The organism is Streptomyces sp. NPDC107575 (genome assembly GCF_055657265.1).
The window spans coordinates 164205-220048 of the sequence record NZ_JBVKBG010000004.1 but is presented as its reverse complement, the minus strand read 5'-3'; the positions used below and the strand labels follow the sequence as shown (position 1 = coordinate 220048).

Genomic DNA, 55844 nt, shown 5'->3' with positions numbered 1-55844 from the left:
CGGCCCAGTCGCCCTGCCCTGACTCGGTCACCTTGAGCGCCACGCGCCACGCCTCTCGTTCGGGAATATCGACGATCCGGAATCTGTCCCTACGTTTCTTCTGCGCGGCTGCCCTGCCGCACCGGGATGAAACACTCCCGCAGACCTATCACATATGGCCTGGTTAAGCCCTGGCCGGTCACATGTGAACCAAATCGCTCAGCCCGTTTCAGGTGGCGGATGGTCTTTACCACCTGCTGCTCCCCGGGGGCGCACAATGCGGCAAAGGGGCGTGCGCTGTCGGCGCCGACAGTTACATTCGAGGAGAAGGCAAGTAGTTCGGGCAGTCGGTGAGGGGGCCCCATGCCCAAGGACACCCCGTCCCGCTGGGACCGCAGGATGCAGCAGCGCCTGGCCCACGGGGAGGCGGCGGCGCTCGGCGAGCTCTACGACCGGTTCGCCTCGCTGGTGCACGGCCTGGCGCACCGCGTGCTCGACGACGAGACGGCGGCCGACCAGATCACCCGTGACGTGTTCACACAGATCTGGGAGAATCCGGAGTCCTACGACCCCAAGCAGGGCCCGCTGCGCTCCTTCATCGCCACCCTGACCCACCGGCACGCGGTGCAGCGCCTGCGCCAGACCGAGTCCGCCGCCCTCGTGCGCACCGGACTGGGCACCACCGAGGACCTGGAGCGCAAGGTGCGTCACGCCTCCGCAGCGGCCCGCGCCGACTACATCGTGACGTCCATGCCCGCGCCCCTGCGCGACGCGCTCAATCTCGCGTACTTCCAGCGCCGTGACTACCGCCAGACCGCGGCCGACCTGGGCGTCACCGAGGACGAGGCCCGCCGCAGGCTCCGCCTCGGCCTGCAGCTCCTGTCGACGGCCCACAACACGGGCACACCTCCCGGCCGCGGTTACGGGAGGCCCGCGTGAGCGCGGCGAACGGACCGGACCGGTTCGACCCCTACGAGGAGGAGCCCGAGGGGACCGGCGGCCCGGCGGACCGGCCGTGGATACCCACGCCCCGCGCCTCCGTCGAGGACACCGGCCGCCCGCTGCCGGACGTACCGGCTGCGGAGCCGCCCGTACTGGAGCACCGCGTCCTCAAGTCGCTGCTCGGCGCCTGGGCGTTGGCCGCCTGCTCCCCCGAGGAGGCGGCCGCCGTCGACGTCCATCTGGGCGGCTGCGGCACCTGCGCCGAGGAGGCGCTGCGGCTGCGCGACGCGGTCGGGCTGCTGCACGCCGAGGAGAGCCTCGACCTCGACCCGATGCTGCGCTCCCGCGTCCTGGAGGGCTGCCTCACCCGGCGCCCCGCCCGCATCCCCGTCCCCGGCTGGGCCACCCCGTACGACGCGGAGACCGCGCGGCTCGACGCGCTGCTCCAGGACATCGGCGACGGCGAATGGCACGCGCCGGTGCGGCTGCGCTGGTTCGAGGGCGCGGAGCAGATCGGCAAGAAGACCACGGTGGCCGGGGTGATCTCCCACCTGACCAGCGTCGACGGCCTGGTCGCGCGGGCCCTCGGCCTGGAGGACCCGGCACCGCAGGCCCTCGACCCCACCGCGCGCACCAAGGCGTACTGGAAGGCGTCCTACTTCCCGCCCACGCGCGCGGTGCGGGCGCCCTGGCGCGAGCAGTCGCACTCCGTGATCCGCACGGTGTCGTTCGCGGGCTCGGACGCGGGCGGCTCCGGAGGCTCCGGTCAACTCCCGGTCTCGTACGGCAACTTCGAGCTCGCGCTGCGCGACGCCATGATCGACCGGGCCTTCGAGTGCTGGATCCACGCCGGTGACATCGCGGACGCGGTCGACTACCCCTACGAGGCGCCGGCCCCGCGCCACCTCAACCGGATGATCGACCTCGCCGCGCGGCTGCTCCCCGGCTCCCTGGCCTCGCGCCGCCGGTCCGGCCTCGCGGCCCCGGCCAAGGAACTCGTCGGGGCGGGGCGGCCGGGCCGCAGCCTGCGCCTGGAGGTCGAGGGGGCGGGCGGCGGCGAGTGGCTGATCGCCCTCGACTCCCCCGCGGCGGGTGGCTCCGCCGAGCGGGAGGTGGCGCATGTCGCCCTCGACGGCGTCGAATTCTGCCGCCTCGCCGCGGGCCATGTCCTCCCGGAGGAAGCCGCGGCGGGCCAGGTCGGCGACCGCGAGGCCATCCGCGACGTCCTGTCCGCGACGGCCGGCCTGAGCCGCTTGTGATTCGACCCCGGCTCCGGTGCCATCAAGCCCGGTTCGGCAAATCAAGCCCCTGCGGCGATTGAGCAGCGGGGTCCGGGGCAGAGCCCCGAGACGTCAACCCCGACGGGGCGAAAGATCGGGGCTCTGCCCCGGACCCCGCGCCTCAATCGCCGGCGGGGCTTGATTTGCCCACCCGCCTCAATCGCCGCGGGGGCTTGATCAAGCGAAGACGACCGTACGGCGACCGTTCAAGAGAATCCGCCGCTCCGCGTGCCACTTGACGGCCCGCGCCAGCGCCTGGCACTCCACGTCACGACCGATCGCCACCAACTGGTCGGGCGTGACGTCATGCCCGACCCGCTCGACCTCCTGCTCGATGATCGGCCCCTCGTCGAGGTCGGCCGTCACATAGTGCGCGGTCGCCCCGATCAGCTTCACACCCCGCGCATGCGCCTGGTGGTACGGCTTCGCACCCTTGAAGCTCGGCAGGAACGAGTGGTGGATGTTGATGATCCGCCCGCTGAGCTGCTTGCACAGGTCGTCCGACAGCACCTGCATGTACCGCGCGAGCACGACCAGCTCGACGCCCTCGGCCCGCACCAGATCCAGCACCTGCTGCTCGGCCTGCGCCTTCGTCTCCTTCGTCACCGGAATGTGGTGGAAGGGAATGTCGTACGAGGCGACCAGCTCGGCGAAGTCCGTGTGGTTGGAGACGACCGCCGCGATGTCGACCGGCAGCGCGCCGATCCGCGCCCGGAACAGCAGGTCGTTGAGGCAGTGGCCGAACTTGCTGACCATGAGCACGACCTTCATGCGGTCGGACGCCCGGTGGATCTGCCAGTCCATCTGGAACGAGTCGCCGATCGCGGCGAAGCTGGCGCGCAGCTTCTCCACGCTCACAGGGGCGTCCGCGCTGAAGTGGACGCGCATGAAGAACAGACCTGTGTCGTGGTCGCCGAACTGCTGGCTGTCCTCGATGTTGCAGCCGGTCATGAAGAGGTAGCTCGACACGGCGTGCACGATGCCCTGCTTGTCGGGGCAGGAGAGGGTGAGGACGTACTGCTCGGGACCGGTGGCGGCGGACTGCGCGTTCATGCGCCAAGCCTAAACGCCCGGCACGACGCGCTAGGCCGCCCGCGTCATGATCCGCAGCACCTCGAGGGTCTGCGGGGCCGTCTCCGGGTCCTCGCCGTCGCTCGTGGCGAGCCTCACATGGGCGTCGCGGGCCGCGTGCACCGCCTCCGGCCAGCCCTCGTGGTTCAGATACGCGGCGACCGGGGCGTCGGGGCCCACCTGGTGCATGATCCGCAGCACCCGGAGCACGGCCGCGTCGACGAGCGCCGCCTCCTGCGAGTCCCGGAAGATCGTCCCGACGTATTTCTCGGCCGACCAGTTGTCCAGCCAGGTGTCCTCGACCAGGCGGTAGACGGCGTCGGTCACATCTCCGTATCCGTCGACGCCCGCCTGCCAGACGTCCCGCTGGAACGACGGGTCGGAGAGCATGTGCAGCGCGGAACGCACGTTGCTGCGCCAGCGCCACCACGGCATGTCGTTGAGTGGCATGCCGCCCATCTTCGTGGAGCGACGGCCGCGACGGGAAGACTTGTCCGAGGTTTGCACGGTCATCGATCGTACGTCCCGGCCCCCCGGGCCCCGCACGACCCCCGCAATTCACCTCATCGTCACCATGCGTTGCCTGCGGGTCACACGACCGTTGGCGGTGCGGCGGAATCGTGGCGGCACATGACCGGCACGCGCCCCAGCACCCGTAACCGCATCCCCCGAAGCCACGCGCGCACCGCGGCCGTGCTCCTGAGCTCCGTACTGGTCGCCGGGTGCGGGCTCGTACCGGGCGGCGACGCCAAGAGCGTGGGGAAACAGCCGGTGACCGTCATGACCTGGGCGCCCGAGAAGACCCAGGCGACGAACATGCCGGGCATGCCCGCGATGGCCCGGGCCTACGCCCGCTGGATCAACGCCCACGGCGGCCTCGGCGGCCGCCCCCTGAAGGTCCTCACCTGCAACGACCACAACGACAGCGTGGACGCCGCCCGGTGCGCCCGCTCCGCCGTCGAGCACAAGGCCGTCGCCGTCGTCGGCTCGTACAGCCAGCACTCGAACGCCTTCCTGCCCCCGCTGGAGTCCGCGGGCATCCCCTACATAGGCGGCTACGGCGCCACCGAGGCCGAGTTCACCAGCCCGCTGTCGTACCCGGTCAACGGCGGCCAGGCCGCGCTCCTCGCGGGCAACGGGCGCCAGCTGTCCGAGGACTGCGCCCGCACCGTCCTGGTCCGCCCCGACTCCATCGCGGGCGACCAGCTCGCGCCGCTCCTCGACGCCGGCCTCACGCTGCACCAGCGCCCCCGCGCCGTCGACATGCTCGCTGCCGACGACGCCACCGACTACGCCGACCAGGCCCGCCGCGCCCTCGACACCGCGAGCAAGGCCCCGCAGGGCGAAGGCTGCGTCGCGGCGGTCCTCGGAGAGCGCACGAACACGTTCTTCGACTCGTTCCGGCGACTGCGCGACGAGTACCCCTCGGTGCACACCGCCACCGTCCTCGGCAGCGTCGACCAGACCGCCGTCGACCGCACGGGCGGCGCCAAGAGCCCGTACGAAGGGGCGTACGTCACCAGCTGGTACCCGGCGTCGGGCGACGCGCGCTGGGCCCCCATGAAGCGGGCGATCAACGAGCAGGCCTTCGGCGACAACCGGATCGAACCGGCGGACGCGGGCGTGCAGACCACCTGGATCGCGTACGAGGTGCTGCGGCAGGTCGTCGAGTCCCTGGGCGACGGCGAGGTCACCGCCCGCACCGTGCGCACCGCCCTCGACGACGATCTGAAGGTCACGACGGGCGGCCTCACCCCGCCGCTGCGCTGGGGCTACGACCGCATGTCGACCGTCGGCGACTTCCCGCGCCTGGTCAACGCGCGGGTGACCTTCCAGAAGGTCGTCTCCGGGCGGCTCAAGGCGACCCGGAAGTCCTCGGTGGACGTGACGGACACGCTGGCCAGGCTTCCCTGACCGCCACGTCCCGGGAGGGACCGCTCAGAGCTGGACGGCCGAGCGCTGGGTCAGCCCGTACTTGCTCGCGATCTGGTTCCACAGCTTCGAGGCCTGCTGCTTCTCCTTGGACGCCGTGCCGCTCGCCGCGTCGCCTGCCCTGCGCTCCGACGTCGGCTTGGCGTGGCCCTTCTTGCACAGCGCGCGCTTCTTGGCGGCGACCTGGTCGCCCCACTTCGCGTAGTGGCTGTCCGCCGAAGCCGACGCCTTCCAGGCGCTGGTCAGCGCGGCCGTGAGACGCGCGTGCTCAGGCAGCTGGTCCACCTGCAGCGAGCCGAGGCGCGTCACCAGGTCGTTGCGCTGGTTCGCCGCGCCGCGGAGGTCCTTCGATGCCTGCGGAAGCGCCTTGCAGCCGCCGATGTTCGCGACCGAACGCACCACGGCGGAGCGGCTGTTGTTGGAGTCGCCGAGCAGCTTGTCGAGCTCGACGGCCTGCGCCTTGGCCGGGTCCACGGACGGCGAGGGCGACTCGGACGCGGGCGCCGAGTCCGACACGTTCTTCGTCGCGTCCGTCTTCTTGTCGTCGTCCCCGCCGCTGAGCATGGCGCCCGCGCCGACACCCACGACGAGAATGGCCACGCCGACCGCGGCGATCAGCGGCACCTTGGACCCGGTGCGGGTCTTGCCGCCGCGCGGGGGCTCGGGCGCGTACCCGTACTGCTGCGGGGGCGGCGTCATGCCCGGCATGCCCGGTCCTGCGGGCCCGGGCGGCGGCGTCTGCGGGTCGAAGCGCGGCATCTGCTGCGTCGCCCCGGCGCCGCCCTCCGGCTCCGTGCGGAACAGGGCGTCGAACTCGGCCGGCGGCTGGCGGTCACCGGGAGCCCCGGGACGCACGCCGTACCCCTGGTCCTGCGGGGGCATCGCCTGGCCCGGCATCGGCTGGCCGGGCACCGGCGGGATGTACTGCGTGGCCTCGCTGTCGGAACCCGCGTGGCCGGGCGGCGCCGCGTCGGGCATCGGCTGCGCGAGCCCCAGGAACTGCGTGGCGTCCGGAGCGGGTGCCTCCGGCGGCAGCCCGGGGCCCGCCGCGTACTGGGCGGCCTGCTGGGCGGCCGGGGGTATGTACTGCGTGGCGTCCCCGTCGTACGCGCCGGGGGCGGGCCCCGCGGGAGCGGCGGGCGGCAGCGGCCCCGCCTCCGCGTACTGCTGCGGCAGCGCCTGCGCGTGCGGCTGCTGGGGCAGGGCGCCCCCGTACGACTGGGGCGGCAGCGCCCCGGCGTCCTGCGGCGGCGCGGGCGGCATCGGCGCGGAGCCCTGCGGCTGTCCCCACTCGTAGGTGGGCATGGACCCGTCGTAGGTCGGCATCGGCCCGGCGTTGTGCGCCTGCTGGGACTCGGGCCCCCACGGCTGCCCCCACGGGCTCGCGCCCGCGGGACCCGCCTGGTCGCCGTACGTGCCCGGCAACAGGGGCTCACCGCCGTCGGCGGGCAGCACGACACCTTCGTGTGCCTGCCGCGCCTGCGGAAGGTGCGGGCGTTCGCCCTGCCCGCTCTGCCCGCTCTGCTCCGTCACCGTAAGACTCCTACGTAGGGGGTCGGAATCGTCGGCTCACGCTACCGGGTCTTCGCACGCCCTTGCTACGCACCTCAAACCCCGGAAGCCTCCCCAGTGACGCGACTAACAAAACCGGCTGCCGGCTTGCCCGTTATGACACAGCTCACGCCGCCTGGAGCTCCATGCGGGCCCCGAACTCCCGCACCACGGGCTCCTCCCGGAACGGGTCGAGGCGCTCCCTGAGGTCGTCCAGATATTCCGCTCCCCGGTTCGAACGCACCGTTCCGAGCAGCTCGACGGCCCGAAGTCCGGTGTGACAGGCCTGTTCCACTTCGCGCTGCTGCACCTGCGCCGTCGCCAGGAGCACGAGGCCGATCGCGCGCCGGCGCGCACGCGACTCCGGGTGCCCGTCCAACGACTCCTGCGCGCACCGCGCCGCGTCCCGGGACTGGCCCAAGTCACGGTGGCAGTGCGCCAGTTCGTCCGCCAGATAGGCATGGTCGAAGTGGGCGATCCACACCGGGTCGTCACCGGAGCCGGTCCGTCCGTCGGCCTGCTCCATGGCGGCGACCGCGCGCGAGGAGGAGGACTGCGCCGACCGCGCATCCCCGAGAAGTGCGTGGCCGCGCGCTTCGGCGGCGTGGAACATCGCCTCAGCGCGCGGCGTCACACGCCCGCGCGCCCCCTCCTGAGCCGCGCGGGCGAGCTGTGCGATCTCGCGCGGATTGCCGAGCTGGGCCGCCAGGTGACTCATGGACGCGGCCAGTACGTACCCGCCGTAGCCACGGTCGCCGGCCGCCTGCGCGAGGCGCAGCGCCTGGATGTAGTACCGCTGGGCGAGCCCGGGCTGCCCGGTGTCGATCGCCATGTACCCGGCGAGCTCCGTCAACCGCGCGACGGCGGAGAACAGTTCGCGCCCCACCGCCTCCCGGTACGAGCCCGCGAGCAGCCCGCTCACCACACTGTTCAGGTAGTGCACGACCACCGGGCGGACATGCCCGCTCCCGTACTGGTGGTCGAGGTCGGTCAGCGCCTGCGTCATCGCCCGCACCGCCGCCACGTCCGAGGGCCCGACCCGCGGCCCGGCCGTCCGCGCCACCTGCGAGTCCGGCACGGAGATCAGCCAGTCGCGGCTCGGCTCGACGAGCGCCGACGACGCGACGGACGAGCCGGACAGGAAGTCCCTGCGCCCCACGTCGCTCCGCCACAGCTCGCAGACCTGCTCGATGGCGCCGAGCACGGTGGGCGAGAACTGGAGCCCGACACCGGAGGCCAGGTTCTTCCCGTTGGCCATCCCGATCTCGTCGATCGTCACCGTGCGCCCGAGCTTGCGGCCCAGCGCCTCCGCGATGATCCCCGGCGCCCTGCCGCGCGGCTGCTGCCCGCGCAGCCAGCGCGCCACCGACGTCTTGTCGTAGCGCAGGTCGAGCGCGTGCTCCGCCCCGCACATGTTGACCCGGCGTGCGAGCCCCGCGTTCGAACAGCCCGCTTCCTGGATGAGCGCCTGCAGCCGTTCATTGGGCTGTCGCGCGACGAGCGGCCGTGCGGCCATGACGTACCCCCTGCTGTGCCCGTCCGGGTGTCCGACTGCCGGTCAACAGCCGGTCGTTGGATCATCACTGCCCTGGGTGGAAACGGAAGATGCACCACAAACGGGTGGCAACCACCCGCCCTTGTGACGCCACCCCGCAGCGCTGTCGTGCGCGTTGTCGTGCGCGTCGCCGTTCTCGCTATCTCCCCGCACTACCCACGACCCGGGGCCTCCTCGCCCGCGCGCCCCCACCCATGCACCCATGCGCCCCACATGCGGGAACGATGCTCCCGCCCCGCCCGCACGTGCGCCCGTAACCCTCCGTGGCGGCGGGAGTTGAGAACGACGTGGAAGAGACCATCGCAGGCACCTCGGACGTCAGCCCACCCGTCACCGCCGCCGGACAGATCCCGCAGCAGCGCGGCGACTCGCTCCTGGACACCGCCGTCCGCTACGCGGAGGAGCGGCACTGGGACGTGTTCCCGGGCACCTGGCTGGAGATCGGCGACGGCGTCCAGCGCTGCTCGTGCGGCTCCCCCCAGTGCCCCGCCCCCGGCGCGCACCCCGCGCGCCCCGACTGGGCGAACCAGGCGACCGGCAGCGCGACCGTGGCCCGCCGCCTGTGGTCGAAGCAGCCGAACGCGTCGATCCTCCTCCCCACCGGACGCACCTTCGACGCGATCGACGTGCCGGAGACCGCCGGCTTCCTCGCCCTCGCCCGCATGGAGCGCATGGAGCTCACCCTCGGCCCCGTGACCTGCACCCCGGACCGCCGCATGCAGTTCTTCGTGCTGCCCGGCGCCACCGTCAAGGTCCCCGACCTCGTCCGCAAGCTCGGCTGGCCCCCGGCCTCCCTCGACCTGCTCGCGCTCGGCGAGGGCCAGTACGTCGCCGCACCCCCGACCCGCTTCGGCAGCCGCGGCGCCGCCCAGTGGGCCTGCCGCCCGACCGCCGCGAACCGCTGGCTCCCGGACGCGGAGGAGCTCATCTCCCCCCTGGCGTACGCGTGCGGACGCGAGGGCCGACGCGGATAGGCCGACGCGGACAGCACGTCCCGGTGGCCCGCCCCCGCCCGACGTATCGTGCCCGGACGGACGAAGACGACGAAGGGCGGGCACAGTTGACCTCGGCCGAGGAAACCGCAGCCGTACGCGTACACGACCTATGGAAGTCGTTCGGTCAGCAGACCGCCGTGGCCGGCATCGAACTCGCTCTCCCCGCAGGACGGTTCATCGGCCTCGTCGGGCCGAACGGAGCGGGCAAGACCACCACGCTCTCCATGGTCACCGGCCTGCTCCGCCCCGACCAGGGCACCGTGCACGTCGCAGGCCACGACGTCTGGGCCGACCCCGCCGAGGTCAAGGCACGCATCGGCGTCCTCCCCGAGGGCCTGCGCCTCTTCGAACGCCTCTCCGGCCACGAACTCCTCGCGTACACCGGCAGATTGCGCGGACTGCCCGGCGCGGAGGTCGACAAACGCGCCGCGCAGCTCCTCGACGTACTGGACCTCGCCGGGGCCGCCAACAAACTCGTCGTCGACTACTCGACCGGCATGCGCAAGAAGATCGGCCTCGCCGCTGCCCTCCTCCACAACCCCGAAGTCCTCTTCCTGGACGAACCGTTCGAGGGCGTCGACCCCGTCTCCGCACAGACCATCCGCGGCGTCCTGGAGCGCTACACGCACTCCGGCGCGACGGTCGTCTTCTCCTCCCACGTCATGGAACTCGTCGAATCACTCTGCGACTGGGTCGCGGTGATGGCGGCGGGCCGCATCCGGGCGCAGGGGCCGCTGGCAGAGGTCCGCGGCGAGGCACCCTCCTTGCAGGAGGCATTCCTGAACCTGGTGGGAGCGCAGGGCCGGGACGGCGGGGGAACGCTGGACTGGCTGGGAAACATCCAAGCGAATCAAGTCTCGCCGGCACATCAAGCCCCGCTCTTGGACGAGAGCCCGCGGGGTCCGGGGCAGAGCCCCGAGTCCGCACCGCCGTCGCAGCCCACCGACACCGGACGGCACCCGTGACCACGACCCTGGTCCAACTCAAACTCGCGCTGCTCCGCAACGGCCTCCGCCAATCCGCCGGCCGCCGCGCCGCCTACATCGCCTCACTCCTCGCCGCAGCCCTCGTCGCCGCGCTCCAGCTCCTCGGCCTGATCCTCCTCCACGGCAGCCCGCACGCCGCGACGATCGGCATCCCCCTCACCACCCTCCTCGCCCTCGGCTGGGCCGTCCTCCCGCTCTTCTTCCCCAGCGGCGACGAGACCCTCGACCCCACCCGCCTCGCGATGCTCCCGCTGCGCCCCGACCCACTGGTCCGGGGCCTGCTCGTGGCGTCGCTCGTCGGCATCGGCCCGCTGTTCACGCTCTGCCTCGCGTTCGGCGCGGCATACGCGGTGGCACACGGAGCCGCCGCCGCAGCCGTCGCGGTACTGGCGGTCCCCCTCACCGTCCTCACCTGCGTCGCCCTCGCCCGCACCGTGGCCGCGGCCAACATCCGCCTGCTCACCAGCCGCAAGGGCCGCGACCTCGCCGTCCTGAGCGGTCTCGTCATCGCGGTCGGCGCGCAGCTCGTGAACTTCGGGGTGCAGCGGCTCGGCGCGGCCGGCGGGGTGGACGCGCTCGACCCGGTGGCGAAGGTCCTGGGCTGGATCCCGCCGGCCTCGGCGATCGCTGCGGTCGACGCGACGAGCAAGGGCTCGTACGGCACGGCGCTCGCCCAGACCGCCCTCTGCGCAGCCGCGCTGCTCACCCTCCTGACGCTCTGGCGACGCGCCCTGACCCGCCTGATGACCGCGCCGGACGGCTCCACCATCGAGGCAGCGACCCCGGGACGCCGCCGCACCACCACCCGGCGACGCCTCCTCCCGGAGGGCCGCACCGGGACCGTCATGGAGCGCAGCCTGCGCTACGTATGGCGCGACCCGAAGACCAAGGCGGCCTGGGTCACCTCCCTGGCGATCGGCCTGATCGTCCCCGTCTTCAACGCCCTCCAGGGCACCGGCACCGTCTACTTCGCGTGCTTCGCCTCCGGGATGCTCGGCATCCAGATGTACAACCAGTTCGGCCAGGACACCTCGGCGTTCTGGATGGTGGCGATGACGATCGCGTCCCCGAAGGACGCCTACGCCGAACTACGCGCGCGTGCGTACGCCCTGCTCCTGATCACGCTCCCGTACGCCACGCTCGTCACGGTCGTCACCACGGCGATGCTGGACGCCTGGCCCGACCTCCCCGAAGTCCTCGGCCTCTCCTACGCCCTGCTCGGCGCGATGCTCGCGACCGGCGCGTGGACCTCGGCGCGCTTCCCGTACTCGATCCCGCAGGAGGGCTACAAGAACGTGGCGCCGGGTCAGGCGGGTCTGGCGTGGATCTCCATCTTCGGCGGCATGGTCGCCGCAGCCCTGCTGTGCGCCCCGGTCCTGGCCCTGACGATCACCCTGCACGCGACGGGCTCGGCCTCCTGGAGCTGGATCCTGCTGCCCGTCGGCGCGGCGTACGGGGCGGGGGCGACGCTCCTCGGCCTGCGCCTGGCGGCCCCGCGCACGGCGGACCGGCTGCCGGAGATCCTGCTGGCGGTGAGCAAGGGCTGAGAACGCAGACGACCCGCGAGCCTGGGTTCCTCCCGTACGAGACGGTCGGAAGCCGGCCGGACGTACCGGCGGCCCGCGGGTCGGGTGACTGCTTGGGATTGGGCCGGCTGCACGCACATATCGCGCGCTGGTCCGGCGCCGAATTCGAAATGCGACGTCGGGCCGCTAGCCCGCAGTCACCTCAACTGTCCGGCGTACATACATTCTCCGAACCACCTCCCTTCATGTCGTGCCATGCAGACTAGGAACCCTCACGGCAGGTCTCAACCGATTTTCCGAGACATTGACGCACCGGCTTCCTGGCGACTGCTGTACGCATAGCCGTCCGCCCTTTGCAGCACACGCAGGTGGAGGTACGAGACGTTGATGCGGCCGCTTGGCGTGGTGAGACTGTGCTGGCCACGGGCCCGGACCGAGATGCGGCCCGTCCAGACGCCCGCCCACTTGCCCCTCGGGATCTCGGCTCGCACCAGGTCCCCGGTGACGTATCCGAAGTGCTGTTTCCTCCGCTCGCGCCGGAGCCGGGGGAATCCGAAGCGGTCCGGTGTCGTACGCGCGTAGGAGCCTCGGCCGGTTGCTTCGAGCACCAGTAAGCGGTCCGGGACACGGACGATGGTGTCGCCCCTGTCCTGATCGAGAGGTTCGACGGCGAGGGCGTCGAGGGTGTGGGTCTTGCTCAGGCCGACCGCCGCACGGTTGTCGCTGGTCGTCCGGCTCGGCCATGACCGGATGGTCACCGCGAGGCTGTCCAGTGCGCGAAGCAGCTTGGGCTGCACGGCGTTCATGGCTGCGGCGTCGCGCAGTGAGGGCTTGAGCGGAGCGATGATCTCGGCCAGCCGCTCGGGACTCCCGGCCAGGAACATCGTCACGGGGGGCCGTTCGTCGCGCCGCAGTATGCACAGGCGCGGGACCACCTTTCGCGGAGATGGCTGCGCGCGTCGGTACCAGCGAGTGTTCCCTGCTGGTACTCGGTGCCGTACAACTGCCTCCCCGCGCTCAAGGAGTGGGTGTCGAACGCCGTTTCCTCGACGTGGACTTCGGTGACGGGGGCGTAGCGGCAGATGCGGGTCGTGACGGAGACGGTGGTGTCCACGCGATGCCGCAACGAGGGCGGCAGCCAGTCCGTCGAGTGTGTGCGGTTGGCTGATCTGGGCGCGCGGTAGCGGAGGTTGGCCGAGCGACGTCGGCGGCGGTATCCGGCGCGTTGTTGCATGGTGTGGCGGATTCGGTCGCCGCGATGCCGGAGTTCGGCGCTGATCAAACCCCGTCGAACGATGGCGAGAACGCCCTGCCCCCGCACCTCCCGCTTCTCGTCGGTGAGCGCCAGTCCTGTGCCCCTGGAGCCCGGATCGATGCGCAGCTGCACCCCATCGACCACGGATTCGGCCCGCTTCCGGTCCTTCAACCGGATGACGAAGGGAGCCTGTCGCGCCACGACGGCCCGTCCCTTGCGGAGGAGTTCGCGTGCGCGGGCAGGGTGGCAGGGCATGAGTGGATGCCCGTCCTTGGCCAACACGAAGACTCTGCCCGCTCCGTAGCCGCCTTCGTAGTTCTGGGGTGTGGGAGCGTCACCGCTCCCGTTCTCTGCCTGATCGGCGTGACGCCGACGGGCCTGGGTGCCGTGCCCGTCGGTCTCCCCTCGCCCATGTTCCCGGCCGGTGCCGCGCCGCTGGGCGGCGTGGTGTCCGTGAGCCGTTTCGTCCCTGCTCCCAGGGTTGTCTGCTCCCACGGATTCCAGGGCCCGGCGCTGAGGAAGCACGCCGGGGTAGGTCTTCTCGCCTGCCGGAAACGTAGCCATCGAAGGGGCATCTCCTTCGTGACGATGACTGGGGCTGGCCGCCCATCGGCTGTTCGGCCGGGGAACAGGCGGCCTCCCTTCTGATGTGTGGCAGTGACGCTACGGGCCCGGATCCAGCGGCGACGGGCAACGTGGATGCCGCCCCCGAATACGTGAATTCAAGGAAATGTCAGTGCTGGATTCTGAAGGAGACGCTATGCGTGGAAGGCGCGACTTCTCCTACGCCCCCGCCGTCCCGTCGATCGCCTCGCGGAGCAGGTCCGCGTGGCCGTTGTGGCGGGCGTATTCCTCGATCAGGTGGGTGAGGATCCAGCGGAGGGAGACCTTGGGGTCGCCGGTGAAGGCGGCTTCCGCCGGGGAGAGGGTGCCGGTGGCGTCCAGGGGGGCGGTCGCGGTGAGTTCGCGGGAGCGGGCGATCTGCGTGCGCCACTGGGCCAGGGCGTCGGGCAGGGTGCGGTCCTCGGTGAGGGTGAAGGCGTTCGGGCCCCCCGTCTCGTACACCGGTGGGGTGTCGGGGGCGCCGGCGAAGACCCGCTGGAACCAGTTGCGTTCGACCTCTGCCAGGTGCTGGACCAGGCCGAGGAGGGTGAGTGACGACGAGGGGATCGCACGCGCGCGTGCCTGTGCGTCCGTCAGGTTCGCGCACTTGACGGCCAGTGTCTCGCGGTGGAAGTCCAACCAGCCTTCGAGGGTGGAGCGTTCGTCGGAGGCCGGGGGCGGGACGGGGCGGCCGTCGGGCAGTGTCGTCATAGGTTGCATGGTGGTTGTATGTGCTCTTCCGTTTCTCCGAACTTCCGTGAAGTCCGTGTGGGATGCGTCACGTTCGAGTTGAATGATCTGGAGCGGTACGAGGAATTCGTCGCGCCGACACAGCCTGCAGGGGGTTCCAGGTGAGTGCTTCCCGGCGTAGTGGGACCACTGACGCGCTCGGGCCCGAGGAGCCGGAGCCGGACGGGGCCGATCTGCTGGCCGCGTTGTTGGACGGCATGGACGCCGCGTTGTGCGCCTTCGACGCCGATGGGGTCGTGACCCATTGGAACCGGGAGGCCGAGCGGGTGCTCGGCTGGTCGGCCGAGGAGGCCGTGGGGCGCCAGGGGTTCGCGGGGTGGGCCGTGCGGCCCGCGGACGCGGAGGAGGTGCAGGGGCGGCTGCTCGCCTCGATGCACGCTCCGGGGCGGCAGGTGAACGAGTTCGCGCTGCTCACCAAGGAAGGCGGCCGGGTGCTCGTGCGGACGCAGTCCGCGGCCGTGCGGGGGGCCGACGGGAAGCCCGCCGGGGTGTACTGCGCCTTCAGCGAGGTGCACGCACAGATCGATCTGGAGCGGTCCATCGCGCTGAGCGAGGCCCTGTTCGAGGACGCCGCGTGGGGTGTCGTGCTTGTCGACGCGGATCTGCGTCCCGCCGTGATGAACGGGCATGCGGCGCGGGCCATGGGCACCGGCCGTACGGCCGCGCTGGGGCGGCCGCTCGGGGATCTGGTCGGGCAGGGCGTGGAGGAGCTGGAGAGCGCGCTGGCCCATGTGCTCGCCGAGGGCGCGCCGCCGTCCCCTACGGAGGTGTGGGTGACGCTGCGGCGGCCCGGCGAGGGCGGTGGGCGTACGGAGCGGCGGTGCTGGCGCAGCGGTTTCGTGCGGCTGGCGTCGCCGCTGGCGGAGGAGCCGGTGCCGTTGGGCGTCGGGTGGCTGTTCCAGGACGTGACCGAGGCGAAGCAGAACGAGCAGGAGGCGGCGCAGCTGCGCTTCCGGTCGCAGCAGTTGCATCGTGCGGCGCGGGCGGCGGCCGAGTGCGAGAACCCGGCCGAGGCGGCGACCGTGCATCTGGACTTCGCGCTGGCGGGTTTCGCGGATCACGCGGTGATCGATCTGGTGGCGAGCGAGGAGCCGCTGCGGCTCGTGCGGGCGGCGGCCACGCCTTCGGGGGCTCCGGGGCCGAGCCTGCTGGTGTCGCGGGGTGCGCTGCCGGTGCGGTACGCGGCGGGGCATCCGGCGTTGCAGTGCGTGGAGCGGACGGGTTCGGTGCGGGCCGCGGCGGAGGGTGGCGTGGTCCGTGGGGACTGGGCGTTGGACCGGCAGTGGCCGGAGGGCACGGTGTTCGCGTTGTGCGCGGTGCTGCGCAGCCGGGGCAGGACGGTCGGCGTGGTGACGTTCCTGCGGGGTGCCAGCAGGGCCGGGTTCGAGCGCGGGGACGCCGTGTACGCGGAGAGCGTGGCGGCCCGGATCGCCGGTGCGGTGGATCTGGCGTGGGCGCTGGCGGCCGAGCGGTAGGGCCGCCGGGCGGCCCGGTTTCAGCGCCGGTAGTAGATCCGGTCCCCGTACTCGTCGAACACCCGCGCGTTCCACTCCAGGCCGCCGTCGACGTTCCCCGAGCGCAGCAGCGGGGGCTGGATGCCGCGGTCGGCGAGGGTCGCGGCGCAGGTCGCGAGGGTCGCCTGCATGAGGGCGCTGGCGGTGACGGTGGAGGCGGGCGCGAAGGGGGTGTCGACGCCTTCGTGGGTGAGCTCGGCGTCGCCGATCGAGATCTTGGAGTCGAGGACGACGTCGCAGTGGTCGCGCAGGTAGCTGCCGGAGGCGTGGCGGGAGGTGGGGGCGTCGGGCCCGGTCGCGTACGACAGGGAGGTGACGCCGATGACCTTGATGCCTGCGGCGCGGGCGCTGAGGGCCATCTCCACGGGGAGCGCGTTGCGCCCGGACAGGGAGATGATGATCAGCGCGTCGCCCGCGCGCGCGGGGCTGGCCTCGAGGACCGCCGCCGCGAGCCCGTCGACCCGTTCGAGGGCGGAGCCGAGCGTCGCGGGCATGACGTCGATGCCGACGGTGCCGGGTACCGACAGCAGGTTCATCAGGGCGAGGCCGCCCGCCCGGTAGACGACGTCCTGCGCGGCGAGCCCGGAGTGGCCCGCGCCGAAGGCGAAGAGGCGGCCGCCGTCGGCGACGGTGTCGGCGAGGAGGGTGCCTGCGGCCGCGATGTTGTCGGCCTCCTCGTCACGGATCCTGGTGAGGAGCCCGATGGAGGCGTCGAGGTACTGCGCGGCCGGCCTGCTCTCGCTCATCGACGTGCCCCTTGGGTCCTGGTGAGTCGGTCGGATCTCGGTGGTGCGTGGCTCGTTCGCGGATCACGGTGCGGTCTGGACCAGTGCTCTGTCAATACGCTTCCCGGCCCCGCGTGGCCGGGTGTTTCCCTGGCGCGTCACGGTTGTCAGCGGTATGCGTCAGAATTGAGTTCTGGGTTCCAGGGCCCTTCTGACGGATCAGGTTGGATACGGGAGGCCGCGACATTCGGCTCCGCGAGCGGGGGCTGGTGTGTGCAGCTGCAAGGCGGAGGAGGGCGTCAACGCGAAGCGTTGGCAACCGACGACAACGCCGCAGATGCGCGTGCCAGGGCCCGCGACTCCAGCAGGATCCGTCAGAAGGGCCCTGGGGCCGGCGCACATGCTGCGCGGTCAGCCAGCGGAGCTGTCGCGAAGCTAGAGAGCTACACGAGGGGCACGTATGTCCGGACTGATCGACACCACGGAGATGTACCTCCGCACCATCCTCGAGCTGGAGGAGGAAGGTGTGGTCCCCATGCGCGCCCGGATCGCCGAGCGGCTCGACCAGAGCGGGCCGACGGTGAGCCAGACCGTGGCCCGCATGGAGCGGGACGGCCTGGTCGCCGTGGCCGCCGACCGGCACCTGGAGCTGACCGACGAGGGCCGGCGCCTCGCGACGCGCGTGATGCGCAAGCACCGGCTCGCGGAGTGTCTGCTCGTGGACGTGATCGGCCTGGAGTGGGAGCAGGTGCACGCGGAGGCCTGTCGCTGGGAGCACGTGATGAGCGAGGCGGTGGAGCGCCGCGTGCTGGAGCTGCTCCGCCACCCGACGGAGTCGCCGTACGGGAACCCGATTCCGGGTCTGGAGGAGCTGGGCGAGAAGGACGGGGCGAACCCGTTCCTGGACGAGGGCATGGTCTCGCTGTCCGACCTCGACCCGGGTGCCGACGGCAAGACGGTCGTGGTGCGCCGCATCGGCGAGCCGATCCAGACGGACGCGCAGCTCATGTACACGCTGCGCCGGGCGGGCGTGCAGCCCGGTTCGGTGGTCAGCGTGACGCAGTCGCCGGGCGGGGTGCTCGTCGGCAGCAGCGGTGAGGCGGCGGAGCTGGAGGCGGAGATCGCCTCGCACGTCTTCGTGGCGAAGCGCTGAGCCGAGCGCCCCCTTCTGGGCCGGGCGTCAACTTCCGTGTCGTGCGGTTAAGTTGACTTGTATCCGCACATGCTGCACTTCCGCGCAGAAAACAAGATTCACTGTGCGGAACCGCAGCGATCGGACGCTCGGCGTGCAAGGCTGTCGCGTGAGGCATATGACCAGAGGGGGCCGCATGGACCGGCCGATCGGGGCGCGACGGGCCTGGGGGGCACGGGGTGCACCGGAGGCGGCGTCGAACGCCGCGCCACAGACAGAGGGCCCCGGCGCCTTGCGGCGCCGGGGCCTGTCCTCCCCTGTTCCGACCCGGAGCCCCGAGCTCCCAGGGTCGATCCCCTCGGACCGATTTCCCCGAGCGGTCCGCCTCCCGCTGAAGAGATCCCCTCGACAGCGCCGGTCATTCCTTGAGTTCCGTCACTCAAATGAGGGGTGTTGTCCGAGAGCGACGCGCTTTCGAAAACAGGTTCGATAGCGTGCGCGGGTACGCGACTGCAGGCGCGACCACAAGGGGGTGCCAGGGCCTATGGCACGGCGCATCGACGTGACCGGAGCGGGCGGGATTCACCTGGCCGCCTGGGAATTCGCCGACCCGCCCAAGTCGGGCGAGGTCGGCCACAACCCCGGAGTACTGCTGCTGCACGGGCTCATGGGGCGGGCGTCCCACTGGGCGGGGACGACGCGGTGGCTGGCCGAGCGGCATCGCGCGGTCGCCCTGGACCAGCGCGGGCACGGACAGAGCGACAAGCCGCCGCAGGGCCCGTTCGACCGGGAGGCGTACGTCCTGGACGCGGAGGCGGCGCTCGTCCAGCTGGGGCTGGAACCGGCCGTTCTCATCGGGCACTCCATGGGAGCGCTCACGGCGTGGCAGCTCGCAGCCCGCCGGCCCGATCTCGTCCGCGGCCTGATCATCTGCGACATGCGGGCCTCGGCCCTCGGGGCGGCCTCCCAGCGGGAGTGGGAGGACTGGTTCAAGTCGTGGCCGCTGCCGTTCGCGACGCTCGCGGACGTACGGAAGTGGTTCGGGGAGGACGACCCCTGGGTCGAGCGGCCCAACCCCGCGCGCGGGGAGTTCTACGCCGAGGTGATGACGGAGACGGCGGACGGCTGGCGGCCGGTGTTCTCCCGGCGGCAGATGCTCGAGGCGCGCTCCACGTGGGTCTACGACGCGCACTGGGAGGAGCTGGCGGCGGTCCAGTGCCCGGCGCTCGTGCTGCGCGGGCTCGACGGGGAGCTGGGGCGGGCGGAGGCGCAGGAGATGGTTCGGGTGTTGCCGCGGGGGGTGTACGGGGAGGTGGCCGATGCGGGGCATCTCGTGCATTACGACCAGCCGGAGGCGTGGCGCTCCGCGGTTGAGCCGTTTCTTGACGGGGTGCTGGCGGAGTTGTGACCGGGGGGCGGGGTTGACGTCGCGGGGCTCTGCCCCGGGCCCCGCGCCTCAATCGCCGGCGGGGCTTGAATGGCTCACCCGTCAGGGGCTCAGCCGCTCGACGAGCCACGCGGTCGCCTCCCGGACGTAGCGCAGGCGGTCGTGGAGGCGGTTTTCGCGGCCCTGCCAGAATTCGATGGACTGCGGGGTGATGCGGTAGCCGCCCCAGTGCGGGGGGACCGGGACCTCGGTGCCCTCGGGGTAGCGGGCGGACAGGCCCGCGTAGTGGGCGTCGAGTTCCTCGCGGGAGGCGACCACGGAGGACTGCGCGCTGGTCCAGGCGCCGAGCTGGGAGCCGTGCGGGCGCGTGTGGAAGTACGCCTCGGTCTCGGCCCGCGACGTACGCTCCGCCGTGCCCGTCACCAGGACCTGGCGGCCCATCGGGTGCCAGGGGAAGAGCAGCGCGACGTGCGGGTTCGCGGCGAGGTCGCGTGCCTTGCGGGAGCCGTAGTTGGTGTAGAAGACGAAGCCCGCGTCGTCGTACGACTTGAGCAGCACCGTGCGGGAGCTGGGGCGGCCCTCGGCGTCGGCGGTGGAGACGACCATGGCGTTGGGTTCGGGCAGCGGGGAGTCCGGGGCCGCCGCCTGTTTGAACCAGCGCGTGAACTGTTCCATCGGGTGCGGGGCGAGGTCGCCCTCCAGCAGGCCGCCGTCCTGGGCGCGGTACTGCTCGCGCATGTCGGCGAGGTCGAGTTCGGGATCGTCGTGGGCACTCACGGCGTCATCCTGCCGGACGGAACGGTACGGACGCACTCAGGGTGAAACATGGCACTGAGTGCCGCGAGCTATCGCCAACTGTGGCACCGAGGGTTATCTTCCAGGGACCGAAACGGTTCAGCCGCCTGCCGTACGGGGCATCACGGGTGTACCCCCGTCCAGACCACGGGTGATCCAGCACCCGGACCCGCCCACGCATCCAGAGGAGCCGCCCGATGTCCGACCTGACCCCCGGCTTTGTTCCAGGCCTCGAAGGTGTCGTCGCGTTCGAGACCGAGATCGCCGAACCGGACAAGGAAGGCGGCGCCCTTCGCTATCGGGGCGTCGACATCGAGGATCTGGTCGGCCACGTGTCGTTCGGGAACGTGTGGGGGCTGCTGGTCGACGGCGCCTTCAACCCGGGCCTGCCGCCGGCCGAGCCGTTCCCGATCCCCGTCCACTCCGGTGACATCCGCGTCGACGTGCAGTCGGCGCTCGCCATGCTGGCGCCCGTATGGGGCCTGAAGCCCCTGCTGGACATCGACGAGCAGCGGGCCCGCGACGACCTCGCGCGCGCCGCCGTCATGGCGCTGTCGTACGTCGCGCAGTCCGCGCGCGGGCAGGGCCTGCCGATGGTGCCGCAGCGGGAGATCGACAAGGCGGACACCGTCGTCGAGCGGTTCATGAAGCGCTGGCGCGGGGAGCCGGACCCGAAGCATGTCGCGGCCGTCGACGCGTACTGGACGTCGGCCGCCGAGCACGGCATGAACGCGTCTACGTTCACGGCCCGCGTCATCGCGTCCACCGGGGCGGATGTGGCGGCGGCGCTGTCCGGGGCGGTCGGGGCGATGTCCGGGCCGCTGCACGGCGGGGCGCCCTCCCGGGTCCTCGGGATGATCGAGGAGATCGAGCGGACCGGGGACGCGGACGCGTACGTTCGGCGGGCGCTGGACAAGGGCGAGCGGCTGATGGGGTTCGGGCACCGGGTGTACCGGGCGGAGGATCCGCGTGCGCGGGTGCTGCGGCGGACGGCCCGGGAGCTGGGGGCGCCGCGGTTCGAGGTGGCGGAGGCGTTGGAGAAGGCGGCGCTGGCGGAGTTGCATGCGCGGCGGCCGGATCGGGTGCTGGCCACGAACGTGGAGTTCTGGGCGGCGATCGTGCTGGACTTCGCGGAGGTGCCGGCGCACATGTTCACGTCGATGTTCACGTGTGCGAGGACCGCGGGTTGGAGCGCGCACATTCTTGAGCAGAAGCGGACGGGTCGGCTGGTCCGCCCTTCGGCCCGCTACACGGGTCCGGCGTCCCGTCCTCCGCAGGAGATCGGCGGCTACGGGGACATCGCCCGGTAGCCGACCCGTGGCCGGGGCCCGGTGTCCGTTTGGCGGCACCGGGCGCCGCCTTGCCCACCCTGCCGCCCAAGGCGGCAGATTGCCCAAGGCGTGGGCGCGGCACCCCGTGGGGCCTACGCCCCTGGAGGGGGCGGTGGGTGGGAAATTGGGCGGGGGAACGGGCCGGGCAACGGGGGCCTGGCGGGGCGGTGCGGGCAGGTATTTCAAGCCCCTGCGGCGATTGAGCAGCGGGGTCCGGGGCGGAGCCCCGTGGCGTCGGCCGCGGCTCCCGGGGCCGGGCCCTGCCGAGGGCGCCGGCCGCGCCGGGGGCCGCCTTGCCCACCCTGCCGCCCAAGGCGGCAGATTGCCCAAGGCTCAGTCGACCGGATCAAGCCCCAAGGTGCGGTCGACCAGGGACCCCCATTCCGCCACCACCCGGTCGCGGCGCGCCCTGTCGTCTGTGAGGAGGTTCGCGAGGCCCAGGCCGCGGGCCATGTCGAGGAGGCCCTGGACGACCTCCCGCACCCCGGGGACCGACTCGTCCGCCCCGAGGAGCTCCACCGCGATCCGGTGGGTCTCACGCCCGACCCGCGCCTCCAGCTCGGTCACCCGTCCCCCCAGTTGCGGCTCGTTCGACGCGGCCACCCACAGGTGCAGCGCCGCCCGGAACAACGGCCCCGTGTAGAGGTCGACGAGCGCCGCCACCGCCTCCGCACGCCCCTGCGGACGCAGCCCGCGCAGAGCGGTGGAGCGCTCCTCCGCGACGTACTCGACGGCCGCCGTGAACAGGTCCTCGCGGGTCGGAAAGTGATGCTGGGCGGCGCCCCGCGAAACACCCGCGTGCTCGGCGACGACGGAGACCGTGGACCCGGCCCAGCCGTGCGCGGCGAGGCAGGCGACCGCGGACTCCAGGAGCCGCTGCCGCGTCACCCGCGAGCGGTCCTGCTTCGGCAGCGTCACAACACCCATGCGGCATCCCGTCGTTCAAGAAAGGCGGTCATGCCCTCGCGGGCCTGCGCGGAGCCGAACAGCCGCGCGGACAGCGCCGTCAGGGACTCCGCGTCCCGGTCGAAGGCCTCCAGGACCTTAACCGTGAGCAGCCGCTTCGTCTCGGCCAGGGCCTCGGGGGACGCCTTCCGCAAGCCTGCGAGCAGCGGTTCAAGGGCCGCGTCCACGTCGTCGCCCGCCACCGTCACGAGCCCGATCCGTGCCGCCTCCGCCGCGTCGAACCGCTCCCCCGTCAGGTAGTAGCGGCCCACCGCGCGCGGATCGAGCCGCGGCAGCAGCGGCATGGAGATCACGGCGGGCGCGACCCCGATGCGTACCTCGGTGAAGGCGAAGGACGAGGCCGGGGAGGCCGCCGCCATGTCGCACGCGCCCAGCAGGCCGAGGCCACCGGCCCGTACGTGCCCGTCGACGCGCGCCACGACCGGCTTGCCGAGCTCCACGAGCTGCCGCAGGAGCCCCACCAGCGCGTCCGGGTCCGGCGGATCGCGCAGGTCGGCGCCCGCGCAGAAGGTGCCGCCTGTGTGGGTGAGGACGACCGCGCGTACGCCGTCGTCCTTCTCGGCATCGCGCAGCCGCTCCCCCAGCTCGCCGACGAGGGCCGCCGACAGGGCGTTGCGGTTGGCGGGCGAGTCGAGGGCGAGGGTGGTCACGCCGCGCTCGTGGGCGTGCGCCACCAGGTTCCCGGGCGCGTTCTCGACAGCCATCAACTCTCCCTCAGTTCGCGGCGCAGGATCTTCCCCGAGGCCGCGCGCGGCACCCCTTCGATGAACACGACGCGGCGGATCTTCTTGTACGGGGCGACGCGTTCGGCGACGTACGTCGTCACGTCGTCGGCGCCGAGCGCGGGGTCGGCGCGGACGACGAACGCCTTCGGTATCTCGTTGCCGTCCTCGTCGAGGACGCCGACGACGGCCGCGTCGGCGATGCCCTCGTGCGTGAGCAGCAGCGCCTCCAGGTCGGCGGGGGCGACCTGGAAGCCCTTGTACTTGATGAGTTCCTTGACCCGGTCGACGACGAACAGCCAGCCGTCCGCGTCGACGCGCCCCACGTCCCCGGTGCGCAGCCAGCCGTCGCAGTCGATCATGTCGGCGGTGGCGTCGGGGCGGCCCAGGTAGCCCTTCATGACCTGCGGCCCGCGGATCAGGACCTCACCGGGCTCGCCGGGCGCCGCGTCCTTCGCCGGGTCGTCGAGGGACACGATCCGCATCTCTGTCGAGGGGATGAGCCTGCCCACCGCGCCGGGAGGTGGGTTCTTCGCGTCGTACGGGACGGCGTGCGTGCCGGGCGAGAGCTCCGTCATGCCGTAGGCCTGACCGACGGGCGGCAGGCCGAGGCGGCGGGCGCAGGCGAGGGCGAGTTCGCCGTCGAGGGGCGCGGCGGCGCTGACGACGTGCCGCAGCGACGACAGGTCGTAGCCCTCCACGGCCGGGTGCTTGGCGAGGGCGAGGACGATCGGCGGGGCGACGTACAGGTGGGTGATGCGGTGCTTCTCGATCGCCGCGAGGAACGTGTCGAGTTCGAAGCGGGGCAGCACGACGACGGTGGAGCCCTGCCGCAGCGGGCCGTTCATGAGCGCCGTGAGGCCGTAGATGTGGAAGAACGGCAGGACGGCGAGGATGCGGTCGCCGGGGCCCGTCGGAAGGACGGGCTGGAGCTGTTCGAGGTTGGTGGCGATGTTGCGGTGGGTGAGCATGACGCCCTTGGGCGTGCCGGTGGTGCCCGAGGAGTACGGGAGCGCGGCCACGTCCTCGGCCGGGTCGATGGCGACGCGCGGCTCGGGCGCCCCGGTGCCGAGCATGTCCATGAGCGAGCGGTGCCCGGAGTCCCCCGCCGGGTCGCAGACGAAGATCTCCCGTATGCCGCCCGCGAGTTCGGCCGCCGCGCGGGCCGCCTCGATGAAGGGCGTGATGGTGACGATCCAGCCGGCGCCCGCGTCGCGCAGTTGCCGCGCGAACTCCTGGGGCGTCGACAGCGGGTGCACGGTGGTCACGGAGGCGCCCGCGCGCGTGGCGCCGTAGAACGCCACCGGGTACGCGATCGTGTTGGGGCTGTGCAGCGCCACCACGTCGCCCTTGCGCACGCCCGCCTCGGCGAGCCCGGCCGCCACCTTGCGGTGGAGGACGTCGAGCTGGGCGTACGAGAGGGTGGTGCCGGCCACCCCGTCGACGAGTGCGGGGGCGTCGCCGCGGGCGGCCGCGCCCCCGAGCACGGCGTCGTGGATGGGCTCGTCGACGATTGCGACGTCCGCGTACTCACTCACGTACACCATGCCGAACTCCTCACTGAAACACGCCAGTTGGGGTCAGTACGACTTGGGCAGGCCCAAGCTCTGGTGGGACACGTAGTTGAGGATCATCTCCCGGCTGACCGGGGCGATGCGCGCCACCCGGGATCCTGTGATGAGGGAGGCGAGGCCGAACTCGCGGGTCAGGCCGTTGCCGCCGAGCGTGTGCACGGCCTGGTCGACGGCGCGCACACAGGCCTCGGCGGCGGCGTACTTGGCCATGTTCGCGGCCTCCCCGGCGCCCATGTCGTCGCCCGCGTCGTACAGCCGGGCCGCCTTCTGCATCATCAGGCGGGCCAGCTCCAGCTCGATGTGGACCTGTGCGAGCGGGTGGGCGACGGCCTGGTGGGAGCCGATGGGGGCCTGCCACACGGTGCGCTCCTTGGCGTACTCGACGGCGCGCCTCAGCGCGTAGCGGCCCATGCCGATGGCGAAGGCGGCGGTCATGACGCGCTCCGGGTTGAGCCCGGCGAAGAGCTGGAGCAGTCCTGCGTCCTCGTCACCCACGAGAGCGTCCGCGGGAAGCCGTACGTCGTCAAGGGTCAGTTCGAACTGCTTCTCCGGAGCCTGGAGTTCCATGTCGATCCGGCGTCGCTCGAAGCCGGGGGCGTCGCGCGGGACGATGAACAGGCAGGGCTTGAGCTTTCCGGTGCGGGCGTCGGAGGTGCGGCCGACGATCAGCGTCGCGTCCGCGATGTCGACGCCGGAGACGAACACCTTGCGCCCGTTCAGCACCCACGAGCCGTCGTCGTCCTTGCGGGCGGTGGTGGTGATGCGGTGCGAGTTGGACCCGGCGTCGGGTTCGGTGATGCCGAAGGCCATGGTGCGGCCGCCGTCGGCGAGGCCGGGGAGCCAGGCCCGCTTCTGCTCCTCGGTGCCGAAGCGGGAGATGACCGTGCCGCAGATCGCGGGCGAGACGACCATCATCAGCAGCGGTGACCCGGCCGCCCCCAACTCCTCCAGGACGATGGAAAGTTCGGCTATGCCGCCGCCTCCTCCGCCGTACTCCTCGGGCAGGTTGACGCCGAGGTAGCCGAGCTTGGCGGCCTCCGCCCACAGCTCCTCGGGGTGGCCCTCGGCGGCGGTGACGCGGGTCATGTAGTCGCGGCCGAACCGCTTGCCGAGGGCGGCGACGGCGGCGCGCAGGGCCTGGTGCTCCTCGGTTTCGAGAACGGGAGCGGCGGGAGCGGCTTGAGCGTTCACGACTGTTCCTCCTGGACTACGGCGAGCAGCGCGCCGACCTCGACCTGGTGGCCGACGGCGGCGTGCAGGGCGGTGAGCGTTCCGGAGGCGGGGGCGAGGATGCGGTGCTCCATCTTCATCGCCTCCAGCCAGATCAGGGGCTGTCCTGCGGTGACGGCGGCGCCTTCGGTCAGCCCCTCGGCGACGCGGACGACGGTGCCGGGCATGGGCGCGAGCAGGGAACCGGGGGCGCGCTGCTCGCTGGGGTCGGTGAAGCGGGGCAGGGCGGTGAGGGCGGCGCCGTTCACGTACACGCGGTCGCCGTAGGCGGCGACGGCGTACTTCCGCCGTACGCCGCCCACTTCGAGGACGACCCGGTCGGGTGCGGCGTGCACCACCCGCACCCCGTCGGCCTCGAGGCCTTCGCGGGTGTGCCGGTAGCGGACCTCGTGCTCGGTGCCGTCGGGTTCGGTGCGGTAGCGCTTGGACTGGGGCGCGGAAGGCACGTTGCGGAAGCCGCCGAAGCGGTGGCGGCGGGTGTCGGCCAGGGCGGCGGCGAGCGGCGCGTACGGGTCGGGGTCGGGGGCCGTCAGGTCGGCGAGGTGCCGCTCGTAGAATCCGGTGTCCATGCGGGCGCCGGTGAACTCGGGGTGCCGCAGGGACCGGACGAGCAGGTCCCGGTTGGTGACCGGGCCGTGCACCTCGGCGCGTTCCAGGGCCCCGGCGAGGGCGCGGACGGCGGCGGCGCGGGTGGGCGCGTGCGCGACGACCTTGGCGAGCATGGCGTCGTAGTGGACGCCGATGGTGTCGCCGTCGGTGTACCCGGTGTCGAGGCGGACGCCCGCTGGGACGGAGAGGCGGTGCAGGGTGCCGGTCTGCGGGGCGAAGGAGGCGGCCGGGTCCTCGGCGTAGAGGCGGGCCTCGACGGCGTGGCCGCGCGGGACCGGGGGCTCGGGGTCGAGCGCCTCGCCCTCGGCGATCCGGAGCTGGAGCGCGACGAGGTCGATCCCGAACACGGCCTCGGTGACCGGGTGTTCCACCTGGAGGCGGGTGTTCATCTCCAGGAAGTGCGCGGTGTCGCCGTCGACGAGGAACTCGACGGTTCCGGCACCGACGTATCCGGTGGACCGGCAGGCCCGCTCCGCCATCTCGTATATGAGATCTGATACGCCGTGCATCAGATCCGGCGCGGGTGCCTCCTCGACGACCTTCTGGTGGCGGCGCTGGAGCGAGCAGTCGCGTGTGCCGAGCGTCCATACGGTGCCGTGCGCGTCGGCGAGCACCTGCACCTCGACGTGGCGACCGCCCTCCACGTACGGCTCGACGAAGACCTCGCCGTCACCGAAGGCGGATCGCGCCTCGGCCCCGGCAGCGACGATCTCCTGTGCCAGATCGCCGAGTTCGCGTACGACCCGCATGCCGCGCCCGCCGCCGCCCGCGTCCGCCTTCACGAGCACGGGCAGGTCGGCCGCCGTGATCTCCGTAAGCGGCGCGACACCCAGCAGCTCCTTGGCCCGCGTCTTCGACGCCATCGCCTCGATCGCCTCGGGCGGCGGCCCGATCCAGACGAGCCCGGCGTCGGTGACGGCGCGCGCGAACGCCGCGTTCTCCGAGAGGAAGCCGTAGCCGGGGTGCACGGCGTCGGCGCCCGCGTCGAGGGCGGCCTTCACGACGAGGTCGGCGCGCAGATACGTCTCGGCGGGCGTGGCGCCCGGGAGGCGTACGGCGAGGTCGGCCTCGCGGACGTGCAGGGCGTCGGCGTCCGGGTCCGAGTGCAGGGCGACCGTACGGATGCCGAGGTCACGGCAGGTGCGGAAGACGCGGCAGGCGATCTCGCCGCGGTTGGCGACAAGAACACTGGTGATCATCAGAGCCTCACATCCGGAAGACGCCGAAGCCGCCGCGGGCGCCCTCGTACGGTGCGGTGTGGATCGCGGACAGGCAGATCCCGAGGACGGTCCGGGTGTCACGGGGGTCGATGACCCCGTCGTCGTAGAGCCGCCCGGACAGGAACATCGGCAGCGACTCGGCCTCGATCTGCTGCTCGACCATGGCGCGCAGGCCGGCGTCGGCCTCCTCGTCGTACGGCTGCCCCTTCGCGGCGGCGGACTGCCGGGCGACGATCGAGAGTACGCCCGCGAGCTGCTGCGGCCCCATGACGGCGGACTTGGCGCTGGGCCAGGCGAAGAGGAAACGGGGGTCGTAGGCGCGCCCGCACATGCCGTAGTGCCCGGCGCCGTAGGAGGCGCCCATCAGCACGGAGAGGTGCGGGACACGGGAGTTGGAGACGGCGTTGATCATCATCGCGCCGTGCTTGATGATGCCGCCCTGCTCGTACTCCTTGCCGACCATGTAACCGGTGGTGTTGTGCAGGAAGAGCAGCGGGATGTCGCGCTGGTTGGCGAGCTGGATGAATTGGGCGGCCTTCTGCGACTCCTCGCTGAACAGGACGCCCTGCGCGTTGGCGAGGATGCCGACCGGATAGCCGTGGAGTTCGGCCCAGCCGGTGACCAGCGAGGCCCCGTACAGCGGCTTGAACTCGTCGAAGTCCGAGCCGTCGACGAGCCGGGCGATCACCTCGCGCGGGTCGAAGGGCTCCTTCAGGTCGTCGGGGACGATGCCGAGGAGCTCCTCGGGGTCGTACTTCGGCGGCTCCACAGGCTGTGGATCGGCGTACGCCTTGCGGTGGTTGAGGCGGGCGACGACGCGGCGGGCCTGGCGGATCGCGTCCTGCTCGTCGAGCGCGAAGTAGTCGGCGAGCCCGGAGGTGCGGGCGTGCATCTCGGCGCCGCCCAGCGACTCGTCGTCGCTCTCCTCGCCGGTCGCCATCTTGACCAGCGGCGGACCGCCGAGGAAGACCTTCGCCTTCTCCTTCACCATGATCACGTGGTCGGACATGCCGGGGATGTACGCGCCTCCGGCGGTGGAGTTGCCGAAGACGACGGCGACGGTGGGGATCCCGGCGGCCGAGAGCCGCGTGATGTCGCGGAAGATCCCGCCGCCGGGGATGAAGATCTCCTTCTGGGAGGGGAGATCGGCGCCGCCTGACTCGACGAGCGAGATCGCCGGGAGCCGGTTGGCGTGGGCGATCTCGTTCGCCCGCAGCGCCTTCTTCAGCGACCACGGGTTGCTCGCGCCGCCGCGCACGGTCGGGTCGTTGGCGGTGATCAGGCACTCGACGCCCTCGACGACGCCGATGCCGGTGACCAGCGAGCCGCCCACCGCGTAGTCGCTGCCCCAGGCGGCGAGCGGCGACAGTTCGAGGAACGGGGTGTCCGGGTCGACGAGCAGCTCGATGCGTTCGCGGGCGAGGAGCTTTCCGCGCCGCCGGTGCCGTTCGACGTACTTCTCGCCGCCGCCCGCGACGGCCTTCGCGTGCTCGGTGTCGAGGGCGGTGAGTTTGTCGAGGAGGGCGGCGCGGCGGCCGGCGTAGTCGTCGGACCGGGTGTCCAGGGCGCTGGCCAGGACGGTCACAGCAGTGCCTCCGGTATGTCGAGGTGGCGCGAGCGGAGCCATTCGGCGAGGCCCTTGCCCTGCGGGTCGAACCGGTGTTGTGCGGCGACGCCGTCGCCGAGGATTCCGGTGATGTGGAAGTTGAGGGCGCGGAGGGTGGGGAGCGGGTGTCTTGTTACGGGGAGCGGGGTTGCGGTCGCGGGGCGCTGCCCCGGCCCCCGCGGGCTCTCGTCCAAGAGCGGGGCTTGATTTGGGTGGGCTTGATTGCCCACTTCAGGGAGCAACTCGCAGAAGCGCTCCACCGTCAGCGTGTGGACCAGCCAGCGCCACGCCGCATCGCTCTCCACCCACACCCCCACATTCGCGTCGCCCCCCTTGTCCCCGCTGCGGGCGCCCGCGATCAGGCCGAGGGGCGCGCGGCGCGTCGGGCCCGGTGGGAGGGGTGGCGGGAGAGGTGGGTCGGCCACCGGCGCCAGGGAGCCCGCGGGGCCCGACGGCGCGGGGATCCGCCTCCGCTCCCCGTCCGGCAGCACCGCCACGTGCGGGACCTCGGAGCGCTCCACGTACGCCGCCTCGAACACCCCGTACGGGGAGCCCTTGCCGGGCGGTGCCGTGACGTGGAAGCCGGGGTAGGAGGCGAGCGCGAGCTCCACCGCGGCGCCGCTCAGTGCGCGCCCGACGGCCTCCTCGCTCTGGTCGCGCACGACGAGGCGGAGCAGCGCGCTCGCCGTCTCCTCGGTGTCGGCGTCGGCCCGGTCGGTGCGGGACAGCTCCCAACGGATGTGCGCGGGTGCCGGCTTGGCGGTCCGCAGCGCGTCGTCCATCTGTCGCCGCACCAGGTCCGCCTTGGCCTCGATGTCCAGGCCGGTGAGGACGAAGACGACCTCGTTCCGGAAGCCGCCGAGCCGGTTGAGGCCGACCTTGAGGGTGGGCGGCGGGGCCTCGCCGCGTACGCCGTGGATGCGCACGCGGTTGGGCCCGTCCGGTTCCAGGCGGACGGTGTCGAGGCGGGCGGTGACGTCGGGGCCCGCGTACCGGGCGCCCCCGGTCTCGTACAGGAGCTGCTCGGTGACGGTGCCGGGTTCGACGAAGCCGCCGGTGCCGGGGTGCTTGGTGATGACGGCCGAGCCGTCCTCGTGGATCTCGGCGAGGGGGAAGCCAGGGCGCGTCAGCTGGTGGGCGCGGTCGGCGAACCGGGAGTAGTTGCCGCCGGTCGCCTGCGTCCCGCACTCCAGGACGTGCCCGGCGACCACCGCCCCCGCGAGCCGGTCGTAATCGTCGCCCGCCCACCCGAAGTGCCAGGCCGCGGGCCCGGTCACCAGCGCGGCGTCCGTGACACGGCCCGTGACCACGACATTCGCGCCCGCGTCGAGGCAGGCGGCGATGCCCGCGCCGCCGAGGTAGGCGTTGGCGGTGAGGGCGCCGGGGAAGCGTCCGGTGCCGAGCAGGTCGTCGCCCTCGACGTGGGCGACCCGGACGGGCACGTCGAGGCGGGCCGCCAACTCCCGTATCCTCGACGCCAGTCCGGCCGGGTTCAGGCCGCCCGCGTTGGACACGATGCGTACGCCGCGCTCCACCGCGAGCCCGAGGCAGTCCTCCAACTGGCGCAGGAACGTGCGGGCGTAGCCGCGCTCCGCGTTCTTCATGCGGTCGCGGCCGAGGATGAGCATGGTCAGCTCGGCGAGGTAGTCGCCGGTGAGGACGTCGAGTTCGCCGCCGGTCAGCATCTCCCGCATGGCGTCGAACCGGTCGCCGTAGAACCCGGACGCGTTGCCGATCCGCAGCGGCGGCCTGCTCACCGGGCCTCCTTCGGCGCGCGCCCCTTCCCCGGTGGTCCGGCGAAGGCCTGCGCGATGTCGAGCCAGCGGTCCGCGTCGGGGCCCTCGGCGCGTACGTCGAGGTCGGCGCGGTGCGCGCGCTGGGTGACGAGCAGGCAGAAGTCGAGCGCGGTGCCGGTGACGCGCTGCGCTGCGTCCTCGGGGCCGTACGTCCACAACTCTCCGCCAGGGGCCGTGAGTTCGACGCGGAACTCGTCGTCGGGCGCAGTGACCCCGTGCACGTCGAAGGCGAACTTCCGGGCGCGTACGCCGATCCGTGCGACGTGCCGGAGCCGGTCGGTGGGTTCCCGCACGACACCGAGCGCGTCCGCCACGTCCTGGCCGTGCGCCCAGGTCTCCATCAGCCGTCCCGTCGCCATGGAGGCGGCGGACATCGGCGGCCCGTACCAGGGGAACCGGGTCCTGTCGGCCGCTGCGGCGCGCAACACCTTCTGCAGCTGCTCGCGCCCCTCCCGCCAGCCGGCGAGCAGCGCGGCCGGGTCCTGGCGGGCGCCCTCGTCGGCCCCGTCGTCGACGAACGACTCGGGCGCGGCGACCGCCTTCTCCACCTCGCCCGCGAAGGCGTCGGCGTCGCTCATGGCGAGCAGGGCGGCGCGGTCGGTCCAGGCGAGATGGGCGATCTGGTGGGCGACGGTCCAGCGGGGTGCGGGAGTCGGGGCGGCCCACTGCTCCGGGCTCAACTCCCGCACGATCCGGTCGAGTTCCTCGCTCTCGTACCGCAAGTCCTCGAACACGGCGGACGGTTCGGACACGGTGCGCTCCCCTCCGGGCACGGCGGTGTGCGGCGTGCTTGGAGCATGGCAGGGGGCCCAGAAACAAGCAAGCGTGCTTGCATGGAAATCGGGGCGGAGCGCCGAGCAGGCAGGAGTGCGGGAGTCAGGACCGCTCGGAGGGTGCGGGCGCGGCGGCTTCCCAGACGAAACCGTCCGGGTCGGTGAAGGGGCCGTCGGTGCCGCCGAGGACGATGCGGTGCGAGCCGCCGCCTTCGACGGCGACACCGAGGAGCTTGGCCAGGCCGCGGCGCTTGTAGAGCGACAGCTTCACGATGCCGGCCCCGCCGGAGGCGAACTCGGCGTACTTGCCGCCGAAGCTCTTGGCCACGGTCAGGCCCTGTTCGACGTAGAACTGCTTGGTGGCCTTCACGTCCTCGACGCCGATCAGCAGGACGATGCCGTCGATCTCGCCCGTGGCCGGTCCTGTGTCCTTCTTCGCCGAGGTCACGATCTGCCAGATCGTCCCGTCCGGCGCCCGCACGACACCGCCGTAGCCCCACATGGACTTCGCGGCGGGCTTCAGCACGGTCGCGCCGGCGTCCACGGCGGCGCCGAGGAAGCCGTCGACGGTGGCGGGGTTGGGCACCGAGAGCGCCAGGGTGAAGCCGCGGAACCCGGTGGAGGGCGCCTCGGACGCCCGCAGGCCGATGTGGGCGTCCACCCCGAACGCGGCGTAGAAGCGACGGGCGGCATCGAGGTCGGCCACCTCGACGGTGACGGTTTCGAGGGACTTGGTGGCTGTGGTGGTTGTCATGGCTCTCACGCTATGGGCGGGTCGGTGGCCGGGGCTTCTCGATTCCTGACCGGTCTCGTCACCTGCTTCGCCACGCACGCCGGCATGCCCTCCACCACGACCGCGGGTCCCGCCTCACCGCCCGTACGAGGGGCATCGGCGCCCTCGGCCACCGCGTCCGCCGCGAGGCGCCGGAAGGCCCCGGGCGGCATGCCGACCAGCTCCGTGAATCGGGTGGTGAACGTGCCCAACGACGCGCAGCCGACCTGGAAACAGACGTCGGTGACGCTGAGGTCGCCGCGCCGCAGCAGCGCCGTCGCGCGCTCGATGCGCCGCGTCATCAGGTACGCGTACGGCGACTCGCCGTACGCGGCCCGGAACTGCCGGCTGAGGTGCCCGGCGGACATGTGCGCGTCGCGGGCGAGTGCCTCCACGTTCAGCGGCTGCGCGTACTCCCTGTCGATGCGGTCGCGGACGCGGCGCAACCGCGCGAGATCCGTCAGGTGCTGTGCCTCGACGCGCGCGCGTCGCCACTCGGGCCGACACATGGCGCGGCCCTCAGCGCAGTTCCTGGATGCGGATCAGATTGCCCGCCGGATCGCGGAAGGCGCAGTCGCGGATGCCGTACGGCTGCTCGGTCGGTTCCTGGACGACCTCGGTGTCACCGGCCTGCACCTTCTCGAACGTGGCGTCGAGGTCCGGGGTGGCCAGCAGGATCCAGCCGTAGGTGCCCTTGGCCATCATCTCGGTGATGGTGCGGCGCTCGTCCTCGGTGATGCCCGGGTCGGCGGCCGGCGGCGCCAGCAGGAGGGACGTGTCGGGCCGGCCCACCGGGCCGACCGTGATCCAGCGCATCCTGCCCTGTCCGACGTCGCTGCGGACCTCGAAGCCGAGGACGTCGCGGTAGAAGGCGAGCGAGGCGTCCGGGTCGTCGTGCGGCAGGAAGCTCGTGTGAATCGTGATGGTCATGCCGAGCAGGCTAGAAGCCGCCCGGTGGCCGCGCTTCTCGAATCCTGATTGTTCTGTTCACGCTCGGCGCGCGAGTTCAAGATCTCCCGAGTCACGGCTCTGTCCCAGCGGTGACGGGCACTCAGGCGTATGTAACAGCCATGTATGAGGGGGCGATCGGGCGGAACGATCAGCGGGCCGGGCGGGTCCTGTTGATCAGTATCCGGAACCGACCCACGGGTCACCGACCTACGGGTCACCGACCTACGAGACAAGGACGAACCCCATGCGCGCTCGCAAGCTCACCCTCGCCGCCGTCGCCCTCGCCGCGGGCCTCTCGCTCACCGCCTGCCAGGGCAACGAGGACTCCGCCGCGGGGACGAACGACTCCTCGTCCTCCTCCACCGGCGGCGGCAGCAACAGCGAGGCCACGGGCAAGAACGCCTCGAACACCACCGGTTCGGACACCCCCGACGACCCGGACGCCGCGCGGGCCGCGGAGGGCAGCGGCAAGGGGCAGATCAACACCGGCCCGTGCAAGACGGCCGACCTGGCCTTCGACTCGTCGCACGGCATGGGCGAGGGCACGCTCATAGTCAGCATGCGCAACACCGGCGACGCCTGCTCGCTCAAGGGCTTCCCGGGCGTCGACCTCCGCACCGACGAGGCCTCCGGGCCGCTGAGCGCCAAGCGCAGCGGACTCGCCTCCCCGAGCGTCGTCCTGGGTGGCGGCGAGACGACCCGCTTCACCCTGCACTTCCCGCCGAACACCACCGGCGGCTCCGGCGTGGACGTCACCTCCCTCGACGTCACGCCGCCGAACGAGACCCACTCCGCGACGCTGAAGGTCGGCATCAACCTCCCGGTCTCCGACGGCGCGGACCAGAAGGTCTACGTGGACCCCGTCGGCACCGGCAAGCAGTGACCGTCATTCGTGCAGGGCGAGCGCGGGGTCCTTCTTCCGGCCCACCTGCGTCCGCACCGCGCCCATGCTCGCCGCGATCACCAGCGTGATGGCCAGGACCTCCGACCAGGCCAGGCCCTGGCTCAGGACGAGGAAGCCGGAGAGCGCGGCAACCGCCGGCTCCAGGCTCATCATCACCGCGAACGTGGACGCGGGCAGGTCGCGCAGGGCGATCAGTTCGAGCGTGTACGGGAGGACCGAGGACATGATCGCGACGGCCGCACCGAGGCCGAGGGTCACCGGGTCGATCAGCTTCGTGCCCGCCGTCGCGATGCCGAGCGGCAGGCAGAGCACCGCCGCGACCGCCATGGCGAGCGCGAGCCCGTCGGCCTGCGGGAAGCGGCGGCCAGTGCGGGCGCTGAAGACGATGTACGTCGCCCAGCAGGCGCCGGCCGCGACCGCGAAGCCCACACCGGCCGGGTCCAGGCCGCCGAGCCCGTCCCCCGCCCCGCCGAGCAGGAACACGCCGCACAGCGCGAGCCCCGCCCACAGGACGTTGACCAGGCGGCGGGAGGCGAAGACGGAGAGGGCGAGCGGGCCGAGCACCTCGAAGGTGACCGCGATGCCGAGCGGGATGCGGGCCGCCGCCTGGTAGAAGAGCAGGTTCATGCCGCCCATGGCGATGCCGAAGGCGAGGACCGTGCCCCAGTCGGCGCGCGAGTGCCCGCGCAGCCTGGGGCGGCAGACGACGAGCATGACCACGGCCGCCACGACGAGGCGCAGGGTGACGACGCCGATCGCCCCGGCGCGCGGCATCAGACTCACCGCGAGCGCCGCGCCGAACTGCACCGAGACGCAGCCCGCGAGGACGAGTCCGACCGGCCCCAGCGAGCCGCGGCGGCGCTTCGGCTCCGCGCCGGCGCTCGCGGTCACGGCCGGGGCGGCGTCCTGCGCCCCGGCCACGGGTTCGGTCTGCGGGCCGCTCACGGTCCACCCCTTTCGTGAAGTCTTCCCGGGTGCCGTCGGCACCGTACGGAGTAGTGCAATGTATTAGACGCTACAGGCCATCCTGCTGAACAGGGCGGCCGAGGTATCGCTTCACGCTAGTTCCGCCCGGCATGCCCCGTGAAATGCTCAATGCGCCGCCGTTATGCTCCCCGCACATGACCAGGGAACCGGAGCTGCGCCACCTGCGCTGCTTCCTCGCGATCGCCGAGGAGCGCAGCGTCACCCGCGCCGCCGCCCGGCTGCGGCTCACCCAGCCCGTCGTCTCGCGCACGCTCGCGGCCCTGGAGGACGCGCTCGGCGTGCGGCTCGTCGACCGCTCCACCCACCACCTCGACCTCACGCCCGAGGGGCACTCCTTCCACGAGAAGGCGGCCGTCGCCGTCGCCGCGTTCGAGGACGCGCTCGCCGCCGCCCGGGCCCCGCGCCGGCCGCTGCGCCTCGGCCACGCCTGGTCGGCCGCGGGCGCCTTCACCACGCCGCTGCTGCGCCGCTGGCGCCAGGACCACCCGGACGTACCGCTGGAACTGCTGCGCATCGACGACCGCACGGCGGGGCTCGCGCGCGGCGCCGTCGACCTCGCCGTGCTGCGCGGCCCGGTCGAGACGCCCGGACTGATCACCGAGCTGCTGCACGAGGAGGCCCGGGTCGCGGCGGTGCCCTCGGACAGCGCGCTCGCCCGCCGCCGACGCCTGGCCCTCGCCGACCTCCGCGACCAGGTGATCGCCCTGAACACCGTCTCGGGGACGACCGCCCTCGACCTGTGGCCGTCCGCCGTCCGGCCCACCGCGAGCCTGACCGTCGCGAACACGGACGACTGGCTCGCCGCGATCGCCGCGGACCGGGCGGTGGGGGTGACCTCGACGGCGACCGAGGATCTCCATCCGTACCCCGGCGTCAGTTATGTGCCGCTCACGGACGCCCCCGACCTCCCCGTCGTGCTGGCCCGCCGCCAGGGGCCCGGGCATCCCTCGGTCCCGGCCCTGATCGCGCTGGCCCACGAGATCGCGGGGCCGTAGCCTCCGTGGCCTCCGTGGCCTGCGTCCGTCGTCGCGACGGGCGAGACCGGGCATCTCACCCACCGAACACCTTGCGGCCGGTGAAACCCCACCGGCTACCCTCCATTTCGTGGCTGAGATCCAGATTCCCGCTGACATCAAGCCCGCCGACGGACGTTTCGGCGCTGGCCCCTCCAAGGTGCGTACGGAGGCGTTGGACGCCCTGGCCGCCACCGGTACCTCCCTCATGGGCACCTCGCACCGCCAGGCGCCCGTGAAGAACCTCGTCGGTCGCGTACGCGACGGCGTCAAGGACCTCTTCTCCCTTCCCGAGGGCTACGAGGTCGTCCTGGGCAACGGCGGCTCCACCGCGTTCTGGGACGTGGCGACGCACGGCCTGATCGAGAACAAGTCGCAGCACCTGAACTTCGGCGAGTTCTCCTCCAAGTTCGCCAAGGCCTCCAAGCTCGCCCCGTGGCTCGCCGAGCCGACCGTGATCGCCTCCGACCCGGGTACGCACCCGGAGCCGGTCGCCGAGGCCGGTGTCGACGTCTACGGCCTGACCCACAACGAGACCTCCACCGGTGTCGCCGCGCCGATCAAGCGCGTGGCCGGTGCGGACGAGGGCGCGCTCGTCCTCGTCGACGCCACCTCCGGCGCCGGCGGCCTCCCGGTCGACATCGCCGAGACGGACGTCTACTACTTCGCCCCGCAGAAGTCCTTCGCCTCCGACGGCGGCCTGTGGATCGGCATCTTCTCCCCCGCCGCGATCGAGCGCGCCGAGCGCATCCACGCGTCGGGCCGCCACATCCCGGAGTTCTTCTCCCTGCCGACGGCGATCGACAACTCCCGCAAGAACCAGACGTACAACACCCCGGCGCTGTCCACGCTCTTCCTGCTCGCCGAGCAGCTGGACTGGATCAACGGCCAGGGCGGGCTCGCCTGGTCCACGGCCCGCACGAAGGACTCGTCCTCGCGGCTGTACTCGTGGGCCGAGGAGTCGAAGCACGCGACGCCGTTCGTCACGGATGCGGCGAAGCGGTCGCAGGTCATCGGCACGATCGACTTCGACGAGAGTGTGGATGCGGCCGCCGTCGCCAAGGCGCTGCGCGCGAACGGGATCGTCGACACGGAGCCGTACCGGAAGCTCGGTCGCAACCAGCTGCGCGTGGCGATGTTCCCGGCGATCGCCCCGTCGGACGTCGAGGCCCTGACGGCCTGCATCGACTACGTCATCGGCCAACTCTGACCCTCCGCCGAACCGGCGTTACGGCCTCGGGGCTCCGCCCCGAACCCCGCGCCTCAATCGCCGGCGGGGCTTGATGAATCAAGCCCCGCCGGCGATCGCGCATTTCAGCCCCGACACCAGTCGAGCGACTCACCCACCGGCACGAGTTGAACAACTCAAGCCGCAGCGCGGGCTGAGCAATTCAAGCCCGGAGCGAGTTGAGACACTCAACCCCGGTGCCGGTTGAGCAACTCGAGGCCGGGAGCGGATGGGCATATCAAGCCCCTGCAGGGGGTACCTCCCAGCGGTAGCTGGGGGAGATTGAGCAGCGGGCGCCGGGGCGGAGCCCCGTGGCCGCAACCACCGTGCCGGTCAACGGGCCAGGCGCTGGAACCGCCGCACCGCAAGCGGCAGGAACACCACCGTCAGCACCACCGGCCACACAAAAGCCATCAGCACCGCGTGCTGCTCGATCCACGAATCCCCCGCCCCCACGGGGGACCCGAAAAGCTCGCGCGTCGCCGCGACCGTGGACGATATCGGGTTCCACGCCGCCACCGCCCCCAACCAGTCCGGCATCAGCTGCGGCGCGACGAAGATGCTGGAGATCATCGTCAGCGGGAAGGCGACCGCGAAGAGACTGCCCGCCGCCTCCGGATTGGGCACCAGCAGCCCCAGCCACACCCCCAGCCAGATCAGCGCGAACCGCAGCCACAGCAACAGCGCAAACGCCGCGAGGCCGCCCAGCACCCCACCGTCCGGCCGCCACCCGATCGCCAACGCCGTCAGCATCAGGATCGCCAACTCCGCGCAGGCGACCAGCAGATCGGTCACCCCGCGCCCCGACACCACCGCCGAAGGCGCCATCGGCATCGAGCGGAACCGGTCGATCACGCCCTTCGTGGCATCGTGCACCACGAGCGTCGCCGTGTTGATGAAGCCGAACGCCATCGTCATCGCGAACATCCCCGGCATCAGGAAGTCCCGGTAGTCCCCACCGCCCGGCACCACCATCGCGCTGCCGAACACATACCCGTACAGCAGCACCGACAGGATCGGGAAGCCCAACTGCCAGGCGATGTTGACCGGTTGCCGCTGGTAGTGGGTGAGGCCGCGCCGCACCACGTTCCAGCAGTCGGCCACCGCCCAGTACATCGTCGTCCCACTCATCACGCGGCCCTCCCCGTCAGCTGCAGGAACACATCGTCGAGGCTCGGCCTGCGCAGCCCGATGTCCTCGACCGCGACCCCCTCGTCCTGCAGCGTGCGCGCCGCGTCCGTGAGCGCCGCGACCCGGTCGGCGACCGGCGCGTGCACCCGCAGCGCCTCCTCGTCGACCACCGGTTCCCCGCCGCTGCGGGCCAGGATCTTCGCGGCGAGCGGCAGCTCGGCCGGCTCCGCCACCACGACCTCGACCCGGTCCCCGCCGACGGACCGCTTGAGGCCCTCCGGGCTGTCGTCGGCGATGGCCCGCCCCTGGTCGATGACGGTGATCCGCGAGGCCAGCTTGTCGGCCTCCTCCAGATACTGCGTGGTCAGCAGCACGGTCGTGCCCGCCGCCACCAACTCCCTGACGCTGTCCCAGACCTCGCCCCTGCCCCGCGGATCGAGCCCGGTCGTCGGCTCGTCCAGGAACAGCACCTCCGGGGTGAGAATCATGGACGCCGCGAGGTCGAGACGGCGCCGCATGCCGCCGCTGTACTCGCCCACCCCCTTGCCGCCCGCGTCCGCGAGCCCGAACTGGTCGAGCAGCTCGGCCGCCCGCGCCCTCGCCCGGCGCCCGCCGAGATGGAAGAGCCGCCCGAACATCTCCAGGTTCTGCCGGCCAGTGAGCACCTCGTCCACCGCCGCGTACTGCCCCGTGAGCCCGATCCGGCGGCGCACCTCGTGCGGCCGGGCCGCCACGTCCGCGCCGCCGACCTCGGCCCGCCCCTCGTCGAACCTGAGCAACGTGGCGAGCACGCGCACCGCGGTCGTCTTGCCCGCCCCGTTCGGCCCCAGCAGGCCGTGCACCGTGCCGCGCCGCACCGTCAGGTCGAACCCGTCGAGCGCGCGCTTCTCCCCGTACCGCTTCACGAGCCCCTCGGCCCGCACCGCGTGATCGCGATCCCCGTCGGCCACTGCTCCTCCTCCACCCGTCGTCATCGGAACACCCACCCTCGCGCGAACTGAGTACACCGTACCCAAATGAGAGTACACCGTACCCAGTTTTTCGCCAGAGGTTTACGCTGAGCCCCATGACCAGCGGCACCCAGGGCACGAACAGCAGCGCCGAGACCTCCGGCAGCGGCGACATCCGGCGCAGCATGGAGCTGCTGTGGGGCACGGGGGACCGGCCGAGCCGGGGGCCGAAGCGCGCGCTCTCGCTCGACCGGATCGTCGAGGTCGCGGTCGAGGTCGCGGACGCCGAGGGGCTCGGCGCCCTCTCGATGCGCCGGCTCGCCACCGACCTGGGCACCGGCACCATGTCGCTGTACCGGTACGTGCCGGGCAAGGCCGAGCTGCTCGACCTGATGCTGGACCGGGTGCAGACCCCGTACGAGGACCCGGGCGCGCTCGGCGACGGGACGTGGCGGGACGCCGTCGCCACCATGGCCCGCGAGACCCTCGCCCTCTACCAGCGCCACCCCTGGCTGCTCCAGGTCAACCAGGCCCGCCCGGTGATCGGCCCCGGCGCGCTGGCCTCGATGGAGAAGATGATGGCCCGCATCAAACCGATGGGCCTCAGCGACCCCGAGCTGCTCTCCGTCCTGGTGATGGTCGACGGATACGTGTCCGGGGGCGCGCGCACCCGCATCTACGAGCAGGAGGCGGAGACGACGACGGGCATGACGGACGCCGCGTTCTGGGAGGCCCAGCAGCCCTCTCTGGAGGCCGCCATGGCCAGCGGCGCGTACCCGGTGATGGCATCGCTCTCCGAGGACACGTTCGCCCCCGGCTTCGACCACTTCGAGTTCGGGCTGCAGCGCATCCTGGACGGGCTGGACGTCCTCGTCGCCGCGCGCGCCGCGAACTGAGCGGGTGGTTCAGCCGGTTCAGCGGTCCTTGGGCCGGCGGAACAGCCTGCCGATCCCGAACAGCAGGATGACGACGACGACGGCGCCGACCGCGCCGGCCTTCCCGGTGAAGGCGCTGCCGCCGTCGTCACCGCCCGAACCGCCCTGGTCGGACGACGAGTTGGAGCCGTCGCCCGAGTCGCCCGCGCCCTCGACCTCCACGGGCTCCACCTGACTGCCCTGGCCCTCGCTCCCGTACAGCAGGGTCTTCCCGTCGAGCGTGTACGTCACGGACTCGCCCTGCGGCTGCATCGGCACGCTGAGCCGGCCCTCGCGCTCGGGCTTCCCGTCGTTCCACTTGTACGCGATGCCGCCGAAGTACCCGCGTACGGCGAGCTGTTCGCCGTCCGGCGAGAACGCGGCGTCCGTCGCCCACAGGTCGATCTCGGCGACGCGGCGGAAGGTGTTGGTGGCGGAGGGGTTCAGCGCGGCCGGGCCCTCGTACAGGCCGCCGCCGTCGTCGCCCTTCTCGACGATGTAGACGCGGCCGGTCTTCGGGTGCACCATCAACGACTCGGCGTTGCGCGGGCCGTCGGCGTACTTCACGTCGTACTGGGTGGCCCGCACCGTCTGGTCGACGAGCTTCTTCGGCTCGGGGAGCTTGTAGATCCACACGTGGTCCCACTTGCCGCCGAGGTTGTCGCCGATGTCGCCGACGTAGATGTTCCCGTCGGAGCCGACCGAGATCGCCTCGACGTCGCGCGGGGAGCCGATGCCGGACATCGTGATCGTGGCGAGCGTCTTCCCCGTCCGGCCGTCGATCGCGAACAGGTAGGCGCCGTCGTCGCTGTCGTTGTGCGTCCAGTAGACGCCGGGGTGGGCACGCGAGGCGGCCAGGCCGCTGGACTCCGTGATCCGCGGGTCCTTGATCATGAACCCGTCGGAGCCGACGGAGCGGGAGTCGGCGACCGCGGGACCGGAGGCCGTGCCGAGAAGGAGGACTGCGGCGACCCCGGCCGCCCCCAGATACGCACGCATGCCCCCAGCTTGCCAGGCGTGTTGGGGCTCACACGCACGTACCCGGCGTGATCGACGATGATGAGCGGATGCTCAGGTTCATGCCGGTCGGCGACTCGATGACTATTGGGAGCGCCGGGGAGCACACCTGGCGCCTGCGTTTCTGGCAGCATCTGCGCGCCCACGCGACCGCGCACACACTCGTCGGCCCCCGCACCGCCCTGCACGGCGAAAGCCACGCGTACGCGGACCCGGACTTCCCGCAGCACCACCTCGCCGGCTGGGGCGAGGGCTGGCAGCACATGGCGCCGACGATCGCCGACGCGGTGACCGCCGCCCGCGCCGACGTCCTGCTCGTCTCGCTCGGCCTGATAGACCTCGGCTTCTACACCGACGCCGAGCAGACGGCGGCGAACACCCGCCGCTTCGTCGCCGAGGCCCGCCGCGCGAACCCGGCCGTCCGCATGGTCCTGCTCCCGGTGATCCCCAACGTCCGGGCCGAGACGGACGCCCCGTTCGCCGCGGAGGTCGCCCACTTCAACACCCTCCTGGCGAAGACGGTCGCGGACCTCGACGAGCCCCGCTCACCCCTCCTCCTCGCCTCCGTCCCGGACTCGTACGACATCCACCAGGACACGTACGACGGCACCCACCCGAACGCCTCCGGCGAGCACAAACTGGCCTCCGCCTTCGCGGACGCGCTGCATCAGGCGTGGGGGATCGGGGGGCCTTATAAGGCAGCTGCTCCGCGCACGCTTGCCTAGAGCGCACTCCACGTCCTTGGCTATGGAGCCATGGCAGACATGAAGTACACACAGCTCGGACGTACGGGTCTCAAGGTCAGCCGGCTCGTCCTCGGCACCATGAACTTCGGCCCGCAGACCGACGAGCCCGCCAGCCACGCCATCATGGACGCGGCGCAGACCAGCGGCATCAACTACTTCGACACCGCGAACGTCTACGGGTGGGGCGAGAACAAGGGCCGTACCGAGGAGATCATCGGCACCTGGTTCGCCAAGGGCGGCGGCCGGCGCGACAAGACGGTCCTGGCCACCAAGGTGTTCGGGAACATGGGCGGCGACGGCCCTGTCTGGCCGAACCACGACCACCTCAGCGCGGTGAACATCCGCCGCGCCGTCGACGCGTCGCTCAAGCGGCTGCAGACCGACTACATCGACATCTACCAGTTCCACCACATCGACCGCCGCACTCCCTTCGAGGAGATCTGGCAGGCCATCGACGTACTGATCCAGCAGGGCAAGATCCTCTACGCGGGGTCCTCGAACTTCCCCGGCTACAAGATCGCCCAGGCCAACGAGCTGGCCAGGGCGCACGGCCGCGTCGGCCTCGTCAGCGAGCAGTGCCTCTACAACCTCGCCGAGCGCCGCGCCGAGATGGAGGTCATCCCGGCCGCGCAGGACTACGGCCTGGGCGTCATCCCGTGGTCCCCGCTGCACGGCGGGCTGCTCGGCGGCGTGCTCAAGAAGGAGAGCGAGGGCAAGCGCCGGGCGCAGGGCCGCTCCGCCTCCGCGCTGGAGAACACGAAGGTGCGCGAGCAGGTCCAGCGGTACGAGGATCTGCTCGACAAGCACGGCATCGAGCCCGGCGAGGCGGCGCTTGCCTGGCTGCTCACCCGGCCCGGCGTCACCGGCCCGATCGTCGGCCCGCGCACGCAGGAGCAGCTGGACTCGGCGCTGCGCGCGGTCGATCTTGAGCTGAGCGAGGAGGTGCTGTCCGGCCTGGACGAGATCTTCCCGGGTCCGGGTCCTTCGCCGGAGGCGTTCGCCTGGTAGTCGGCCGGTAATCGGCTCCGCCGGTGCGCGGCGGCCTTCGGTCGACTACTGGCCGACGGCCGCCGCGACAGCCACGACGAAGAACATCAGCACGAGCACACCGGCCATGATCCGGTTTCGGGTCTTCGGGTCCACGTCAACGAGACTAACGCGTGCCCGCGAGTTCCCATCCGGCGACCTTCTCGTAGCGTGACTGCTCCCCCGGCACCCCGGACCTCGGCAGCACGCTGCGGACGAGCGTCAGCTCGGCCACGGTCCAGGGTGTGCCCGCGAAGGCGTCGAGCGCCGACACGTACGGGCCGAGGTCCAGGGGCTCGCGGCTGCGTGCCAGCGTCAGGTGCGGGCGGTAGTGCCGGTGCTCCAGCGGCAGCCCGCTCTTGCGGCCCGCCGCCTCCGCGCGCTCGGCGAGCCTGCGCAGCGTCCCCACGTCGCCGCTGACGCCCGCCCACAGGGCGCGGCCCCCGAAGTGCCCGCCCCCGCCGAGCGCCAGCGTGAACGCCTCCGTACGGGTCGCCGCGCGGGCCAGCCGGCGGGACAGCTCGGGGACGGTGTCCTCCGGTACGTCGTCGTAGAACGCGAGGGTGACGTGCCAGCCGCGCCGCTGGGTCCACCGGATGCCGTCGCCGGTCGGCAATGTGTCGACGACCTCGCCCAGTTCGGCGAGCGCAGTGGCCGGCGGCAGCACGGCCGCGAAGAGTCTCACCACGCCAGCGTCGCGCGGCTCGACCAATCAAGTCCCGCGGCTACTGAGCAGCAGGTGCGGCAAATCAAGCCCCTGCGGCGATTGAGCAGCGGGGTCTGGGGCAGAGCCCCAGGACCGCAACCCGGCACCGGTCTCACGCCGCAGCCGCCAGCTCCCGCGGCACGAACTGCACATGCCGCTCGCCCCGCCGCAGGTCCACCTTCAGGCGAAGGTTGGCCGCCCGGGCCAACATCAACCCGACGCCGACCGCGGCACCCGCACAGATCACCCCCGCGAGGGCAAAGCTGACCCGCACCCCGAACTCGTCCGCGAGCCAGCCGAAGAGCGGGCCCCCCAGTGGCGTACCGCCGGTGAACACCATCATGAACAGCGACATCACCCGGCCGCGCATCTCGGGGTCCGTGCCCATCTGGACCGTGGAGTTCGCGGTCACGTTCACCGTCAGGCCGAGGATGCCGAGCAGCACGATCAGCGGGGCGAACGCCCAGACGCCCGGCGCCCACGCGGCCAGGACCTCCAGGACACCGAAGCCGATGGCCGCGCCGACCAGGACCCGAAGCCGGGTCGAACGGCGCCGCGCCGCGAGCAGCGCACCGGCCAGCGAGCCGACCGCCATGAGCGTGTTGAACAGGCCGTACTGGCCGACCCCGCCGTGGAACACGTCGTCCGCGTACGCGCTCAGCCAGATCGGGAAGTTGAAGCCGAAGGTGCCGACGAAGCCGACGAGGACGATCGGCCAGATCAGCTCGGGGTGCTGGGAGACGTAGCGCAGGCCCTCCTTCAGCTGGCCCTTGCCGCGCGGGGAGCGCTTGGTCTCGTGCAGCTCGTGCGTGCGCATGAGCATGAGGCCGGTGAGCGGGGCGAGGAAGGACAGGCCGTTGGCGAGGAATGCCCAGCCGGGGCCGACCGCGGCGGTCAGCGCGGAGGCGACGGCCGGGCCGATGAGGCGGGCGGACTGGAAGTTCGCGGAGTTCAGGGAGACGGCGTTGCGGACCTGGTCGGGCCCCACCATCTCGGACACGAAGGACTGCCGGGTCGGGTTGTCGACGACCGTGACGAGACCCGTGAAGAAGGCCGCGAGGTAGACGTGCCACACCTGGACGTTGCCCGTGAGGGTCAGCGCCGCGAGGAAGAGTCCTGACAGGCTCATCGCGCCCTGCGTGCAGAACAGCAGGTTGCGCTTGGCGAAGCGGTCGGCGATCACACCGCCGTACAGGCCGAACAGCAGCATCGGCAGGAACTGCATCGCCGTCGTGATGCCGACGGCGGCGGAGGATCCCGTGAGGGAGAGCACCAGCCAGTCCTGGGTGATGCGGGCCATCCAGGTGCCGGTGTTGGAGACGACGGCCCCGGTCGCGAACAGCCGGTAGTTGCGTACCTTCAGGCTGGCGAACATCGAGGGCTTGCGTGGTGGGCGGGCGGTGGAGTTGTGGGCGGCTGGTGCGGGGGCGGAGTCTGCTCCGGATCCCGTACTCAAAGTGGGTTCGCCTCCTCGGCGGTCGTCCTGCGCGGTTGGTCCCCAGCGGGGGGTCAGAGGTGGGCGAGCTTCTCCAGGACGGGCGCGGCCGCGCGGAGCTTGGCCCACTCGTCCTCGTCGAGCCCCTCGGTGAGGCCCGCCAGCCAGGCGTTCCGCTTGCGGCGGCTCTCCGCGAGCATGGTCTCGGCCTGCTCGGTGGAGGTGACGACCTTCTGCCGGCGGTCCTCGGGGTGGGGTTCGAGCCGGACCAGTCCCTTGGCCTCCAGGAGCGCGACGATTCTGGTCATCGACGGCGGCTGCACATGCTCCTTCCGGGCCAGCTCACCCGGTGTCGCGGAGCCGCATCCGGCGAGGGTGCCGAGCACCGACATCTCGGTGGGGCTCAGCGATTCGTCGACCCGCTGGTGCTTGAGCCGACGCGACAGGCGCATCACTGCGGAACGCAGGGAGTTCACGGCGGCTGCGTCGTCGCCATGGGAGAGGTCTGGCATGTTCGTTAGCGTAACTCATTACTGTGTCTAACTACTACCCGGCGCACGGCACGCGTCCGTGATCCCCACCACCTCTTCACCTGTGGCAGGAGTGCAGAAAAGTTTCATCACCCATACGAGTGAGCCGGACGCGGAAAGTGACGCAACGGGTCGCGGAGCCCGGCGACCCTGTCCGTATGGGATCGACAGTGCTCAGTCTGCGGATCGACGGTGAGCTGCTCGACCGGCTCAAAGTGCATGCCGCCAAAAGAGGAATGAGCGTCCAGGACTATGTGGTCCGGACGCTCATTCGGGACGACTTCGACGAACGCTTCAAGACCGCCGTCGAGGAGACGGAGCGGTTCTACGGAGACGTGACGACGTAAGGCGCTACTGCGTAGGGCGTTACTGCGTAGGGCGTGACTACGTGAGGCCGAGGGCCGGCATCAGGTAGTAGAAGACGAACACCGCGGAGACGGCGTACATCGCGGCCGGCACCTCCTTGGCGCGGCCCGCGACCACGCGCAGCACCGTGAAGCTGATGAAGCCCATGCCGATGCCGTTCGTGATCGAGTACGTGAACGGCATCATCAGCATCGTGATGAACGCGGGGATGGCGATCGTCCAGTCGTCCCAGTCGATCTCGCGGATGCCCCCGGACAGGATCAGGAAGCCGACCGCGACCAGCGCGGGCGTCGCCGCCTGGGACGGGACCATCGTGACGACCGGCGTGAGGAACAGCGCGACCGCGAACAGCAGGCCGGTGACCACGTTGGCGAGGCCCGTACGGGCACCCTCGCCGACACCGGCCGTGGACTCCACGAAGCAGGTGGTGGCCGAGGAGGACGAGGCACCACCGGCGGCGACGGCGACACCGTCGATGAACAGCACCTTGTTCATGCCGGGCATCTGGCCCTTGTCGTCGGTCAGGTGCGCCTCGTCGCTGATGCCCATGATCGTGCCCATCGCGTCGAAGAAGCACGACAGCAGCACGGTGAAGACGAACAGGATGCCGGTCAGGATGCCGACCTTGTGGAATCCGCCGAACAGGCTGACCTGCCCGATGAGCGAGAAGTCCGGGCTGGCGACCGGGTTGCCGGGCCAGGACGGCACGGTCAGGCCCCACGAGGCCGGGTCGATGTCCGCGACGGCGTTGATGATCAGCGCGACGACCGTCATGACGACGATCGCGAGCAGGATCGCGCCCGGCACCTTGCGCACGAGCAGCGCCAGGGTCAGCAGCACGCCGAGCACGAAGACCAGGACCGGCCAGCCCATCAGGTGACCGCCGGTGCCGAGCTGCAGCGGCACCGTGGTCTGCGCGGCGTCCGGCATGCGCGTCACGAAGCCGGAGTCGACGAGGCCGATCAGCAGGATGAACAGGCCGATGCCGATCGCGATGCCCTTGCGCAGGCCGTACGGCACCGCGTTCATGACCCGCTCGCGCAGGCCGGTGGCGACGAGCAGCATCACGACGAAGCCCGCGAGGACGACCATGCCCATCGCGTCCGGCCAGGACATGCGGGGCGCGAGCTGCAGGGCGACGACCGTGTTCACGCCGAGGCCCGCGGCGAGCGCGATCGGCACATTGCCGATGACACCCATGAGGAGCGTGGTGAACGCGGCGGTCAGCGCGGTCGCGGTGACCAGCTGGCCGTTGTCCAGCTGGTGCCCGTACATGTCCTTCGCGCCGCCGAGGATGATCGGGTTCAGCACGATGATGTAGGCCATCGCGAAGAACGTGGCGAGGCCGCCACGGATCTCACGCGGGACGGTCGAGCCGCGTTCGGTGATCTTGAAGTAGCGGTCGAAGCCGTTCTTCGGGGCCGGCGGCGGCGAGTCGTTGACATCGACCGGGGTGGTGGCCGAAGTGGACATGGATGACCTCAGCGGTATTCAGCAGTGAAATGCGGGCGGGGGGTTCGTGATCGAGTCTGATCGTCGCGTGCTCACCGGCGGGTTTCCCCGAAGTTCCGCTGGTGTTTCCTACGAACATAAGTGGCCAGACTCAGGCTGTTTCAGTATGAACATATGAGGCCGAATTTGCTATCTCCGCGCGTAGACCCTTGCGGCGAGGGGCTTGTACCGGGTTGTCGTCGGGTCCTCGTAAGCTGTGCACATGGCGAAGTGGATCCCGAAGCACGAGGCACCGGAACCCCTTGAGGGGCCCGTGGTCGCCACCATCACGGGTGGCACGATCCTCTGGTTCGTCCTCTTCCTCGTGCAGCTGCCGTTCTACGGGTGGTTCCAGGACCGCGGGATCACCTGGTGGGTGTGGTGCTGCCTGGCCGGCGGCGGACTCGGCCTGATCGGGATCTGGTACGTCAGGGGGCGCGACGCCGCGCTCAAGCGGGCGGCCGCCGCCGCTGTCACGGACCGTGAGGTTTCCACACCCGAGGGGTAAACCCCCGAAATCGCCCGTACCGTCGTTTTCATGACGCACATCGACGCGGGAACGGACCTCGATCCGGGCGATCCGGGCGAACCCGTCGCCACGACACCGATGCCGTCACGGGCGACCGGCCTCACCCGGGCCGAGGTCGCCGAGCGGGTCGCGCGCGGCGAGGTGAACGACGTACCCGTGCGCAGCTCGCGGTCCGTGACGGAGATCGTGCGCGCCAACGTCTTCACCCGGTTCAACGCGATCATCGGCGTGCTCTGGGTGATCATGCTCTGCGTCGCGCCGATCCAGGACAGCCTCTTCGGGTTCGTGATCCTGGCCAACACCGGCATCGGCATCATCCAGGAGTGGCGGGCGAAGCAGACCCTGGACTCGCTCGCGGTGATCGGCGAAGCCCGGCCGACGGTGCGGCGCGACGGGAACGCCGTCGCCGTCCCCACCTCCGAGATCGTGCTCGGCGACCTCATCGAGATCGGGCCCGGCGACAAGATCGTCGTGGACGGGACCTGCGCCGAGGCCGACGGCCTCGAGATCGACGAGTCGCTCCTGACCGGCGAGGCCGACCCCGTCCTCAAGCAGCCCGGCGACGAGGTCATGTCGGGTTCCTTCGTGGTCGCGGGCGGCGGCGCGTTCACCGCGACGAAGGTCGGGCGGGAGGCGTACGCGGCGCAGCTGGCCGAGGAGGCGAGCCGGTTCACGCTCGTCCACTCAGAGCTGCGCTCCGGCATCTCCACGATCCTCAAGTACGTGCAGTGGATGATGATCCCGACCGCGCTCGGCCTGATCATCAGCCAGCTCGTGGTCAAGGACAACGACCTCAAGGACTCGATCGCCCGCACGGTCGGCGGCATCGTCCCGATGGTCCCCGAGGGCCTCGTCCTGCTGACGTCGGTGGCGTTCGCGATCGGAGTGATCCGCCTCGGCCGCAAACAGTGCCTGGTGCAGGAGCTGCCCGCGATCGAGGGCCTGGCCCGCGTCGACACGGTCTGCCTCGACAAGACGGGCACGCTCACCGAGGGCGGCATGGACGTCCACGAGCTGCGGCTGCTCGGCGACGGGGCCGGTAGCGGCAGCGGTGACGAGGCGTACGTACGGAAGGTGCTCGGCGCGCTCGGCGAGTCCGATCCGCGGCCCAACGCCTCCCTCCAGGCGATCATCGACGCCTACCCGGACAGTGAGGACTGGCGCTGCATCGAGGCACTGCCGTTCTCCTCCGCGCGCAAGTACAGCGGCGCCGCCTTCAGCGAGGGCAACGGGACGGACAGCGCGTGGCTGCTCGGCGCGCCCGACGTGCTGCTGCCCGCGGACCACCCGGCGCTCGCGGAGACCGAGGAGCTCAACCTGCGCGGCCTACGGGTGCTGCTGCTCGCCCGCGCGCCCGAGGGGCTCGAGGGCGCGGGCGTCGTGGAGAGCGCCGAACCGGTCGCCCTCGTCGTCCTCGAACAGCGCCTGCGCCCCGACGCCGGGGACACCCTGCGGTACTTCGCCGAGCAGGACGTGCGGGCCAAGGTCATCTCCGGTGACAACGCGGTGTCGGTGGGGGCCGTCGCGGGGAAGCTGGGCCTCGAAGGACAGACCGTCGACGCTCGTACGCTGCCCAAGGACCCGGAGGAGCTGGCCGACGCGCTCGACGACGGCACGGTGTTCGGCCGGGTCACTCCGCAGCAGAAGCGGGACATGGTCGGCGCGCTCCAGGCGCACGGGCACACGGTCGCGATGACCGGCGACGGCGTCAACGACGTGCTGGCGCTGAAGGACGCCGACATCGGGGTGTCCATGGGCTCGGGCTCCGAGGCCACCCGCGCGGTCGCGCAGATCGTGCTGCTCAACAACTCGTTCGCGACGCTGCCCTCGGTGGTCGCGGAGGGCCGCCGGGTCATCGGCAACATCACCCGTGTCGCCACGCTCTTCCTCGTGAAGACGGTCTACTCGGTGATCCTCGCGCTGCTCGTGGTCTGCTTCCAGGTGGAATACCCCTTCCTGCCACGGCACTTGACGCTTCTGTCGACCCTGACGATCGGCGTCCCGGCCTTCTTCCTCGCCCTCGCGCCGAACAAGGAGCGGGCCAGGCCGAACTTCGTGCGGCGGGTGATGCGGTACGCGATTCCCGGCGGGGCCGTCGCCGGGATCGCGACGTTCGTGATGTACCTGGTCGCGCGGCACTACTACGCGGGTTCGGGGGCGCTCTCCGCGGAGACCAGTTCGGCGACGCTGACGCTCTTCCTGATCTCGATGTGGGTCCTGGCGATCATCGCGCGGCCGTACACGTGGTGGCGGGTGGGGCTTGTGGCGGCGATGGGGTTCGGGTTCCTGCTGGTTCTGGTCGTGCCGTGGTTGCAGGAGTTCTTCGCGTTGCGGCTGGTGGGGTCGGTCATGCCGTGGACTGCCGTCGGGGTGGCGGTATTGGCTGCGGCGGTGCTGGAGTTCTTGTGGCGGTGGGTGGGGCGCAGGTTTCCGGCGTGAACCAACCAAGCCCCGCCGGCGATTGAGGCGCGGGGTCCGGGGCGGAGCCCCGAGGCCGTAACGACGGTGCCGGGGACTAGTCGAACCACCGGTCGCGCGCCAGCTCAGCCGTGCGGGACGGGTCCTCCAGGAGCGCCGCCAGCTCGAAGCGGCGGGGCCACTGGCCCGACGCCCACGCGAGGCCCGCCGCGACGCCCTCAAGGGTCGCCGCGTGCACGACCCCGTCGGCGGTACGGCACCAGTCCACCTCGACGTCGGAGACGTACAGCTCCTCGTGCTCGACGTACGACGCCGGGGTCGCGGACCCGAGGAGGACGCGCACGGACTCGGGCACCTCGTGGACCTCGCCGCCCTCGACCGACCCGACACCCAGGACCTCGCTCAGGCGCCGCGCCTGGAACAGCTCGGCGAGCTGCGCCGCCTTCGACGGGGTGACCGGGAGGAGCGCGCGGCCCTCGGTGAGCGGGATCAGGTCGGGCGCGTCCGCGACGAGGGCGTCCCGGGCGTCGACCACCACGACCTCCCCGTCCCGCACGGCGCGCAGCTCGTCGGGCAGGGTGACCTGCTCGGGGTCGAGGTCGGCCAACCTGCCGTAGAGGGCGTGGAGTTGAGCGGCGTCGACCGGGCGGTCGGGGTCGGCGAGCCGGTCGAGGAGTTCCGCGGCGCCGCCGGGCTCGTCGAGCAGCGCGGCGACGGAGGTGCGCACCCCGAGGGCGCGCAGGACCTGTTCGTCGTCGAAGCCGGCGGCGTCCGCGGGCTCGTACAGGCCGACGAGCAGCGGATCCCCGCCCTCGGCACGCAGCCCTGCCGGGCGGCGGCCGTCGAGGACCGGGCTCCCCCGCAGCCACCAGGCCGTGTACGGGCGCACCAGCTCATGCGTGCCGTCGGGCAGCAGCACGCGGACCGGCTGGGTCAGCGCGTCCCGCAGCGGCGGCTGCGAGAGCAGCGCCAGGGCCTGCGGCCAGCGGTCCTCGTCGACCAGGTCCAGGTCCCGTACGGCGATCAGTTCCGTGGCGACCGGCGGGACGGGGGTGTCGGGCAGCCCGTCGAGGGCGTCCTCGCACCACACGTCGACGGCGTCGAGCAGCCCGGCGTCGTCCGGCTCGGGGAAGTCGCTCTCGCGCGGCTCCAGTTCGTCGGGGTCGAGGACGACATCGGTGGCGCGGACGAGCGCGAACGTCGCGAGGACCCCGCACGCGGCGAGCGGCTCCTGCCCCCAGCGTTCGGCCAGCTCACCGTCCACGTACGGGAGTTCGTCCTCCCGCAGCACGGACGCGATCGGGCTGCCGGGGAGCAGGAGTTCGGCGGCCGGGGCGAGTTCGCCCTCGTCGTCGGGGAGGGCGAGCGCGCCGAGCCACGGTTCGTCGCCCACGTCGAGATGGGCGTCGCGTACGAGGGTGAGGACGACGTCGGCCAATTCGTCGGCGTCCAACGTGGTCTCGTCGTCCCAGGCAGACGCCTCGTCGTCGAGGGACGCGGCGACGGCGGCGCGCACCTGCGGGGTCCGCAGGACGGCCCGAGGGGTGGCGGGCAGCGCGCCCAGCTTCTCCAGGAGCGGGTGGGCGGCGTCGGCGTGCGCGACCTTGAGACCGAGCCGGGCGAGCGCCTCACCGGGGACCGTGGACGCCTCGGCGGTGGGGAGCAGGACCTGGCGCGGGCCGATGGCGGTACGGCCTCCCGCGAGCGGCACGGGCAGCCCGCTGAGCCGGTCCGGGTCGACCCCGGCGAGGGACTCGTAGAGCCGCCGCCACCAGTCGGGCTCCTTCTCCAGACCGGCGAGCCGGTCGACCGCCTCGGTCAGCGGGACCCGGGCGACGCCCAGCGTCCGCAGCTCCACGCGGCGTTCGAGTCCCGCGGGCAGCAGGCTCGGCAGCACGTCGGCGAGGACCCGTACGGTGTCGGCGCCCGCGCCCTCGACGACCTCGGCGTCGCGCGGCTTCAGCGACGTCGGCCTGTCGTCGTCCTCCTCGTCGCCCGGCTCGACCGCCGGGGGCAGGAACGCGGTGCGCGGCAGCCGTTCCAGGACGGCGGCGCGCAGGGCCCCGTCCAGCTCGCTCCTGCCGAGCGGTCCCGGTACGAGGTCGAGGATGCCGGGGCCCACGGGGCGCCATCCGGCGAGCAGTTCCGTGTACGCGTCGGCGGCGCGTTCGGTGAGGAAGTCGGTGAGCGGACCGGGGGCGACGTGCCGCCGCGCCGTGTCCAGCGGATACGTGGCGATGAGCAGGGCCGGGACGCCGAGGGGCTCGTCGCTGGGGGTGGGCGCGTACAGCACGGGTTCGCTGCGCGGCCTGACCGGAGCCCCTTCCGCGTCGACAGGGACGGCCCAGGTCACGGCCCAGTTCGGCCGAAGCCGTTCCTCTACGGGCCGGTCGGCGAGCAGGGCGGCGTCGAGGGTGCCGGTGCGGGTGACGATGCGGTATCGCGTGGCGGGGGCCGTCGCATCGGCGGGCGGCACCGTGGGCCGCCTTGCCCACCCTGCCGCCCCAGGCGGCAGATTGCCCAAGTCGGAACCGGACTCTTCGGCGGGGCTCGGCAAATCAAGCCCCTGCGGCGATTGAGCAGCGGGGTCCGGGGCAGAGCCCCGTGGCGTCAACCCCGTGTCGGCGATCACCACGTAGGGCGCGGACTCCGACCGACGCAGGGCCCGCTCCCCCGCCTCCGTAGTGATCACGACCTCCGTCAACCCCGGCAGGGCGAGGAGGAGGGTGTCGTCAACCCCGTCCAACAACCGCGCGGCCAGCGCCTCCGCCGCCGCGTCCCGCAACGGAAGAATGACCACCGTGTCGTACGGATCCGGGGCGGAGCCCTCCGCCGCGAACGGCAGCCGCAGCAACGGCACATGCCCGTCCCGCCGCCGCAACTCGTCCCCGAGGTCCGGACTCCGCAGCGCCGTGTCCGACGCGGCGAGCCGCGCGTCCGTCAGGGACCAGCGCACACCCCCGCTCCGGCCGACCACCGCGGGCTCGTCGGAGACGGCGAGCACCGCCGCGAAGCCGACGCCGAACCGGCCCACCGCACCGCTCGTGTCCTCGCGCTTCGCGGAGGCCCGCAGCGTGGACAGCGACTCGACGCCCGCCGCGTCCAGCGGGGCGCCGGTGTTGGCGGCGGCGAGCACGCCGTCCTTCAGGGTGAGCGCGAGACGGCCCTCGACGCCGGCCCGTGCGGCGGCGTCCGCGGCGTTCTGCGCGAGTTCCACGACGAGGCGGTCCCGGTAGCCGCCGAGCGCGAGGTCCTCCTCGGCGTTGGCGTCCTCCCGGAAACGGGCGGCGCTTCCCGCCCACGCGTCGAGCACGGCGTGGCGCAGCCGTGCGGTGCCGAACGGGTCGACGCCCTCCGGTGCGGGGGTGCTGACGCTCACGGGTGACTCCTCTGGGGCGGGTGGGCGTGATCGGCCGAACCGTATCGCGCAGGGTTCCCCGTGCTGCCGTGAGCATGCGGCGGCGACGTGGTTGACGCCACGGGGCTCCGCCCCGGACCCCGCGCCTCAATCGCCGGCGGGGCTTGATTTTGCCCACCCGCCGCCGAAGCTTGATTTACGCACCCGCCGCCGAGGCACGAAAACGCTCGACCGCCCGAAAGAGGATTGCCTACGAGTGCCCCAGGTCCTCGTCGCCGTTGCCGGAGGCCACCGCTCCGACCGAGCCCGCGTCCGCGTCCGGGCGCAGGGCCAGGACGTCGACCACCGTCTCGTCGATCACCGGCGGCGCCGGTCGCGGGGCCTTGGGCATGACGGCCGCCTCGGAGTGGCCGCCGCAGCCGTACGACAGGGAGACCACGCGGCCGTCCGCGGGCGAGAACTCGTTGGCGCAGACGCCGAAGGCCTGCCCGAGCGAGCCGCCGATCTTCGCCAGGAAGCCGCAGGAGCCGCAGGAGGCGGGGGCCGCCTGTGCCATGGGGGTCTTCGCGCCGAAGGACTCGTCCCAGCGGTCGGCCGCGACATGCAGCCCGTACCGGGAGAGCACGCGCGCCCGGCGCAGGCCCAGCTCCTCGGCGACCGCCGCGATCGAGCCGCGGGACGGCGCGACCGGCAGCGCCGCCACGGGGCCCTCGGTGACCTCGGCGTCCTCCGCCTCGACGAGCTCCGCCATGTCCTCGGACACGGGAGAGTTCGGCGGCGGCACGTCGTCGCCGGTGTAGCCGGGCTCCAGGCGCAGATCGTCGGCCTCGGTCGGCAGCAGGTCGCCGGGCCCGAGGTCGCCGGGGCGCAGCCGCTCGCTCCACGGCACCCACTCGGGGGCGAGGAGGGCGTCGGGCCCGGGCAGCAGCACGACCTCGTCGAGCGTGACGTACTTGGCGCGGGAGGCACGGGCCACGGTGGCGGCCCAGCGCCAGCCCCGGTAGCCGAACTCCTTGCACTCGAAGAGGTGCGTGACGACGCGGTCGCCCTCGACCACCGTCTCGACGTGCTCGCCCACCACCCCGGGTGCGGCGGCCTCCTCGGCCGCGGCCCGGGCGATGTCCACCGCCTCGGCGCACAGGCGGTCCGGGGTGCGGCTTCGCGTTGTCGCTGCGCTCACAGGTATCGCTTCTCTCCTACGCCGTCTCACGAGTGCGCCGTCCTGTGTGCGGGAGCGCGGGCGGAGCGGACCGGAGGGCCGCGTCGACGTCCGCGCCCGAGCGTTCCGGGCGCACCTACGCCATCCATTCTGCGGGATGGCCGAGAGGCGCGCGGCCGAGAACAACCGCCGCGGGCGCGCTACGCACGCTACCTCCTCTGACGCGCTGCGCCCACACCGACGTACGAGCCGCACCTGGCCGGAAAGCCGACCGGCGTGTCCATATCGGCACTAGTTCGCCCGAACAAGGGGCACCATTGCTGCGTGGCTGCCGGTAGGTCGTCGTTCAAGTCGTCGTCAGGCGCGTCGTCGCGCGCGTCGGACGCGCCGAGCCGCCTTCGCAGAATC

General features: G+C 71.9%; 50 protein-coding genes and 1 pseudogene (2 of these 51 cut by a window edge). 20 read left to right on the top strand and 31 right to left on the bottom strand.

The features are described from left to right. A protein-coding gene (locus ACZ7L4_RS20550; RefSeq protein WP_399237791.1) for an STAS domain-containing protein crosses the window boundary here: on the bottom strand, window positions 1-43 show its beginning. The gene continues 332 nt to the left of window position 1, outside the view; 43 of the gene's 375 nt are visible here — the first part of the coding sequence; its start codon is at window positions 41-43; the stop codon falls past the left edge of the window. 299 nt (window positions 44-342) lie between these two features. On the opposite strand from ACZ7L4_RS20550, the gene ACZ7L4_RS20545 reads away from it, so the two are divergent. After that, a complete protein-coding gene (locus tag ACZ7L4_RS20545; RefSeq protein ID WP_450817183.1) occupies window positions 343-918 on the top strand; it encodes a sigma-70 family RNA polymerase sigma factor in 576 nt (191 codons plus the stop codon). Then, a complete protein-coding gene (locus tag ACZ7L4_RS20540; protein ID WP_472104394.1) occupies window positions 915-2180 on the top strand; it encodes a zf-HC2 domain-containing protein in 1266 nt (421 codons plus the stop codon). Before ACZ7L4_RS20545 ends, ACZ7L4_RS20540 begins: the two co-directional genes overlap by 4 nt. Window positions 2181-2378: 198 nt before the next feature. On the opposite strand, the gene purU is transcribed toward ACZ7L4_RS20540, so the two are convergent. After that, a complete protein-coding gene (gene purU, locus ACZ7L4_RS20535; protein ID WP_450817184.1) occupies window positions 2379-3254 on the bottom strand; it encodes a formyltetrahydrofolate deformylase in 876 nt (291 codons plus the stop codon). Window positions 3255-3284: 30 nt separating this feature from the next. Beyond that, complete coding sequence (locus ACZ7L4_RS20530; RefSeq protein WP_450817185.1) at window positions 3285-3785, bottom strand: SCO4402 family protein; 501 nt, start codon at window positions 3783-3785, stop codon at window positions 3285-3287. 117 nt (window positions 3786-3902) lie between these two features. On the opposite strand from ACZ7L4_RS20530, the gene ACZ7L4_RS20525 reads away from it, so the two are divergent. Then, complete coding sequence (locus ACZ7L4_RS20525) at window positions 3903-5186, top strand: ABC transporter substrate-binding protein (protein ID WP_472104392.1); 1284 nt, start codon at window positions 3903-3905, stop codon at window positions 5184-5186. Window positions 5187-5210: 24 nt separating this feature from the next. Here ACZ7L4_RS20525 and ACZ7L4_RS20520 read toward each other — a convergent pair whose 3' ends face one another. Then, window positions 5211-6659, bottom strand: coding sequence for a hypothetical protein (locus tag ACZ7L4_RS20520; protein ID WP_472105608.1), 1449 nt, complete (start codon window positions 6657-6659; stop codon window positions 5211-5213). Between the two features lie 223 nt (window positions 6660-6882). Continuing rightward, window positions 6883-8271 (bottom strand): transcriptional regulator, encoded by a 1389-nt coding sequence (locus tag ACZ7L4_RS20515; protein ID WP_472104390.1) that lies wholly within the window; start codon window positions 8269-8271, stop codon window positions 6883-6885. 326 nt (window positions 8272-8597) lie between these two features. Between ACZ7L4_RS20515 and ACZ7L4_RS20510 the strand changes: the two genes are divergently transcribed. The 3 genes and pseudogenes from ACZ7L4_RS20510 (at window position 8598) to ACZ7L4_RS20500 (ending at window position 11838) form a co-directional block, all read left to right on the top strand. Continuing rightward, the gene (locus tag ACZ7L4_RS20510) at window positions 8598-9284 is read left to right on the top strand and encodes a bifunctional DNA primase/polymerase (protein ID WP_472104389.1); all 687 of its coding nucleotides are present in this window, start codon (window positions 8598-8600) and stop codon (window positions 9282-9284) included. 86 nt (window positions 9285-9370) lie between these two features. Next, window positions 9371-10141: pseudogene (locus ACZ7L4_RS20505) on the top strand (ABC transporter ATP-binding protein); the annotation flags it as partial. A 125-nt stretch (window positions 10142-10266) separates the two neighbouring features. Continuing rightward, complete coding sequence (locus ACZ7L4_RS20500) at window positions 10267-11838, top strand: transporter (RefSeq protein ID WP_472104387.1); 1572 nt, start codon at window positions 10267-10269, stop codon at window positions 11836-11838. A 263-nt stretch (window positions 11839-12101) separates the two neighbouring features. Here the strand turns inward: ACZ7L4_RS20500 and ACZ7L4_RS20495 are convergent, their stop codons facing one another. The 3 genes from ACZ7L4_RS20495 to ACZ7L4_RS20485 form a co-directional block, all read right to left on the bottom strand. Beyond that, window positions 12102-12707: a hypothetical protein gene (locus tag ACZ7L4_RS20495; protein WP_472104385.1), complete on the bottom strand. Its 606-nt coding sequence runs from the start codon at window positions 12705-12707 to the stop codon at window positions 12102-12104. Further along, window positions 12704-13327 carry an RNA-guided endonuclease IscB gene (gene iscB / locus ACZ7L4_RS20490; protein ID WP_472105606.1) on the bottom strand — a complete coding sequence of 208 codons (624 nt, stop codon included), beginning with the start codon at window positions 13325-13327 and terminating at the stop codon, window positions 12704-12706. Before iscB ends, ACZ7L4_RS20495 begins: the two co-directional genes overlap by 4 nt. A 528-nt stretch (window positions 13328-13855) precedes the next feature. Beyond that, on the bottom strand, window positions 13856-14386 hold the full coding sequence (locus tag ACZ7L4_RS20485) for a DinB family protein (RefSeq protein WP_472104383.1): 531 nt from the start codon (window positions 14384-14386) through the stop codon (window positions 13856-13858). Window positions 14387-14526: 140 nt separating this feature from the next. Here ACZ7L4_RS20485 and ACZ7L4_RS20480 point away from each other — a divergent pair, with 140 nt between their 5' ends. After that, the gene (locus ACZ7L4_RS20480; protein ID WP_472104381.1) at window positions 14527-15900 is read left to right on the top strand and encodes a PAS domain-containing protein; all 1374 of its coding nucleotides are present in this window, start codon (window positions 14527-14529) and stop codon (window positions 15898-15900) included. 20 nt (window positions 15901-15920) lie between these two features. On the opposite strand, the gene ACZ7L4_RS20475 is transcribed toward ACZ7L4_RS20480, so the two are convergent. Beyond that, window positions 15921-16685 carry an SIS domain-containing protein gene (locus tag ACZ7L4_RS20475; RefSeq protein WP_472104379.1) on the bottom strand — a complete coding sequence of 255 codons (765 nt, stop codon included), beginning with the start codon at window positions 16683-16685 and terminating at the stop codon, window positions 15921-15923. A 439-nt stretch (window positions 16686-17124) separates the two neighbouring features. On the opposite strand from ACZ7L4_RS20475, the gene ACZ7L4_RS20470 reads away from it, so the two are divergent. Together ACZ7L4_RS20470 and ACZ7L4_RS20465 are read left to right on the top strand one after the other, a co-directional pair. Continuing rightward, the gene (locus tag ACZ7L4_RS20470; RefSeq protein WP_327662146.1) at window positions 17125-17817 is read left to right on the top strand and encodes a metal-dependent transcriptional regulator; all 693 of its coding nucleotides are present in this window, start codon (window positions 17125-17127) and stop codon (window positions 17815-17817) included. 523 nt (window positions 17818-18340) lie between these two features. Continuing rightward, the gene (locus ACZ7L4_RS20465; protein WP_422431679.1) at window positions 18341-19204 is read left to right on the top strand and encodes an alpha/beta fold hydrolase; all 864 of its coding nucleotides are present in this window, start codon (window positions 18341-18343) and stop codon (window positions 19202-19204) included. Between the two features lie 81 nt (window positions 19205-19285). Here ACZ7L4_RS20465 and pdxH read toward each other — a convergent pair whose 3' ends face one another. Next, on the bottom strand, window positions 19286-19921 hold the full coding sequence (pdxH, locus tag ACZ7L4_RS20460) for a pyridoxamine 5'-phosphate oxidase (RefSeq protein WP_472105604.1): 636 nt from the start codon (window positions 19919-19921) through the stop codon (window positions 19286-19288). Window positions 19922-20175: 254 nt separating this feature from the next. Between pdxH and ACZ7L4_RS20455 the strand changes: the two genes are divergently transcribed. Next, window positions 20176-21288, top strand: coding sequence for a citrate synthase 2 (locus tag ACZ7L4_RS20455; RefSeq protein ID WP_385755550.1), 1113 nt, complete (start codon window positions 20176-20178; stop codon window positions 21286-21288). A gap of 354 nt (window positions 21289-21642) precedes the next feature. Here ACZ7L4_RS20455 and ACZ7L4_RS20450 read toward each other — a convergent pair whose 3' ends face one another. The 11 genes from ACZ7L4_RS20450 to ACZ7L4_RS20400 form a co-directional block, all read right to left on the bottom strand. Next, window positions 21643-22236, bottom strand: a complete 594-nt coding sequence (locus ACZ7L4_RS20450) for a TetR/AcrR family transcriptional regulator (protein ID WP_472104376.1) — start codon at window positions 22234-22236, stop codon at window positions 21643-21645. Further along, window positions 22224-22979, bottom strand: coding sequence for an enoyl-CoA hydratase family protein (locus tag ACZ7L4_RS20445; RefSeq protein WP_472104374.1), 756 nt, complete (start codon window positions 22977-22979; stop codon window positions 22224-22226). The genes ACZ7L4_RS20450 and ACZ7L4_RS20445 overlap by 13 nt, the downstream gene beginning before the upstream one ends. Continuing rightward, the gene (locus ACZ7L4_RS20440) at window positions 22979-24544 is read right to left on the bottom strand and encodes a 4-coumarate--CoA ligase family protein (protein ID WP_472104372.1); all 1566 of its coding nucleotides are present in this window, start codon (window positions 24542-24544) and stop codon (window positions 22979-22981) included. Before ACZ7L4_RS20440 ends, ACZ7L4_RS20445 begins: the two co-directional genes overlap by 1 nt. Window positions 24545-24577: 33 nt before the next feature. Further along, window positions 24578-25762, bottom strand: a complete 1185-nt coding sequence (locus tag ACZ7L4_RS20435; RefSeq protein WP_472104370.1) for an acyl-CoA dehydrogenase family protein — start codon at window positions 25760-25762, stop codon at window positions 24578-24580. Further along, window positions 25759-27609 (bottom strand): acetyl/propionyl/methylcrotonyl-CoA carboxylase subunit alpha, encoded by a 1851-nt coding sequence (locus tag ACZ7L4_RS20430; RefSeq protein ID WP_472104368.1) that lies wholly within the window; start codon window positions 27607-27609, stop codon window positions 25759-25761. The genes ACZ7L4_RS20435 and ACZ7L4_RS20430 overlap by 4 nt, the downstream gene beginning before the upstream one ends. 7 nt (window positions 27610-27616) lie before the next feature. Beyond that, entirely contained in the window at window positions 27617-29215 is a 1599-nt protein-coding gene (locus tag ACZ7L4_RS20425) for an acyl-CoA carboxylase subunit beta (RefSeq protein ID WP_472104366.1), read from the bottom strand. Further along, window positions 29212-30930 carry an acyclic terpene utilization AtuA family protein gene (locus ACZ7L4_RS20420; protein WP_472105602.1) on the bottom strand — a complete coding sequence of 573 codons (1719 nt, stop codon included), beginning with the start codon at window positions 30928-30930 and terminating at the stop codon, window positions 29212-29214. The genes ACZ7L4_RS20425 and ACZ7L4_RS20420 overlap by 4 nt, the downstream gene beginning before the upstream one ends. A 59-nt stretch (window positions 30931-30989) precedes the next feature. Next, window positions 30990-31784 carry a TIGR03084 family metal-binding protein gene (locus ACZ7L4_RS20415; RefSeq protein WP_472104364.1) on the bottom strand — a complete coding sequence of 265 codons (795 nt, stop codon included), beginning with the start codon at window positions 31782-31784 and terminating at the stop codon, window positions 30990-30992. A 124-nt stretch (window positions 31785-31908) separates the two neighbouring features. Continuing rightward, the gene (locus ACZ7L4_RS20410) at window positions 31909-32559 is read right to left on the bottom strand and encodes a glyoxalase (RefSeq protein WP_472104362.1); all 651 of its coding nucleotides are present in this window, start codon (window positions 32557-32559) and stop codon (window positions 31909-31911) included. A gap of 5 nt (window positions 32560-32564) precedes the next feature. Further along, complete coding sequence (locus tag ACZ7L4_RS20405) at window positions 32565-33086, bottom strand: helix-turn-helix transcriptional regulator (RefSeq protein WP_472104360.1); 522 nt, start codon at window positions 33084-33086, stop codon at window positions 32565-32567. Between the two features lie 10 nt (window positions 33087-33096). Further along, window positions 33097-33507: a VOC family protein gene (locus ACZ7L4_RS20400; RefSeq protein ID WP_472104359.1), complete on the bottom strand. Its 411-nt coding sequence runs from the start codon at window positions 33505-33507 to the stop codon at window positions 33097-33099. Between the two features lie 265 nt (window positions 33508-33772). Between ACZ7L4_RS20400 and ACZ7L4_RS20395 the strand changes: the two genes are divergently transcribed. Beyond that, window positions 33773-34411 (top strand): DUF4232 domain-containing protein, encoded by a 639-nt coding sequence (locus ACZ7L4_RS20395; RefSeq protein WP_472104357.1) that lies wholly within the window; start codon window positions 33773-33775, stop codon window positions 34409-34411. A gap of 3 nt (window positions 34412-34414) precedes the next feature. Here the strand turns inward: ACZ7L4_RS20395 and ACZ7L4_RS20390 are convergent, their stop codons facing one another. Then, window positions 34415-35377 (bottom strand): EamA family transporter, encoded by a 963-nt coding sequence (locus ACZ7L4_RS20390; RefSeq protein WP_472104355.1) that lies wholly within the window; start codon window positions 35375-35377, stop codon window positions 34415-34417. Window positions 35378-35553: 176 nt separating this feature from the next. Here ACZ7L4_RS20390 and ACZ7L4_RS20385 point away from each other — a divergent pair, with 176 nt between their 5' ends. Beyond that, entirely contained in the window at window positions 35554-36414 is an 861-nt protein-coding gene (locus ACZ7L4_RS20385; protein WP_472104354.1) for a LysR family transcriptional regulator, read from the top strand. 109 nt (window positions 36415-36523) lie between these two features. Next, window positions 36524-37642 (top strand): phosphoserine transaminase, encoded by a 1119-nt coding sequence (serC, locus tag ACZ7L4_RS20380; RefSeq protein ID WP_472104352.1) that lies wholly within the window; start codon window positions 36524-36526, stop codon window positions 37640-37642. A gap of 351 nt (window positions 37643-37993) precedes the next feature. Here serC and ACZ7L4_RS20375 read toward each other — a convergent pair whose 3' ends face one another. Both ACZ7L4_RS20375 and ACZ7L4_RS20370 read right to left on the bottom strand, forming a co-directional pair. Then, a complete protein-coding gene (locus tag ACZ7L4_RS20375; RefSeq protein WP_472104351.1) occupies window positions 37994-38791 on the bottom strand; it encodes an ABC transporter permease in 798 nt (265 codons plus the stop codon). Continuing rightward, window positions 38791-39765, bottom strand: a complete 975-nt coding sequence (locus ACZ7L4_RS20370; protein ID WP_472104349.1) for an ATP-binding cassette domain-containing protein — start codon at window positions 39763-39765, stop codon at window positions 38791-38793. The genes ACZ7L4_RS20375 and ACZ7L4_RS20370 overlap by 1 nt, the downstream gene beginning before the upstream one ends. A gap of 92 nt (window positions 39766-39857) precedes the next feature. On the opposite strand from ACZ7L4_RS20370, the gene ACZ7L4_RS20365 reads away from it, so the two are divergent. Beyond that, the gene (locus ACZ7L4_RS20365) at window positions 39858-40637 is read left to right on the top strand and encodes a TetR/AcrR family transcriptional regulator (protein ID WP_472104347.1); all 780 of its coding nucleotides are present in this window, start codon (window positions 39858-39860) and stop codon (window positions 40635-40637) included. 18 nt (window positions 40638-40655) lie between these two features. On the opposite strand, the gene ACZ7L4_RS20360 is transcribed toward ACZ7L4_RS20365, so the two are convergent. After that, on the bottom strand, window positions 40656-41654 hold the full coding sequence (locus ACZ7L4_RS20360) for a WD40 repeat domain-containing protein (RefSeq protein ID WP_472104345.1): 999 nt from the start codon (window positions 41652-41654) through the stop codon (window positions 40656-40658). Between the two features lie 68 nt (window positions 41655-41722). Between ACZ7L4_RS20360 and ACZ7L4_RS20355 the strand changes: the two genes are divergently transcribed. After that, entirely contained in the window at window positions 41723-42397 is a 675-nt protein-coding gene (locus ACZ7L4_RS20355; protein ID WP_472105600.1) for an SGNH/GDSL hydrolase family protein, read from the top strand. Between the two features lie 39 nt (window positions 42398-42436). Continuing rightward, window positions 42437-43426: an aldo/keto reductase gene (locus tag ACZ7L4_RS20350; RefSeq protein WP_472104343.1), complete on the top strand. Its 990-nt coding sequence runs from the start codon at window positions 42437-42439 to the stop codon at window positions 43424-43426. 145 nt (window positions 43427-43571) lie between these two features. Here ACZ7L4_RS20350 and thpR read toward each other — a convergent pair whose 3' ends face one another. From thpR to ACZ7L4_RS20335, 3 genes are all read right to left on the bottom strand, one after another. Next, a complete protein-coding gene (gene thpR, locus ACZ7L4_RS20345) occupies window positions 43572-44129 on the bottom strand; it encodes an RNA 2',3'-cyclic phosphodiesterase (protein WP_472104342.1) in 558 nt (185 codons plus the stop codon). 133 nt (window positions 44130-44262) lie between these two features. Continuing rightward, on the bottom strand, window positions 44263-45606 hold the full coding sequence (locus tag ACZ7L4_RS20340) for an MFS transporter (RefSeq protein ID WP_472104341.1): 1344 nt from the start codon (window positions 45604-45606) through the stop codon (window positions 44263-44265). 53 nt (window positions 45607-45659) lie between these two features. Beyond that, a complete protein-coding gene (locus ACZ7L4_RS20335; protein WP_385769628.1) occupies window positions 45660-46097 on the bottom strand; it encodes a MarR family winged helix-turn-helix transcriptional regulator in 438 nt (145 codons plus the stop codon). Between the two features lie 176 nt (window positions 46098-46273). On the opposite strand from ACZ7L4_RS20335, the gene ACZ7L4_RS20330 reads away from it, so the two are divergent. Further along, on the top strand, window positions 46274-46462 hold the full coding sequence (locus ACZ7L4_RS20330) for a ribbon-helix-helix protein, CopG family (RefSeq protein ID WP_266712647.1): 189 nt from the start codon (window positions 46274-46276) through the stop codon (window positions 46460-46462). A 37-nt stretch (window positions 46463-46499) separates the two neighbouring features. On the opposite strand, the gene ACZ7L4_RS20325 is transcribed toward ACZ7L4_RS20330, so the two are convergent. Further along, window positions 46500-47954 (bottom strand): NCS2 family permease, encoded by a 1455-nt coding sequence (locus ACZ7L4_RS20325; protein ID WP_472104339.1) that lies wholly within the window; start codon window positions 47952-47954, stop codon window positions 46500-46502. Window positions 47955-48195: 241 nt separating this feature from the next. Between ACZ7L4_RS20325 and ACZ7L4_RS20320 the strand changes: the two genes are divergently transcribed. Together ACZ7L4_RS20320 and ACZ7L4_RS20315 are read left to right on the top strand one after the other, a co-directional pair. After that, entirely contained in the window at window positions 48196-48480 is a 285-nt protein-coding gene (locus ACZ7L4_RS20320; RefSeq protein WP_472104337.1) for a DUF2530 domain-containing protein, read from the top strand. A gap of 30 nt (window positions 48481-48510) precedes the next feature. Then, window positions 48511-50940: an HAD-IC family P-type ATPase gene (locus ACZ7L4_RS20315; protein ID WP_472104335.1), complete on the top strand. Its 2430-nt coding sequence runs from the start codon at window positions 48511-48513 to the stop codon at window positions 50938-50940. Window positions 50941-51016: 76 nt separating this feature from the next. Here the strand turns inward: ACZ7L4_RS20315 and ACZ7L4_RS20310 are convergent, their stop codons facing one another. Both ACZ7L4_RS20310 and ACZ7L4_RS20305 read right to left on the bottom strand, forming a co-directional pair. Continuing rightward, complete coding sequence (locus tag ACZ7L4_RS20310; RefSeq protein WP_472104333.1) at window positions 51017-54298, bottom strand: sacsin N-terminal ATP-binding-like domain-containing protein; 3282 nt, start codon at window positions 54296-54298, stop codon at window positions 51017-51019. A 229-nt stretch (window positions 54299-54527) separates the two neighbouring features. Beyond that, a complete protein-coding gene (locus ACZ7L4_RS20305; RefSeq protein ID WP_472104331.1) occupies window positions 54528-55457 on the bottom strand; it encodes a DUF3027 domain-containing protein in 930 nt (309 codons plus the stop codon). Window positions 55458-55760: 303 nt separating this feature from the next. Between ACZ7L4_RS20305 and ACZ7L4_RS20300 the strand changes: the two genes are divergently transcribed. Then, window positions 55761-55844 carry the start of an MFS transporter gene (locus ACZ7L4_RS20300; RefSeq protein ID WP_472104329.1) on the top strand. The gene runs 1323 nt beyond the window's last position, so only the first 84 of its 1407 coding nucleotides appear in the window; the start codon lies at window positions 55761-55763; its stop codon lies beyond the right edge, outside the window.

Excerpts from the sequence above, each read along its gene's own strand:
- ACZ7L4_RS20545 (WP_450817183.1), top strand. The coding sequence starts at position 343 with ATGCCCAAGGACACCCCGTCCCGCTGGGACCGCAGGATGCAGCAGCGC.
- purU (WP_450817184.1), bottom strand. The coding sequence starts at position 3,254 with ATGAACGCGCAGTCCGCCGCCACCGGTCCCGAGCAGTACGTCCTCACC.
- ACZ7L4_RS20530 (WP_450817185.1), bottom strand. The coding sequence starts at position 3,785 with ATGACCGTGCAAACCTCGGACAAGTCTTCCCGTCGCGGCCGTCGCTCC.
- ACZ7L4_RS20525 (WP_472104392.1), top strand. The coding sequence starts at position 3,903 with ATGACCGGCACGCGCCCCAGCACCCGTAACCGCATCCCCCGAAGCCAC.
- ACZ7L4_RS20515 (WP_472104390.1), bottom strand. The coding sequence starts at position 8,271 with ATGGCCGCACGGCCGCTCGTCGCGCGACAGCCCAATGAACGGCTGCAG.
- iscB (WP_472105606.1), bottom strand. The coding sequence starts at position 13,327 with ATGCCCTGCCACCCTGCCCGCGCACGCGAACTCCTCCGCAAGGGACGG.
- ACZ7L4_RS20485 (WP_472104383.1), bottom strand. The coding sequence starts at position 14,386 with ATGACGACACTGCCCGACGGCCGCCCCGTCCCGCCCCCGGCCTCCGAC.
- ACZ7L4_RS20475 (WP_472104379.1), bottom strand. The coding sequence starts at position 16,685 with ATGAGCGAGAGCAGGCCGGCCGCGCAGTACCTCGACGCCTCCATCGGG.
- ACZ7L4_RS20470 (WP_327662146.1), top strand. The coding sequence starts at position 17,125 with ATGTCCGGACTGATCGACACCACGGAGATGTACCTCCGCACCATCCTC.
- ACZ7L4_RS20465 (WP_422431679.1), top strand. The coding sequence starts at position 18,341 with ATGGCACGGCGCATCGACGTGACCGGAGCGGGCGGGATTCACCTGGCC.
- pdxH (WP_472105604.1), bottom strand. The coding sequence starts at position 19,921 with ATGCGCGAGCAGTACCGCGCCCAGGACGGCGGCCTGCTGGAGGGCGAC.
- ACZ7L4_RS20455 (WP_385755550.1), top strand. The coding sequence starts at position 20,176 with ATGTCCGACCTGACCCCCGGCTTTGTTCCAGGCCTCGAAGGTGTCGTC.
- ACZ7L4_RS20450 (WP_472104376.1), bottom strand. The coding sequence starts at position 22,236 with ATGGGTGTTGTGACGCTGCCGAAGCAGGACCGCTCGCGGGTGACGCGG.
- ACZ7L4_RS20445 (WP_472104374.1), bottom strand. The coding sequence starts at position 22,979 with ATGGCTGTCGAGAACGCGCCCGGGAACCTGGTGGCGCACGCCCACGAG.
- ACZ7L4_RS20440 (WP_472104372.1), bottom strand. The coding sequence starts at position 24,544 with ATGGTGTACGTGAGTGAGTACGCGGACGTCGCAATCGTCGACGAGCCC.
- ACZ7L4_RS20430 (WP_472104368.1), bottom strand. The coding sequence starts at position 27,609 with ATGATCACCAGTGTTCTTGTCGCCAACCGCGGCGAGATCGCCTGCCGC.
- ACZ7L4_RS20420 (WP_472105602.1), bottom strand. The coding sequence starts at position 30,930 with ATGCGGGAGATGCTGACCGGCGGCGAACTCGACGTCCTCACCGGCGAC.
- ACZ7L4_RS20410 (WP_472104362.1), bottom strand. The coding sequence starts at position 32,559 with ATGACAACCACCACAGCCACCAAGTCCCTCGAAACCGTCACCGTCGAG.
- ACZ7L4_RS20405 (WP_472104360.1), bottom strand. The coding sequence starts at position 33,086 with ATGTGTCGGCCCGAGTGGCGACGCGCGCGCGTCGAGGCACAGCACCTG.
- ACZ7L4_RS20400 (WP_472104359.1), bottom strand. The coding sequence starts at position 33,507 with ATGACCATCACGATTCACACGAGCTTCCTGCCGCACGACGACCCGGAC.
- ACZ7L4_RS20395 (WP_472104357.1), top strand. The coding sequence starts at position 33,773 with ATGCGCGCTCGCAAGCTCACCCTCGCCGCCGTCGCCCTCGCCGCGGGC.
- ACZ7L4_RS20385 (WP_472104354.1), top strand. The coding sequence starts at position 35,554 with ATGACCAGGGAACCGGAGCTGCGCCACCTGCGCTGCTTCCTCGCGATC.
- ACZ7L4_RS20375 (WP_472104351.1), bottom strand. The coding sequence starts at position 38,791 with ATGAGTGGGACGACGATGTACTGGGCGGTGGCCGACTGCTGGAACGTG.
- ACZ7L4_RS20370 (WP_472104349.1), bottom strand. The coding sequence starts at position 39,765 with ATGACGACGGGTGGAGGAGGAGCAGTGGCCGACGGGGATCGCGATCAC.
- ACZ7L4_RS20365 (WP_472104347.1), top strand. The coding sequence starts at position 39,858 with ATGACCAGCGGCACCCAGGGCACGAACAGCAGCGCCGAGACCTCCGGC.
- ACZ7L4_RS20360 (WP_472104345.1), bottom strand. The coding sequence starts at position 41,654 with ATGCGTGCGTATCTGGGGGCGGCCGGGGTCGCCGCAGTCCTCCTTCTC.
- ACZ7L4_RS20355 (WP_472105600.1), top strand. The coding sequence starts at position 41,723 with ATGCTCAGGTTCATGCCGGTCGGCGACTCGATGACTATTGGGAGCGCC.
- ACZ7L4_RS20350 (WP_472104343.1), top strand. The coding sequence starts at position 42,437 with ATGAAGTACACACAGCTCGGACGTACGGGTCTCAAGGTCAGCCGGCTC.
- ACZ7L4_RS20335 (WP_385769628.1), bottom strand. The coding sequence starts at position 46,097 with ATGCCAGACCTCTCCCATGGCGACGACGCAGCCGCCGTGAACTCCCTG.
- ACZ7L4_RS20330 (WP_266712647.1), top strand. The coding sequence starts at position 46,274 with ATGGGATCGACAGTGCTCAGTCTGCGGATCGACGGTGAGCTGCTCGAC.
- ACZ7L4_RS20325 (WP_472104339.1), bottom strand. The coding sequence starts at position 47,954 with ATGTCCACTTCGGCCACCACCCCGGTCGATGTCAACGACTCGCCGCCG.
- ACZ7L4_RS20320 (WP_472104337.1), top strand. The coding sequence starts at position 48,196 with ATGGCGAAGTGGATCCCGAAGCACGAGGCACCGGAACCCCTTGAGGGG.
- ACZ7L4_RS20315 (WP_472104335.1), top strand. The coding sequence starts at position 48,511 with ATGACGCACATCGACGCGGGAACGGACCTCGATCCGGGCGATCCGGGC.